Origin of the sequence: Nocardioides sp. Kera G14, assembly GCF_020715565.1 — a bacterium.
Lineage (GTDB): Bacteria > Actinomycetota > Actinomycetes > Propionibacteriales > Nocardioidaceae > Nocardioides.
Genome location: NZ_CP085839.1, coordinates 2379781 through 2437451, shown reverse-complemented (window position 1 = coordinate 2437451; position 57671 = coordinate 2379781). Strand labels below are relative to the sequence as shown.

The window sequence follows — 57671 nt, the reverse complement described above, 5'->3', positions numbered from 1 at the left end:
GTACGGGTTGGCCAGCGTGGTCTCGTACTCGTCGATCAGCTCGGCCCGACGGGCCTCGACGTCGCCACCCTGCTCTGCGACGGTCGCCAGCTCACGGCGGTGGATGATGTTGGCGGCGCCCTGCGAGCCCATCACGGCGATCTGCGACGTCGGCCAGGCCAGGTTGATGTCGGCACCGAGGTGCTTGGAGCCCATGACGTCGTACGCGCCACCGAAGGCCTTGCGGGTGATGACGGTGACGAGGGGGACGGTGGCCTCGGCGTAGGCGTAGATCAGCTTCGCGCCGCGGCGGATGATGCCGGTGTGCTCCTGGTCCGACCCGGGCAGGAAGCCCGGGGTGTCGACGAAGGTGACGACCGGGACGTTGAAGGCGTCGCAGGTACGCACGAAGCGCGCGGCCTTCTCGGAGGCGTCGATGTCGAGACAACCGGCGAACTGCATCGGCTGGTTCGCGACGACACCGACCGGCTTGCCCTCGATCCGACCGAAGCCGACCACGATGTTCGGCGCGAAGAGCGGGTGCACCTCGGTGAACTCGCCGTCGTCGAGCACCTTCGTGATGACATCGTGCATGTCGTAGGGCATGTTGGGGCTGTCGGGGATGAAGGTGTCGAGCGCGAGGTCCTCGTCGGTCGGCTCGAGGTCAGCCACCTCGTCGTACGCCGGCGGCTCCTCCAGGTTGTTGCTCGGGAGGTAGGAGAGCAGCGCCTTCACGTACTCGATGGCGTCCTCCTCGTCGTGCGCCATGTAGTGCGAGGCCCCCGACTTGGTGTTGTGGGCCCGGGCACCGCCCAGGTCCTCCATCGAGATCTCCTCACCGGTGACGGTCTTGATCACGTCGGGACCGGTGATGAACATCGCCGAGGTCTGGTCGACCATGACGGTGAAGTCGGTGACGGCGGGGGAGTAGACGTGGCCGCCCGCGCAGTTGCCCATGATCAGCGAGATCTGCGGGATCACGCCCGAGGCCCGGACGTTGCGGCGGAAGATCTCGCCGTAGAGGCCGAGGGAGACGACGCCCTCCTGGATGCGGGCGCCCGCACCCTCGTTGATGCCGACGATGGGTGAACCGGTCTTCATGGCGAGGTCCATGATCTTGACGATCTTCTCGCCGTAGACCTCACCGAGCGAGCCGCCGAAGACGGTGAAGTCCTGCGAGAAGACGCAGACCTGGCGGCCGTCGACGGTGCCGTAGCCGGTGATGACGCCGTCGCCGTACGGCCGGGTCCTCTCCAGGCCGAACGCCACGGAGCGGTGACGGGCGAACTCGTCGACCTCGACGAAGGAACCCTCGTCGAAGAGCATCTCGATCCGCTCGCGGGCCGTCTTGCGGCCCTTGGCGTGCTGCTTCTCCTGCGCCTTGGCGGCGGGCTGGTGGACCGCCTCGTCGATGCGACGGTCGAAGTCGGCCAGCTTGCCAGCGGTGGTGTGGAGATCGATCGTCTCCTCGGGCGCAGTCACGTTCTCGGCACTCACAAGGTGGCACCCTACTGTCTGTGCCTGCACCTGAGCCCTTGGACCTTGTGACGCTCGCCACAGGAGAGGACGACTGGGTCGTCGAGATCCTGTCCGAGACGCCCTCCACGAACGCCGTCCTGGCCGAACGCGCGCGGCAGGGCGCGGCCCATGGCCTCGTGATCGCGACCGAGCACCAGACCGCTGGGCGTGGCCGCCTCGATCGGACCTGGACGACGCCGCGCTCGACTGCCCTGACCTTCTCCGTGCTGCTGCGTCCGGACGGCCTCGCGCCGACGCGGTGGACGTGGCTGCCGCTGCTCACCGGGCTCGCCGTGACGTCCGCGCTGCGCTCGCTGGGGTACGACGCCCTGGTGAAGTGGCCCAACGACGTGCTGCTGCGGACGAGCGAGGGAGAGCGGAAGGTGTGCGGCATCCTGGTCGAGCGGGTGGACACCCCGGCCTTCGGCGCAGGTACGGCGGCAGCAGTGATCGGCATCGGGCTCAACACGTCGATGGGTGCGGACGACCTCCCCGTCGAGACCGCGACGTCACTCGCCCTGGCCTCGGGTGGGCCCGTGGACCGGACCGCCGTGCTCCGCGAGCTTCTGCGATCGCTCTTCGCCCACTATGCGGACTGGCTGGCCGATCCGGAGGAGGCGGCGTCGGCGTACAGGGAGATGAGCGGAACGCTGGGACGGCAGGTCCGTGCCGAGCTGCCGGGTGGGGACGTCCTCACGGGGGTCGCACAGGCGGTGGACGAGACGGGGTGCCTGATCATCTCGACCGAGGCCGGCCCGGTGACGGTCGCGGCAGGTGACGTCGTCCATCTGCGTGCCACCTGAGAGGATGACGGACGTGCCAGAGCAGGGATCGCCGCGCTACACGTCGGCCGAGGTCGCTGAGCTGACGGGCGTCCCGCAGGAGCAGGGCAAGCGGCTGTGGCGGGCCCTCGGCTTCGCCGACGGCGGCGACGAGGCTGTCTACTCCGACGCCGACGTGCAGGCGCTGCGGACCCTGTCGGGCTTCCTCGAGGCGGGTGTCGTCGACTTCGACATGGCGGTCAACCTCACCCGCGGCCTGGGCCTGTCGATGGCTCGCCTGGCGGAGTGGGAGGTCTCGGCCCTCGTCCACCAGCTCGGGGGGCAGACCGAGGCCGGCATCCCGGCGCCCTACCGCGCCGCGGCCGACCAGTTCGCCGCCACCTTCAACCCCTCCTTCGAGGAGCTGATGCTCTACGCGTGGCGCCGACACATGGCCAACGCGATGGGCCGACTCGACGCGGCGGACGAGGCCAACACGACCCAGGTGACCGTCGGCTTCGCGGACATCGTCTCCTTCACGGCGCTGTCCAACACCCTGTCGGAGGAGAAGATCGGCGACCTGGTCGAGCTCTTCGAGTCGCGGTGCGCCGATGTCGTCGCGCTCCAGAAGGGCCGCGTGATCAAGTCGCTCGGCGACTCGGTGCTCTTCGTGAATGAGGACCCGATCGCGGCGATCGACACCGCCGAGGGGATCATCAACGTGATCGGGCGCGACGCCCGGATGCCCGACGTCCGGTTGGGCCTGGCCACCGGGTCGGTGGTTCTCCGGATGGGCGACGTGTTCGGCCCGCCGGTCAACATGGCGGCCCGCCTCACCGCGGTCGCCCGTAGGAACCGGATCATCATCGATGAGCCCACCGCGGCCCTCCTGCCGTCCGATCAGTTCGAGACCCGCCGCCTCCCTGCGCGCCCGGTCCGCGGATTCGGCGTTCTGGAGCCCGTCGCCGTCCTCCGACACTGACGCTCGGACAGGATCCGGACAAGTCCGGACACGTCCGATCAGGCCACCCGCTGGCAGGAAGATGTCACCGGCACCAGCCTGCAAACGGCCTCCGAGGCCGGTGCACTCCTTTTACGGTTGCCCCTGTGATTGAGGTGCAGGACGTTCGGATCGACCCCGACAGTCGTCGGGCATGGCGCAACGGCCAGGAGGTCACCCTCTCCCGCAAGGAGTTCGACCTCGTCTACAAGCTGATCTCCAATGCGGGCGCGATCGTCAGCCGCCAGGAGCTCATGCGGGACGTGTGGAACACCGAGTTCTTCACGAACTCGAAGACGATCGACGTCCACCTCGGCTGGGTCCGCCGCAAGCTCGGGGACGACACCCGGCGCCCCACGCTCATCTCGACGATCCGCGGGAAGGGCCTGAGGTTCGAGAAGGTCTCGGAGAACGTCGCCGGCTGACGGTTCGGAGCCTCCGCGCAGCCACCGATAGTCTTCCCCCGTGGCTGAGCTCGCACCGACCCTTGCTGTGATCGGCGGCGGGCAGCTCGCCCGCATGATGGCGCAGCCGGCCATCGCACTCGGCCTCCCGTTGCGGTTGCTCGCCGAGGCTGAGGGCGTCTCTGCCGCCCAGGTCATCCCCGACCAGCAGGTCGGCGACTACCGCGACCTTCCGACTCTGCGTGCGGTCACCGAGGGATGCGCGGCGGTCACGTTCGACCACGAGCATGTCCCCATGGAGCACCTGCGGGCGCTCGAGGGAGCTGGCGTCGCCGTACGCCCGGGGCCGGAGGCACTCGTCTTCGCCCAGGACAAGGGACTGATGCGGACCCGCCTCGCGGAGCTCGGCGCCCCCTGCCCCCGCAACGCGATCGTCACCACCGTGGCCGAGGTCCGCGACTTCGGCTTCCCGTGCGTCCTCAAGACCACGCGCGGCGGGTACGACGGCAAGGGAGTGTGGATCGTCCGGTCGGAGGCTGACGCCGCTGAGCCGTTCGAGGTCGCAGCGGCCGCAGGCGTCCAGGTGCTGGCGGAGGAGCTCGTCGACTTCCGACGTGAGCTCTCGGCGATCGTCGCCCGCTCGCCGTCCGGTCAGGCGGCGGCCTATCCGATCGTGCAGACCACGCAGCGCGACGGGATCTGCCACGAGGTGATCGCCCCGGCACCCGACCTCGCACCCGACCTGGGTGCCGAGGCGCAGAGCCTGGCGCTCAGGATCGCCGGAGAGCTCGGTGTCACGGGCATCCTGGCCGTCGAGCTCTTCGAGACCACCGATGGCCGACTGCTCGTGAACGAGCTGGCGATGCGGCCGCACAACACCGGCCACTGGACCCAGGACGGTGCCGAGACCTCCCAGTTCGAGAACCATCTGCGCGCGGTGATGGACCTCCCACTCGGCTCGCCCGCGCCGCGTGCGCCGTGGACGGTGATGGTCAACATCCTGGGCTCGGCCGCGTCGTCCGGCGCGGGTCGTCTCTACGACGGCTTCCCGCACGCCCTGGCCCGGGATCCGCACCTGCGGGTGCACCTCTACGGCAAGGAGCTGCGCCCGGGCCGCAAGGTCGGGCACGTGAACGCCTACGGCTCCGACCTCGACGAGGTGCTGGAGAGGGCTCGGCACGCGGCGGCGTGGTTCGCCGGTGACCTCGGCAACGACAGCGAATGAAGGTGAGTGACGTGTCTGACGGAAGCGCCCGCGTGGGGATCGTGATGGGCTCCGACTCCGACTGGCCGGTGATGCAGGCGGCCGCCGCGGCGCTCACCGAGTTCGGCATTCCGTGGGAGGCAGACGTCGTCTCGGCCCATCGGATGCCCGAGGAGATGATCGCGTGGGGGAAGGATGCCCACGGGCGTGGCCTTTCGGTGATCATCGCCGGCGCGGGCGGCGCGGCTCACCTGCCGGGGATGCTGGCCGCCGTCACGCCGCTGCCGGTGATCGGCGTGCCCGTGCCGCTCACGTACCTCGACGGGATGGACTCACTGCTCTCCATCGTGCAGATGCCCGCGGGCGTCCCGGTGGCCACTGTGTCGATCGGCAACGCGCGCAATGCGGGACTGCTCGCCGTACGCATGCTGGCGATCGGGGACTCCGACCTGACGGCGAAGGTACTGGACTTCCAGGCCTCACTGAAGGCGACCGCCCACGCCAAGGGCGAGGTCGTCCGCAACGCTCAGCTCTGAGCTGATCGGGCGCGCCGCCACCAGATCTGGCTGGGGCAGACGTCCATGACCATCGGTACGCCGGCGTCGCTGGTGCGCCGGAAGGCCGCCTCATCCACGACGCCCATCTGGAACCAGACGCCGCCGGCTCCGATGGCGACGGCCTCGTCGGCGAACTGCCCGGCTGCCTCGGAGCGGCGGAAGACGTCGACCACGTCGATCTGCCCGACCTCCGCCGCGGCGGAGGCCAGGGTCGGGTAGACCTTCTCGCCCAGCACCTCGCCGATCTCGTCGGCCTCGGGGTGGATCGGGATGATCCGCTTGCCGTGCTGCTGCAGCTCCTGGGCGATCGAGTACGCGGTCCGGTAGGGATCGCCGCTCAAGCCGACCACGGCCCAGGTGTGACTGTCGTCCAGGAGCCGATCGATGGTGGCCGGGTCGAGCCAGGTCCGTGTCTCACTCACCCCTTCATCGTGCCACGGGGGCGCTGACGGCTCAGTTGTTGAACGCCGCCGGATCGGGGCCGATCTTCGTGTCGGTGTTGAACGCCTCGATCGCCGCCATTTCCTCGTCGGTCAGGGAGAAGTCGAAGACGTCGATGTTCTCCCGGATCCGACTCGGCGTGACCGACTTCGGGATCACGACACGGCCGGACTGCAGGTGCCAGCGGATGATCACCTGGGCGACCGAGCGGCCCTTGGCCTCGGCGAGCTCGACGAGCGTCGGCTCCTCGAGCAGTGTGCCCTGGCCGAGCGGGCTCCAGGCCTCGGTGAGGATCCTGTGCGCCGCATCGGCCTGCTCGGTGGCGAGGTTGCGGAACCCAGGGTGCAGCTCGACCTGGTTGATCACCGGGACCTCGGTGCCCTCCGTGATCAGCCGGTCCAGGTGTTCGGGAAGGAAGTTGGAGACGCCGATCGCACGGACCAACCCGTCGGCGTACAGCTTCTCGAACGCCTTCCAGGTCTCGACATAGAGATCGCGCTCCGGAGTGGGCCAGTGGATCAGGTAGAGGTCGACGACGTCGAGGCCGAGGCGGGCGCGGCTCTCCTCGAAGGCCTTGAGCGCGTTGTCGTAGCCCTGGGCGTTGTTCCAGAGCTTGGTGGTGATGAAGAGCTCGTCGCGGTCGAGGCCGGACGCGGCGATCGCGCGACCGACGCCCTGCTCGTTGCCGTACGCCGCCGCCGTGTCGATGTGGCGGTAACCGGCCTCGAAGGCGGTGCTCACGGCGGATTCTGCCTCGTCGTCGGAGACCTGCCAGACCCCGAAGCCGAGCTGCGGGATGTCGACGCCGTTGTGGAAGGTGAGGGTGGGGACCGTCATCGTTTTACCTTTCGATACCGTGCAGGACATGGCTGAGCTGATCGAGATCCAGACGTCTGACGGTACCGCCGAGGCCTATCTGGCCCGTCCGGAGGAGGGTGTCGAGGTCAAGGGCGGCGTGCTCTTCTTCATGGACGCCATCGGACTTCGCCCGCGAATCGCCGAGATGGTCGACCGGATCGCGTCGTGGGGCTACATCGTCCTCGCACCCAACGTGTTCTACCGCTGGGGGACCGCCGAGGAGCTGGAGCCGAAGGGGAGCCTGATGGACCCCGAGAGCCGCGCCGCCTTCTTCGCGTCCGGCGTGATGGACCGGGTCAACGGGCTCACCTCCGACCTGGCCGCCGTCGACACGGTCGCCTACGTCGCCACCCTCCAGTCGTACGTCGGCCCCGAACTGCCCCTCGCCACGACCGGTTACTGCATGGGAGCCCGCCTCGCGATCCGCGCGGCAGGCCAGTTCCCCGGCGTGGTCGTGGCGGTCGCTGGCTTCCACGGGGGTGGACTCGTCACCGACGCGCCGGACAGCCCTCACACCGTGGTCACCGGCGAGGCGACGTACCTCTTCGGGCATGCGGACAACGACGGCTCGATGACGCCGGAGAACGCAGCCACGCTCGACGCGGCCCTCACGGCGGCGGGTGCGACCTTCACCAGCGCGATCTACCCGGGTTCGCCGCACGGCTATTCGATGACCGACACCTCGAGCTATGACGAGGCCGGCGAGCAGCGGCACTGGGCCGAGCTGGAGCCGTTCCTGGCCGAGACGCTCGGTTGAGCGGTCAGCTCGGATAGATCCGCGGCAGCTCGCTCGGCTTCGTGGTGAAGTGCGGCGCGCGCTTCTCGAGGAACGCCGCGACGCCGTCCTTGCCGTCGCCGACACTCGTGTGCCACATGGCGATCGAGTCGGCGAGGTGGGCCTGCAGCGGTGACTCCGTGTTGCGCCAGAGCATCTGCCGTGCGAGGCCGATGGCCACGGCCGAGCGGCCCACCACGAAGGAGCGGGCGAGCTCGAGTGCCGTCGGGACGAGCTCCTCGGGGTCATGCACCGAGCGGATCAGGCGGCCGGCCAGGGCCTGCTCAGCGGTGAAGATGTCGGCGGAGTAGACCCACTCCAACGCCTGCTGGATGCCGACGATCCGCGGCAGGAAGTACGACGACGTCGCCTCGGGGACGATGCCGAGGCGGCCGAAGACGAAGCCGATCCGGGCGTTCGTCGAGGCGAGGCGGAGGTCCATCGGCAGCGTCATCGTGGCGCCGATGCCCACTGCGGGGCCGTTGATCGCGGCGATCACGGGCTTGGGCAGCGCGTGGACGGCCATGGAGATCTTGCCGCCGACGTCGCGGACCCCGGTGTCGTAGGGCTCCTCGTCGAGATGCGCGGCGAGTGCCTCGGGCGTGACATCGGAGACCGACTCGTCGAGCCCGAAGACGTTGCCCTCCCGGGTCAGGTCCATGCCGGCGCAGAAGCCGCGCCCCGCACCGGTGACGACGACGGCGCGGATGTCGTCCTCGGTTGCACGCTTGGTCCAGAAGTCCAGGAGGTCGAAAGACATCTGGATGTTGAAGGCGTTGAGCGCCTCCGGCCGGTTGAGGGTCAGCAGGGCCACGCCGTCTGCGTCGACGTCGAGGGTCAGGGTCTCCCAGGTCATGTCAGCATCATGCCCGACCCCGGCGTGGGTCAGCCCGTGACCGACTTGGGCAGGCCAGAAGGTGTGCAGAGATTGGCGGGAATCTGGTCAGTCTGGTCGGTCTTGAGGTAGCCCAGCAGCTTGAGCGCCCGGGCCTTGTCCCAGTGGATGTACATGTCGGAAATGGGGATGCCGCACTGCAGCGCCTTGCCCGACGACACCGACTTGAAGGCCCATCCGAACTTGGCGATCTCGAGGTTGCTCATGCCCTTGCCCACCGTGATGCCCCGGATGCCCGGCTTGAGCTTGGCGAGCGCGAACGGGTTGAGCAGGCGGCTGGGGCTGGCCAGCTTGGAGCCGATCTGGCCGATGACCTCCGACTGGGCCTGGCCCCGGCCGAGGTCACCGAGCTTCTGCGCATGGCGCGAGCGGGAGTAGCCGAGGGCCTTGAAACCACCCACGTGCTGGCAGCCCTTCTTGATGTCGAGCCGCGCGAGCGGGTCGTCCATGTCCGTCGTCGGGCAGATGGTGATGCCGCCGACGGAGTTGACGAGGTTGATCAGACCACCCATGCCGATCTCGAAGTAGCCGTCGATCCGCAGGCCCGTGTCGGCCTCGATTGTCTTCACCAGCAGCTTCGGGCCGCCGATCGAGAACGCGGCGTTGATCTTCGCCGAGCCATGGCCGGGGATCGGGACATAGGAGTCTCGCGGGATCGTGAGCATCACGGTCGGCCCGCTGCCGGTGTGGAGCAGCTTGATCGTGTCAGTGCGCTGCCCGATGTCGGGCCCCGCCTTGAGGCGACGCTGCTGGGCCTTCGTGAGTCCGCGACGCGAGTCCGAACCGACCACGAGGTAGGTCTTTCCCGGCTGGTCCGCGGGGCGCGTTCCGGTCGGCTCGTAGGCGACGCGGTGCAGCGCCTTGGCGTCGGCGAGGCCGACCCACACGAGGGAGCCGATCCAGACGACCAGGAGGAGCGCGATGACCCGCCGGACGCTCTTGAAACTGGGCCGGCGGAGGCGCGGGCCACGGGAGCCGCCGTACTCGGTGCCGCGTGACGTCGGCGTACTCGGCGGGGGAGGGGTGGGCGTGCCGCCGCCGGGGGTGGACGCCGCCTGCTTCGGTCGGTACGCCGACCGGACCTCGTCCGACGACGGCTTCGGCCGCGACTGGATCGGCATCGCCCGGGTGGCGTCGGGCGCCGCGCCGGCGGGCGGCTGCTCAGGCTTTCCCTTGGCGCCGTACAGCCAGCCGAACTCCGGATCCTGCTCGTCACTCACGCGCTTGACCGTACCGTGCCACGCCTGAGCCGAGCGGGCGAGACAGAGCCCGGCGTGGCGTCACCGCTGTGACGCCTGTGACTGGTGATACTTCTTCCATGTCTGGGGGTCGAGCCACGGCGGCAGAGCGCGCTGCCCGCGTCCGCTTCCGCCGTGCCGTCGCCCTGCTGGTGATGACACTCGTCGTGCCGGGCTCGGCCCAACTGCTTGCGGGCAACCGCCGTGTCGGTCGGATCGCCCTCCGCGTCTGGATCGGTCTGCTCGCGCTCGTCCTCGGCTCGGTCCTGCTTGCGGCGATCGACCACTCCTACGCCTTCTGGGTGGCCAGCTCGCCCGACGTCCTGGCGATCATGCGCTTCGGGCTGATCGCGCTGGCACTCGCCTGGGCCTGGCTCTTCCTCGACGCCTGGCGGATCGGGCAGCCACGCGCCGAGGGCCTGGCGCTGCTGCTTCCCCATCGACGGATGGTGCTCGGCATCAACGTCGGCCTGGCACTGCTGGTCGCCGTACCCCTGTTCTTCGGCTCACACATGGTGGGCGTCCAGCGCGGCCTGATGGTCTCGATGTTCTCCGGCACCAAGGTGACCGGCGCGCACGACGGGCGCTTCAACATCCTGCTCCTCGGCGGCGACGAGGGTGCCGGCCGCACCGGCCTGCGCCCCGACTCGATGACGATCGCGAGCATCGACGCCGAGACCGGCAAGACCGTGCTCGTCGGCCTGCCGCGCAACATGAGCAACTTCAAGTTCAAGCCGGGCTCGGTCATGGCCGAGCAGTTCCCCGACGGCTGGGGCGGCAACGGCAAGTACCTCAACGGCCTGTCCACCTGGGCGATGGACCACACCGCGCTCTTCAAGGGCTACAAGAAGCCCGGCGTCGAGGCGACCATCGAGGGCGTCGAGGGCATCACCGGCCTGGACATCAACTATTGGGCGATGGTCAACATGCACGGCTTCCACGAGCTCGTCGACGCCGTCGGTGGCGTGACCATCAACGTCCGCCAGGACGTCCCGATCGGCAAGACCGGCGAGATCACCGGCTGGATCAAGGCCGGCACGCGCAAGCTGTCGGGCGAGCAGGTGCTCTGGTACTCGCGCTCACGCGCCACCTCCGACGACTACTCCCGCATGGCCCGGCAGAAGTGCGTGATGGGCGCGATGCTCTCGCAGCTGTCGCCGCAGACGGTGCTGACACACTTCTCCAAGATCGCCGATGCGTCGTCCTCGATGGTGTCGACGTCGATCCCGTCGAGCGAGGTCGGCAACTTCGTGTCGCTCGCCCTCAAGGCCAAGAAGCAGAAGATCGCCACCGTCTCCCTCGTCCCGCCGGCCATCATCACCTCGAAGCCCAACGAGGCGAAGATCCGCCGGATGATCGCCGCCGCGATCGACGGCAAGAAGGCGACGAAGAAGGTCGCCAAGCCCGCCGGCAGTACGTCGACCACCACCGCGACGGACACCGAGAGCTCCTCCGACCCGGTCATCACCGGTGGCTCGATCGGCTCCCTCAAGACCGGCTACGCCGCGAACCAGTCGGACGACCTCGCCGCCTCCTGCTGACCTCCGGCTGGCCTACGTCTTGCGCGTGAAGGCACCTGACCGTTGGGGAGGCGTCGGTAGGTGTAGTTGGGTTCTGACCGCCGGCGCCGCCAGCCGGTGGTCCCTTTGACTGGACCCTTTGGGTGGTCCCTTTGGGTGGTCCCTTTGGCGTAGTCCCCGACAGCTGGCGCAGCGACGTGCGGGACCGAAACCGGCCGTCGTAATCGATGGCAGAAACCCCGGACTCGGCGGGCCCCGGCTAGGGTTGCGGCCGTGACTGAGGGCCGCCGGATCATCGCTGTCGTCGTCACCTACAACCGCCTCGCCCTGGTCCAGCGGCTGGTGGAAGTGCTCGAGCGGACGGCGGAGCTCGACGAGATCCTCGTGGTCGACAACGCGTCGACGGACGGCACGGGGGAGTGGCTCGTGGGCCTCGATGCGGGCGACAGGCTCGTGGGCGAGAAGGCCGAGGTGCTCGGTCGGACGCTGGCCACGAACACGGGCGGGGCCGGTGGCTTCGCCACCGGACTGTCGTGGGCCGTGGAGCGCCGCGCCGACCTGGTGTGGCTGATGGACGATGACGGCGTACCTGCTGACGGATGCCTGGCGACCCTGCTGACGGCGGAGGGCCTCGACTTCTGGGGCCCGATCGTCGTGGACGAGGCCGACCCGGGGCGGCTGGTCTTCCCGATCCGACTGCCGGGTGGCACGAAGGTCGCGCACGACGTGGCGAGCGTCGAGCAGGCCGCGACCGGCGGGATCCTCAAGGACATCGTCATCCCGTTCAACGGCGTGCTCGTCACCCGCGAGCTCGTGGAACGGATCGGCGTGCCGCGCGCGGAGTTCTTCATCTGGGGCGACGACCACGAGTACCGCCTGCGTGCCGAGGCGGCGGGTGCCCGCATCGCGACCGTTACGGGCGCGCGGTTCCTCCACCCGAGCGTCGGTGAGCTGGGCACGCCGATGATGTTCGGCCGCACGACCTACAATCACAGCCCGAGCGACCTCAAGCACTACTGCATGGCGCGCAACAACCTGCTCAACCTGCGTACTTACAAGGGCTGGCCGCACGCGCTCGCCTTCGTCACCAAGACGCTGTGGTTCTACACGTTCACCCGCCGCCAGCCAGCTCGCATCGCACTGAGCATCAAGGGATGGTGGGCGGCTCTGCGCGGCGACTTCACGGGACACGAGAGGTTCCTGCGATGAGCGAGACGGTTGCGATCGTCGTCGTCACGTACAACCGTGCCGACCTGCTCGAGCAGATGCTGCTCGGGCTCGCGCGACTCGAGACACCGGCGGAGGCCGTGATCGTGGTCGACAACGCGAGCAGCGACCGCACCGCGGAGGTGCTCGGCGCGAGCACGCTGGCCGGACTCCAGGTCATCACCAGCCCCGACAACCTCGGGGGCGCAGGCGGCTTCCGCAAGGGCGTCGAGGCCGCCTACCACCAGGGGTTCGACCGGATCTGGCTGATGGACGACGACGTCATCCCCTCGCCCGACTGCCTCACCGTCCTCCTGGCCCACGACGAGGACTGCCTGATGGCCGTGCGCGAGGGCACCAAGGGCGACCTGGCGGAGTACGCCGCCCTGCGGTTCGACCTCACCAACCCGCTGCACATCAAGCCGAAGACGGCGAGTGTCGTGTCGACGTACGGCACCCGCGCTGACATGCCGGAGCGCGTGAAGCTGGAGAACGTCGCCTTCGAGGGCTTCATGATCCGGCGCTCGGTCGTGGAGGAGATCGGCCTCCCGGACGACAGCTTCTTCATCTTCTACGACGACGTCGACTACGCCCTGCGCGCGCGAGCGACCGGTCGGACCATCTGGGGGATCCGCGACGCGCGCCTCATCCGCCAGATCGACTTCAGCCAGCAGCATGACCTCGCCGGCTGGAAGGGCTTCTACATGTACCGCAACCTCTTCGCGGTGCACTTCCGCTATGGCGCCAACGCCGCGGTCCGGCTCAAGCCGTGGTTCATCGCCCTCGCCGTCGCGCTGCTCAGCATCGTGCGCGGACGACGAGGCGAGGCCCGCAACGTCCTCAGGGCCGTGTGGTCAGCGCGCTCGATGCGAGCTCGTCCAGCTCCTGGGCCTCCTGCGGCCTGAGCGCCGGGCGCCAGCCCTCGTGGTTGCCGGTCGCCATGGCCGCGGCCCAGACGGCGAAGGCACCGAGGAGGGCCCCGCCGATGACGTCGGCGCCGAAGTGCCAGCCGAGGTAGACGGTCGCGAGGATCGTCAGGACGAGCATCACGTAGGCCGCGATCCGCACGATCCGGGGCACCCGGATCAGCACGACGGTCAGGGTGATCGTCACCATGATCCCGACGTGGAGCGAGGGGAAGGCCGCGATCGTCTGCAGCCCGTCGTACGTCGTCGGGTCGGCCAAGACCTTGACCCGGTCATCCCACATCGAGCTCGCGAGCTCGGTCACGTAGGTGTGCGGCAGGTGCGCGAAGGTCTTCGGGTCGGAGTAGATCGGGCCGACAGTCGGGATGACGTAGTAGAGGAGCGCACCGAGCAGCCAGTCGACGCTGACGGCGGTGACGAACCAGGCGCCCGCGCTCGTGAACCGCGTCCACACCAGCGCGACCGCGATCGACACCGGCACCATCGCGATCCAGAGGAAGTAGACGTCCGACAGCAGGTGGGCGGCCCAGCCCTGGCCGAGCATCGAGTGCAGCACGTCGGCCGGGTCGTGGCCGCCGAGGAAGAAGCGGTCGAGATGCGCCAGGCGGTCGTCCCACAGCCCGGGGTTGGCGATCGGTGCCATCGACTTCACATTGCGGAAGGCGGCGTAGCAGACGTACCAGGAGACGACACCGTTCGCGGCGAACCACCAGTGCGAGGCGGGCCAGCGGTCGCGCATCACGCCCTTGAAGGAGTCCACCGGACCGACCCGGTCGCGGCTCATCCGCAGGATCCACCGCGGCAGCACGTCGACCGCCAGCACGCCCACGACGATCAGCGGGAAGCGGATGTAACCCGGCAGCACGTTGTCGGGGTCGCGCAGCGGCACGTTCGTGGTGGCCGACATGACGAGCATGACCACGACCAGGATGAGGCTGCACGCCCAGGCCAGCCCCCATTGCCTGGCCGTCTGGGGCAGCACCCGTGTGATGTTCATCCCGGACAGACTAATCGTGCACCGCGCGGCAATGCGGACCCTGGTCCGGCCTTTCGTAGACTGACCGATCGTGCCAACCGATCTTCCTGACCTCGTCGTCGTCGGCTCGGGCCTCTTCGGCCTCACCATCGCCGAGCGCGTCGCCGCCGACCTCGGCAGGCGTGTGCTCATCATCGAGCGCCGCCCGCACGTCGGCGGCAACGCCTACAGCGAGATCGACCCGGAGACGGGGATCGAGGTGCACAAGTACGGAACCCACCTCTTCCACACCTCCAACGAGCGGGTGTGGGAGTACGTCAACCGGTTCACGGCCTTCACCGACTATCGCCACCGCGTCTACGGCAAGTTCCAGGGGCAGGTCTACCCGCTGCCGATGAACCTCGCGCTGATCAACCAGTTCTTCGGATCCAGCCACACGCCCGACGAGGCACGCGCGCTGATCGCCGAGCAGGCCTCCGAGTTCAACACCGACGAGGCGACCAACCTCGAGGAGAAGGCGATCTCCCTGATCGGGCGCCCGCTCTACGAGGCCTTCATCAAGGGCTACACCGCGAAGCAGTGGGAGAAGGACCCGAGGGACCTCTCGCCCGACATCATCACGCGCCTCCCGGTTCGCTACACGTTCGACAACCGTTACTTCAACGACAAGTACGAGGGCCTGCCGGTCGACGGCTACACCGCGTGGCTCGAGCGGATGGCGGACCACCCCAACATCGAACTCCGCCTGGAGACGGACTTCTTCGACGTCATCGACGAGTTCAAGGGCACGGTCCCGATCGTCTACACCGGCCCGGTCGACGAGTACTTCGGCTACGCCGAGGGCCGGCTCTCGTGGCGTACGGTCGACCTGAAGCAGGAGACGCTCGACGTCGACGACTACCAGGGCACCGGCGTGGTCAACGCCAACGACCCGGAGGTCCCCTTCACCCGTGAGCTGGAGTTCAAGCACCTCCACCCCGAGCGTGCCGACCGCTACACGAAGGGCAAGACCATCGTGGTGCGCGAGTACAGCCGCTTCGCGGAGGAGGGTGACGAGCCCTACTACCCGATCAACACGGCCGAGAACCGCGCCATGCTGCTCAAGTACCGCGACCTGGCCAAGGCCGAGCCGATGGTCCTCTTCGGCGGCCGCCTCGGCACCTACCAGTACCTCGACATGCACATGGCCATCGGTGCCGCGCTCTCGATGTACGACAACAAGATCAAGCCCCACTTCACTGACGGCGCAGCCTTCGCGTCCGGAGGGATCGCCGAATGAGCACCATGACCGAGACCCGGACCGAGAAGCAGACGGTGACCCGCCTGCTCCAGCGCCAGATCATGCCGCTGGACCGCGACATCGAGGTGATGGCGCTGTACGTCGACCTCGAGGACGCCCGTCTCGATGAGGACAAGTACGTCGTCGGCGGGACCCAGGCCGCCAAGGACATCAACAACACCCAGATCCGCCAGGCGACCTCGTCGGGCCGCCGCGTGCAGCCCGAGCAGCTGATCGACCGCACCCGCTTCAAGGTCCTGCCGGGCCAGAGCGTCTCCTTCGGCACCTTCTTCAACGGGTTCGCGGCGTCGTACTGGCGACGCTGGACCGTCGTCGAGTCCGTCACGCTCAACGTGACGGTCGAGGGCGCCGACGCGCACGTCATCGTCTACAAGTCGCTCGCCAACGGCAACAGCCAGCGCGTCGATGCCGCCTTCACCGAGAGCCAGGAGGCGACGACCTTCACCTTCGAGCTCTCGCTCGGCCCGTTCGTCGACGGCGGCTGGTACTGGTACGACGTCGTCGGGGGCTTGAGCCCAGCCGTGGTCTCCGCCGAGTGGACCGCGGAGGTCCCCGCAGAGCGCGGCCAGCACGGCACGGTCGACATGGCCATCACGACGATGAACCGCCCCGAGTTCTGCGCCAAGCTCCTCCAGCAGCTCGGTGACGCCGACCTGGCGCCGTACCTCGACACCGTCTTCGTGATGGAGCAGGGCTCCAAGCTGGTCAAGGACTCCGACGAGTTCCCGGCCGCCCAGGCGGTGCTGGGGGAGAAGCTCCGCATCATCGAGCAGGGCAACCTCGGCGGCTCCGGTGGCTACGCCCGTGGGCAGCTCGAGTCGCTCACCAAGGGCACGGCGACGTACGCCCTCATGATGGACGACGACGTCGTCTGCGAGCCGGAGTCGGTCATCCGACAGGTCGTGTTCGGCGACCTGTCACGTCGCCCCACGATCGTCGGCGGCATGATGTTCAACCTGTACAGCCGGTCCCGGCTGCACAGCTTCGGCGAGATCATCCAGCCGTGGCGCTTCTGGTGGCTCACGCCCGAGGATGCGTACGTCGCCTGGGACTTCTCCACGCGCAACATCCGCTCCGCCCGGTGGCTGCACAAGCGCTGGGACGTGGACTTCAACGGGTGGTACTCCTGCCTGATCCCGCTCGCGGTCATGCGCGAGATCGGGCTGTCCCTGCCGCTCTTCATCAAGTGGGACGACTCGGAGTACGGCCTCCGTGCCCAGCAGCACGGCTTCCCGACCGTCACCCTGCCGGGCGCGGCCGTCTGGCACGTCCCGTGGAGCGACAAGAACGACGCGCTCGACTGGCAGGCCTACTTCCACCACCGCAACCGCATCGTGGCGGCGCTGCTGCACTCGATCTACCCCAAGGGCGGCCGGCTGCTGCGCGAGAGCCGCAACAACCAGATCGCCCACCTGGTCTCCATGCAGTACTCCACGGCGGAGCTCCGGCTGCAGGCCATGGAGGACGTGCTCAAGGGCCCGCAGCACCTCCACGAGATGCTGCCGACCCGGTTGGCGGAGGTCAACGCGTTCCGCAAGGAGTTCAGCGACGCCCGGCTCATCGCGGACCGCGACGACCTGCCGCCGGTGCGACGGACGAAGCCCCCGAAGAAGGGCCGCTCGATCTCGCAGGTGCCGAGTCGTCGGTCCCAGTTGATCAGCGCCGCGCTGGCGCCGATCCGGCAGTTCAAGCCGACCCGGCCGCTGGCCGAGGCGTACCCCGAGGCGGAGGTCCCGGCCGCGGACGCCAAGTGGTACAAGCTCTCCAGCTTCGATTCGGCGATCGTCTCCATGAACGACGGCACGTCGGCCGCGCTCTACCAACGCGACCCCGAGCGTTACCGCGAGCTGCTCAAGCGGACCCTCGCGATCCACGAGCGGTACCGTCGTGAGTGGCCCGCTCTGGCTGAGCAGTACCGTGCCGCCTTGAAGGACATCACCTCACCCGAGACGTGGGCAGAGACCTTCAAGCCCTGGACGGACACGAAGGACGAGGCATGACAGATTCGTTGCGGCCATTCGCCGCCCCGCTCCGGGCCTCGCTGGCGCTCGTTTCCTCACGGAGCGACTCATGACCGAGGGGACGACGACCGAGGCGCCAGCGCGCCAGGTTCGGGTGGTCGAGGGCGAGCTCGTCGCCCCGTCGGCCAGCCAAGGACTGCTGGAGGTCTTCCGGCGGCGCTACCTGCTGAAGCTGCTCGTCGAGCGCGAGCTCGCTTCGCGCTACGAGGGCTCGGCGCTCGGCTTCATCTGGTCCTATCTCAATCCGTTGAGCCAGTTCTTCATCTACTGGTTCATCATGGGCAAGATCATGGGGGCGCACGGGAACATCCCGAACTACCCGATCCACGTCTTCGCCGGCCTGATCGTCACCCACTTCTTCACCGAGACCTTTGGCGCCGGAACTCGCTCCATCGTGCGCAACAAGGCGCTGATGACGAAGATGGCGCTGCCCCGCGAGATGTTTCCCGTGTCGGCGATGCTGGTCTCGCTGGTCCACGTCGGCCCGCAGCTGGTCATCATGGTGATCGTCTGCCTCTTCACCGGCTGGCACCCGGACGCCATGACGGCCGTCGGCCTCGGCTTCGCCGTCGCGTTGGCCATGGCGCTCGGCACAGCTCTCGCGCTGCTCTTCAGCGTCGCCAACGTGTTCTTCCGTGACTTCGGCAGCTTCGTCGGCATCGTGACCAACTACGTCCGCTGGGGGGTGCCGATGGTGTACTCCTACGAGATGGTCCACAAGGCGCTCCCGACCTGGCTGGAGAACGTGTACCTCGCCGATCCGATCGCAATGGCGGTGCTCTTCATGCAGCGCGCCTTCTGGGTCACGACGGGCGATGACGGCACCACCGCCATCGCCGTGATGCCCGACCACATGGTGCTCCGCGGGTCTCTCACGCTTGCGCTGAGTCTCATCGTCCTGGTGATCGGACAACTTGTGTTCAGCAGGTTCGAGAAGCGGATCCCGGAGCGACTCTGATGGCGACTGCGATCAAGGTCGACCACGCGACCAAGAACTTCACCCTTCGCTACCACAAGACCTTCAAGCAGATGACGGTCGCGATGCTGCGGGGCCAGGAGATCAGCGACACCTTCACGGCCGTCGACGACGTCTCCTTCGAGATCGAGCAGGGTGAGTCGGTGGGCCTGATGGGGCTCAACGGCTCCGGCAAGTCCACGCTCCTCAAGCTGATCAACGGCACGATGCGGCCGGACTCCGGACAGGTCCTGACCCGCGGCCGCATCGCCGGCCTGATCGCGACCGGTGCTGGTTTCCACCCGCAGCTCTCGGGTCGGGAGAACATCTTCCTCAACGCCGCGATCATGGGCATGAGCCAGAAGGAGACCGAGCGCAAACTCGAGGAGATCGTCGAGTTCGCCGACATCGGCCGCTTCATCGACGCCCCGGTGGGCACCTACTCCAGCGGTATGAACTCCCGTCTCGGCTTCTCGGTGGCCATCCACGTCGACGGCGACATCTTCCTCGCCGACGAGGTTCTGGCCGTCGGCGATAAGCCGTTCAAGAAGAAGTGCTTGGCCAAGATGGAGGAGGTCCGCAACAGCGGTGTCACCCTCGTCTATGTCAGCCACGCTGCGGCTTCCGTCGCGCGCATGTGTGACCGCGTCATCGTCCTCGAGAAGGGGAAGATGGGCTTCGACGGCCCAGCGGTCGACGGCATCCGGTACGTCGGCTACGAGGAGGACCTCGGTCTCGAGGGTGCCGACCAGATCTCCGACAACGAGCTCGGCGCCGACGTCTGAGCTCCCGCCCGCGCTGGCGCGCCACGCTGAAGGACCGCCCTACGGGGCGGTCCTTCGACATTTCGGCGCGAACTACATCCATGTAATTTTACTTTAATCTCGCGACACGCCTGCGCAGGGCTGGAAATTACACGTTTGTAGTTACTCAGGAATGCTTCACAACCTCCGTTACTGGTGTGACAGTTGTTGTCTCGTGTGACTCTTCCCCGCACACCCGGAGCGTTCCTATGCATGCCCAGAAGTCCCGATTCATCGCCGGTTGCCAGCAGTTGCTGGTTCTCGGTGCCGTCTTCGCCGCCCTCGTGCCGGCGGCCAACGTCGTCTCCCTCGACGTCGTGCGCGAGCACCCAACTCGCGGTGTCTCGACCGAGGACAGTGACGTCGCGACGGCGCTCGCCGCCTATGAGTCGATCGCCGACCAGCCGGCCGAGGTGCCCACGGCGCCCGTCGACCCTGACGTGCGCGAGGTGGCCCTCACGGCGCCGGCGCCGGGCATGAAGCCGGCGCTGGCCACCACCGGTGGCGCGGCGCGCAGCGCGGTGTACGTCAAGGGCAGCGGCGGCCTGGCGGCCTCGACGGTTGCCGACGTCAAGACCGGCACGACCACGATCGTCAGCGACCCGCAGGACGTCGATGGCTTCGGCACGGTCGGCGTGACGTGGGAGCACGGCCAGGACATCGCCGAGGGCGACATCAACGTCCAGGTGCGCACCCAGACCGACGGCGAGTGGACCGACTGGGCGGACCTCGATTACCACGACGAGCACGCGCCGGACCCCGGCACGGCGGAGGCGGCCCAGGCCCGTCCCGGCACCGACGAGGCCCTGGTCGGTCACGTCGACCAGGTCCAGGTGAAGGCCCAGGTCAAGAGCTCGGAGCTGCCCCAGGACATGACGCTGGCGGTCATCGACCCCGGCACGCCGAGCTCGACCAAGGCGGAGACGCCCGACATCGACACCAACACCCTCCCGACCATTCCCGATGCCGCTCCCGACGCCAGCGGCGAGATGGTCCCGTCACGTGACGTGACTTCCGCCGCGCCCTCAGCCGGTGCGATCACACTTGCCGCGGACGAGACGCCGGTCACGGAGGACGCGATCACGCTGGCGGCCAGCAAGGTGGCCAAGCCCTACATCTACAGCCGCGCCCAGTGGGGAGCGAACGAGAAGCTGCGTGAGCAGACGGCGCCGTCGTACGGCACCATCCACGGTGCCTTCGTCCACCACACCGTGAACGCCAACGACTACACCGCCGCCGAGGTCCCCGGCATCATCCGCAGCATCTACGCCTACCACGTGAAGTCCAAGGGCTGGCGCGACATCGGCTACAACTTCCTCGTCGACCGCTTCGGCCGGATCTGGGAGGGCAGGTACGGCGGCGTCGACCGCCCCGTCGTCGGTGCCCACACCGAGAACTACAACAACGACTCCTTCGCCATGAGCGCGATCGGCAACTACGACATCGCCACGCCGAGCCAGGAGATCATCGGTGCCTACGCGGCCCTCTTCGCGTGGAAGCTCTCCCTCCACGGGGTCTCCGCAGCCGCGACGAACGTGAAGATCGAGGGCCGTACCTTCTCCAGTTCGATCATGGCCCACCGTGACACCAAGGCGACCGCCTGCCCGGGCAAGTACCTCTATGCACGCATGGCCGACATCCGTCGCGCAGCGACGGCGCTCCAGAAGGGCTGGGCCTTCGCCCGCAAGAACTCCAACCTGGTCGGGACCGCGCAACCCGACATCATCGCGCGGCGTACGTCCGACAAGCGTGCGGTGATCATCCCGACGACCGGCCAGTCCGGGTTCAACGGCGTGATCGCCTCCAAGGGCGCTTCTGGTAGCCGCTTCGTGCTCTCGCCCGACCTCACCGGCGACGGCCGCGCGGACGTCGTGGCATGGAACGCGAAGGGTGACTTGGCGATCCGTCCCGGCACCGCCGCGGGCACGTTCGGCAGGGCGACCCACAAGACCAGGAAGGCGCGGGGTCGGAACCTCATCATCCCGCTCGGTGACGTCAACGGCGATCACCTCAACGACGTGGCCTCGCGGATCACCAAGGGCGGTCGCCTCAGGCTCCTCCTCGGCCGGGGCAACGGCACCTTCAGCCGCGCCCGGAACCTCGGCAGTGCCAGTTATGCGGCCTACAACTGGATCAGCGCCGCTGACATCAACGGCGACGGCCGCGCCGACCTCGTCGCCCGCGACACCCATGGCGGCCTGTGGTGGATGGCCGGAAACGGGCGCGCCGCGTTCGCCGCGCGACGCAGCCTCGGGAGTGGCTGGCAGAGTGCGTCCTCGCTGGCGGTCGCTGACTTCAACGGCGACCGGCGCGCGGACATCATCTACCGCAACGCGAACAAGAAGGGCTACGTCCGACTCGGCAACGGTGGCACCGGCTTCTCCGGGAACCTCGGCCCGTACGCGGGCTTCAAGAAGGAGGGGCCGATCAGCGGGGCGGTCCAGATGCTCGGCGGCGCGAGCCCGGAGGTGCTCACCGTCACCGGTGCCCGCCTGCATCTGCTGCGGAAGAACGACGGCACCGACCTCGGCCTGCCCGTCGTCACCAACCTCGACCTCTCCGGGGCCAACCTGGTCCTCAATGCCGGCGACTGGAACGGCGACGGCCGGGGCGACGTCCTCTATCGGGCCACCACCGGGGTGCTCTACCTCACGCTCGGCAACGGCGCCGGCACGTTCACCGGCGCCTACAGGCTGGGCAACTTCGGCTCAGCCACGCTGATCTCGGCGGTCGGCGACATGACCGGCGACGGCCTGCCGGACCTGATGGCCCAGACGTCCAGCGGGATGATGGTCTATCCGGGCAACGGTGCGACCGGCATCACCGCGGCCTACCCGATGTACGCCCGCGTCGCGGGTGCGGCGCAGATCCCGGCAGGTACCTGGGATGCCGACAGGGCACCCGACGTGCTGATCCGTAAGGGCAACAGCCTCGTGCTCTACAAGGGCAACGGCCCCGGCGGACTCTCGTCGCCGACGGCGCTCAAGCGCAGCGTCGCCGGCTACGACTGGGTGATCGGCGTCGGAGCCCTGGACGTCACCGGGCACTCGGACCTCGTCGCCCGCGACGGCAACGGCACGCTCTGGGCGCTGTACGCCGACGCCGCCGGCCAGCTCAAGACGCCGCGGGTGCTCGGCTACGGGTTCAAGGGGTACGACCTGGCCGGCTGAGCGCGCTCCGTCGCCGCGATCGCCGTGAGGCGTTCCGGGCCGGCGTTGACGACCAGGACCACCGAGCCGCCGTGAACGAGCGGCCCGGTCAGGGAGGTGAGCCCCGGTGGGGAAGCCGGGTTCACCTCCGAGAGGAGGCGGCCGCGTGCCGGGGAAGCCGCGGCCGCCTCCCACATCTGTCCCTGGGTGAGCCGCAGTCCCTCGAGATCGACGGCGAGATCCTCCTGGGTCGGCGGGTCCCACGGGAGGAACGCGTCCGGCTGGCCCCAGATCTCGACGCCGACGTCGTGCACACCGCGCGGCAGCGGATCGCTGAACCGCACGCCGAGCGGCTTCAGGGCGCAGGCGAGAACCTGGCCGCCGTACGTCGACCACGACTCCACCCCGTCGGGGCCGGTGACGACCGCGTCGGGCCGTCCGCCGTCGGTGCTGGCATCGGTGAGGACGAGACCGGCGTTCCATGCCGCGCCGAGGAAGACCGTCCCCAGCCAGTGCGGCGGCAGGTCGATCCGCAGCGACTGGCCGCGCTCGAGGCCGAGGGCATCGACGAGCAGCGAGCTGGACTTCGCCACCCAGTTGGACCACGTGGTGACGGAGAGCTCGACCCGCTCGCCGGTCGCCTCGTCATAGAACGTCACGAGCGGCTGCCCGGGATCGGTGCGGAGGCGGTCGCTCAGGAGCGAGGAGAGGGTGGTCACAGGTCCATCGTGCCGGGTCCGAGGAGGAGCTCGATGGCCTACCCTCTGGGGCATGGCAATCGGCAAGCTCAACATCGAGAACTTCTACGCGGTGATCCCTGCGGGCGGTGCCGGGACCCGGCTGTGGCCGCTCTCCCGTCAGGCCGAGCCCAAGTTCCTGCGTGACCTCACCGGCCACGGAAAGTCCCTCCTACAGGAGACGTGGGACCGGCTCTGCCCACTCGTCGATGACCGGGTCCTGGTCGTGACCGGCCACCTGCACGAGCAGGCCGTGGTCGCGCAGATCCCCGACCTCGCCGGTCGGATACTCGCCGAGCCCAGCGCGCGTGACTCCATGGCCGCCATCGGCTGGGCGGCCGCCGTCCTCGAGCTCCGTGACCCGGACGCGGTGATGGGCTCCTTCGCCGCCGACCACGTCATCACCAAGGCGAAGCTCTTCACCCAGGCCGTCCGCACCGCCGTCGAGGTCGCCCGCGAGGGCTGGCTCGTCACGATCGGTATCCAGCCGACCTTCCCATCCTCGGCCTACGGCTACGTGCACGGCATCGGAGCCCTCGAGGGGCAGCCTGGGGCGATGCTCGTCGACAGCTTCGTGGAGAAGCCGTCGGAGAAGGTGGCGCAGGGCTACCTCGATCACGGCGGCTATCGCTGGAACGCCGGCATGTTCGTCGTGAAGCCGACGGTGCTGCTGGACCTGCTCGCCGAGCAGGACCCCGAGTTCGTGGAGAAGCTGCGACTCATCGCCACCAAGCCCGAGCTGATCAAGGAGATCTGGCCGACGCTCCCGAAGGTGCCGCTCGACACCGCGGTGGCCGAGCCGGCGGCGGCCGCCGGCCGCGTCGCGATGGTGCCCGGCGGGTTCGGCTGGGACGACGTCGGTGACTTCGACTCGCTCGCGACCCTGCTCGACGCCGCCCTGACCGTCGACAACGAGGGCCCGACGGTGCTCGGTGACTCCCAACTCGTCCGGTCGATCGACTCCAGCGGCCTGGTGGTCCCGAACAGCGGCCGAACGATCGCCGTCGTCGGCGTCGAGGACATCGTCGTCGTGGACACCGAGGACGCCGTCCTCGTCACCACGCGTGCGCACGCCCAGCAGGTGAAGCAGATGGTCGCCAACCTCCAGAAGGAGGGCGTCGAGGACCTGACCTGACGGTCAGGCCCTCGGCTCACATGGCGTTGGGCTCGGGGGAGTCGAGGTAGGGGTACGTCTCCATGAACTTCTTCAGCGCCGCGCCGGAGATCGACGAGCAGTACTGGAAGACGCCGACCTGCTTGGTGGTGTCCGTCTGACCTGCGCCACCGGCGGACCAGTGCGTGATGGCGATGTGCTTGCCAGCAGGGAACTTCTGGCCACCGGTGTGCGCGGTGTCGGTCTGCGTGATGTCGCTGGGGAGCGTGCTCTTGTCGGTGTACCAGGGCAGCACTTTGAACTTGTAACGCATATTGGTGTCGCCCGGGAACTTCGACGCGATCGCCCGCAGCTGGGCGAGCTCCTTCGGGTTGTCGTTGACCGTCTCGTCGTACCAGACCTCGGTGTACCCGTGCTCGAGGTTGTGCACGAGCGCCTCGAGCTGCGGGCGCTCACCCCACGCGTAGAACTTCTTCTCCATCGCGACCGGGGCGACGCCGGACTCGTTCCAGTGCGGGCCGAAGGCTGGAGGAGCGGTCGTGTAGGTGACCGTCGTGCCGGTCGGCTCATGCTCCTGGTTGCCGTCGGCCGCCTTGGTCGTGATCGGGTCGCACGCGGAGGCCGGCGAGCCGATCGACGCGAGGCTGACGTTGTTGAACTGGCGCTCGTCCCACCACTGCTTCACCGGCTGGTACGCCGCCGCGACGACGATGAGCACCGCGACGAGGACCAGCGGCACGATGATCGAGAGGCCGCGACGCCGATCGGCACTCGACTGCTTCTTGCGGATGTCGTCGATGACCGCCCGACGGGAGTTCTGGGCGGCGGTCTTCTTGGCCACGGGTGTCCTCGATGTGGTCGTGCGGTCTGGCGCGGTGAGCAGGTCGCCGGTGAGTCTACGGAGTCCGCGGCGAGAGCCTCGCACCCGCGTCGTCCGAGCGCGTCAGGTGCCATCCGAAGGCGACCGCAAGGATGAGGAGCCTGGCGACGTCCGTCTCCGGGCGCACGACGACGTCCTCCCCGACGGCTTGGGCCTCGTAGCCGACCTCGGCCAGCGCGGCGAGGAGCTCCTCGATCGAGGCCGGTGCGCCGAAGACGACCCTCGCCTCCGAGTGCTCGTCGTACATGGCGGCGATCGCCTGCAGCACGGCCTCGCGAGCGCCGTAGCCGAAGAGGTCGGCGCCCTCGGGGCGGATCAGCGCGGTGGCTCCGGGGCCGTCCTCGCCCGCGGGCAGAACGAGGTCCTCGCGTCCGCTCACCACGGCGAACGGGCGCGCGCGGAGCTTGCCTTGGGCCAGTTCGGCGGCACCGGCCAGCTCGTCGGCGACCGCTGGGACGGTCACGACGAGCGGGTTGCCGTAGCCGTCGACCTGCCCCGCGAAGCTCTCGAGGACAGTGAGCCCGGCGGCACCGATCGCGATGTCGGTCTGGCCCTCGCGCCACGCACGGCCCGCGGTGTCGGTGACGATCACGCCGACGTTGGTGCCCGTGCGCTCGAGGACGCCTGCACGGAGGCGGGCGGCGGAGGCGTCCGGGTCCACGGGCAGGAGCAGGATCCGGCCCGCCTCCACGTTGGAGGCGTCGATGCCGGCTGCGGCCATGGTCAGGCCGAGCCTGTTGCGCACGATCCGCGTCGCGCCGCGGGTCGCGACGACACGAGCGGTCTCGCCGGGCAGTGCCTCGTCCCGGGTCGACTCCCGGCTGCGGCCCTCCGCCTTGCTCACGACCTTGCTGGTGACCAGGACGATGTCGCCGTCGTGCAGCGGCAGGCCGGTCTCGTCCAGCGCCGTCAGCAGTACGTCGACCAGGTCGTCACCCACACGGATCTCGCCGACACCGACCGGTGCCCAGACCCGCAGCACTAGGCGTCCTCGCTGACGAGCGAGATGGCCGCCGCAGCCATGGCCGCGGTCGCGTCGGGGTCGCTCATCAGCAGCGGGACTGCGGCGGCTCGCAGGCCTCCGGCCGTGACGCGCTCGACCGAGTCGGTGTCGGAGGAGTCCATCAGCCAGCCGTCGAGGACACCGCCGTGTCCGCGGGCTCCGTAGTGGAGGCCGACACCGGCCGCGCTCACCTCGATGCCCTGCGCCGTGAGCATCTGCTCGGCCATGCCGTGCACGTGGTGGCCCCCGATGATGGGGGAGAGGCCGACCACCTTCGCCTTCGTGGCGATCAGGTTCTCGCGCACCCCGGCGACGGAGAGGATGGTGCCGACCGACACGATCGGGTTGGACGGCGGCAGGATCACCAGGTCGGCCTCAGCGATCGCGTCGAGCACGCCGGGTGCGGGCTTGGCCTCGTCGAGGCCCACGAAGACGAGCGACTCGACAGGGACCGAGGCACGGAGCTTGATCCAGTACTCCTGGAAGTGGATCACCCGCCGCCCGCTGGGGGAGCGCTCCAGATCAGGATCCGCGATCACCACGTGGGTCTCGGTGCGGTCGTCCGTCATGGGGAGGAGCGCCAGCCGGTCGGCGTACGTGGGGAAGAGCCAGCGGCGGGTGAGGGCCTCGGTGACCGCCGACAGCGGGTAGCCGGCCTCGAGCATCTGGGTGCGGACCAGGTGGGTCGCGACGTCGCGGTCACCGAGGCCGAACCAGGTGTTGTCCAGGCCGTAGGCGGTGAGCTCCTCGTTGACGTGCCACGTCTCGTCGCGACGACCCCAGCCGCGCTCGCCGTCGATGCCGTCACCGAGGGTATACATGACGGTGTCGAGGTCGGGACAGATCTTGAGGCCGTGGAGCCAGAGGTCGTCGCCGGTGTTGCCGATGACGGTGACGCGGGCGTCGGGGGAGACGCCCGGGAGGACGCCGGTGCGGATGCCGTGGAGCAGGCCCCGGAGGAACCGGGCGCCGCCCACGCCACCGCTGAGCACGGTGATCGAACGCATGCGGCAATCCTTGCATCCTGCCCCCGGGCGGGGACGGGCACAGGGCCATTCGTCCTTGTACCAGAGCTGGGGCTTGACTTGTGGGAACGACAGGCATGTAATTCCTGCAGTGTTGTTTCCACACGGAGCAAGGGTCGAAAGGGCGTATGACGATGCGAGAGTTGTTTCTCCTCGAGCCTGACGCCGACGAGGGCAACTGGGCCGAGCGTGCGCTGTGCGCACAGACGGACCCGGAGGCCTTCTTCCCGGAGAAGGGCGGCTCCACGCGCGAGGCCAAGAAGGTCTGCCAGACCTGCGAGGTCCGCGATGACTGCCTCGAGTCGGCATTGATGAATGACGAGCGCTTCGGCATCTGGGGCGGTCTCTCCGAGCGAGAGCGCCGCAAGCTGAAGAAGCGCGCAGTCTGAGCAGGACGAGATACGAGTGATGACCCCCGGCCCCCACCGGGGGTCTTCTCGTTTCTGCCCTCGCTCGGGCGCGGACTAGGGTCGACTCCCGTGTCCGGAGTCGCGCTCGTCCTCGTCAGCCATGACGGTGCCCGCTGGCTCCCGACCGTCCTGGCCGGTGTCGCGGCCCAGACCCGACACCCCGACCGGTTCGTCGGGGTCGACACCGGCTCGCTCGACGGCAGCGCCGACCTGCTGCGCGACGCCTTCGGTGGCGTGCTGGCGCTCAGCTCGTCGACGTCCTATCCCGAGGCGCTCGCCCACGGCGTCGCGCACGTCGGTGACGGCGCCGAGGCGCCCGACTGGCTCTGGCTCCTGCACGACGACTCCACCCCCGCGCCGGACGCGCTCGAGACGCTCCTCACGGCCGCCGAGGAGTTCCCCGAAGCCGACATCCTCGGCCCGAAGCTGCGCGAGTGGCCCTCCCTCCGGCGCCTCCTCGAGCTCGGCATCACCATCTCCGGCACCGGGCGACGCGAGACCGGCCTGGAGCGCGGCGAGTACGACCAGGGGCAGCACGACGAGATCCGCCGGGTGCTCGCGGTGAACACCGCAGGGATGCTGATCCGACGCTCGGCGCTGGCCCGGCTCGGCGGCCTGGATCCGGCCCTCCCCATCTTCGGCAACGACATCGACCTCGGTTGGCGCGCGGCCAGAGCCGGTCTCACGACACTGATCGTCCCGCCCGCGGTCGTCTTCCACGCCGAGGCCGCCCACCGCGGCCTGCGTCGCACCGCGCTCACCGGGCGCCACACGCATTACCAGGAGCGTCGGGCGGCGCTCTACACGCTGCTCGCCAACAGCCGGGCCCGCAGCCTGCCCTTCCAGTTGGTCCGTACCTTCGTCGGCTCGCTGCTCCGCCTCATCGGGCTGCTCGCCACCCGGCAGGTCGGTCAGGCGTTCGACGAGCTCGCCGCCCTCCTCTCCGTCTACGTCCGCCCAGGCCCTGTCCATGCCGCCCGTCGTGCCCGACGCGAGATCGACGTCGCGCCGCCGGCCCAGGTGCGCGCGCTGCTCGCGCCGTGGTGGCTTCCCTATCGCCACGGCCTCGACTTCCTCTCCGACGTCGCCTCCGCCGTGACCAACCAGGCGGCCGATGTGGCGGAGCGTCGTCGACTCGCCGCGGCTGAGGCGGACCCTGCCTCCTTCGCCGCCCGCCAACGGAGCGGCACCGCCACCCTCGGAACCTCCGAGGAGGACGAGGACGACGCGATGTTGCGCGACACCGGCGCGGTCGCCCGTTTCCTCACCAACCCCGTTGCCGTCGTGCTGGCGCTGGGCGTCCTCGCGCTCCTCGTCGCAGGCCGTACGGCGTGGGGAACCGTCGTCGGCGGTGGGCTCTCTCCTGCGCCCTCCGGCGTGGGGGAGTGGTGGGGACTCGTCCTCCATTCCTGGCATCGCATCGGCCAGGGCACGGCGGTGCCGGCGTCGCCGTACCTGCTGCCGTTGACCTTGCTCGCGACCCTCCTCGGGGGGAAGACCGGGTGGGCGGTGAGCGTGGTGCTCATCGTCTCCACGCCGCTCGCGCTGTGGGGTGCATGGCGGTTGCTGCGCGTCGTCGGTCGGATGCTCTCCATCCACGGCGTCTCGCGCTGGTTGATCCTGTGGGGCTCCCTGATGTGGGCGCTCGTCCCCGTCGTCTCGGGCGCATGGGGCGACGGCCGGCTCGGCGCGGTGGTCGCGACGGCGGCGCTTCCATGGCTCGCGCATGCGGCACTCGGCTTCGCCGACCCCGATGCTGACCGACGCTGGCGCGCCGGCTGGCGCGCCGGGCTGCTGCTCGCTCTGGTCGTCGCCTTCACGCCGACCGCGTGGCTGATCTGCGCACTGCTGGCCGTGGTGGTCGTGGTCGTGGCGCTCGCGCTGCTCCGGATCCGGCCCGACCGCTCCCACTGGGGCCCACCGTCGGTCGCCCTCGCTGTGCCGGTGGTCCTGCTGGCCGCATGGTGGGTGCCGGCCTTGGTCCACGGCGCGGGTGTCTCGCTGCTGCTCGACGCGGGTCGGCCGCCGGCCCACGCCGTCGACGGCTGGCACCTCGCCCTCGGCCGCGTCGAGGACCTCGGCGCACCGTGGTGGCTCGGTCTCGTGCTGCCTCTGCTGGCGCTCGTGGCCCTGCTGCCCGCGCGGACCCGCATCCCCGTGCTCGTCTGCTGGCTGGTCGGCGCGATCGCCGGCCTCGTGGCGCTGGTGCTGTCGCTGATCACGCTGCACTTCGGCGCCACCGAGGCGCCGGTCGGCACCGGCTTCCTGATGGTCCTGCTCCAGGGTGCCGCCATCGTCGCGATCGTGCTGGGTGCCCAGGGCGCGCTGCGTCGTGGGCTCTCCGGCGGACCCTTCGGCACGCGTCGCCTGGCCGCCGGGGTTGTCGGCCTCCTGGCGCTCGTGCCGCTGTTCGGCGGGCTCGGCTGGGCGGTGCTCGGAGACCACGGCGCCATCGGCGACACCGCCACGCGCGTGGTCCCGGGCTACATGCTCGAGGACTCCCAGCGCGGCCCCGCGCACGGCGTGCTCGTGCTGCGCGGCACCGTCGACACCGGCCTGCGCTACGAGGTCGTGCGCGGTGAGGGCATCACCCTCGGCCAGGACGAGATCCTCGCGCTGTCGAAGCCCCCGGCGGCGTTCAACCGGCTCGTCCGCGCGTTCGTCTCCCGCCCCGACGCCGACACCGTCGCCGAGCTGGCCCGCAGCGGCATCCAGTACGTCGTCGCGCCCGCGCCCGCGGATCCGGCCGTGGCCGCCACCATCGACGCGACCGGCGGCCTCTCGCAGGCCTCGACCGGCGAGAACCGGGCGATCCGGGCGTGGCAGGTCGACGCCCCACCCTCGGCCGCGCGTCTCGGCGGCCCGGTCGACTGGCTGCGCTGGCTGCTCGTCGTGGTCCAGCTGGCCGGGATCGTGGTGGTCGCCGTGCTGGCGGCACCGACGATGGCCGCAAGGAGGACCCGATGAACCGTTCGACCCGCCGCCGCCGCCGCTTCCGCCTCGATGCCACCGTGATCCTGATGGTGGCGCTCCCCGTGGTCGTGGCCCTCGCTCTCGCCCTCACCCGGCCCGACGCGCCGCGGATCGAGCCGGCCGCGCCGTCGCACGCCGCGCTCACCTCCGCCACGGTCATCTGTCCGACGGCGCTGGCCGGCAAGGGGGCGACCAGCGCCCAGCTCCTCCGCGCCCGGGGGACCGGTGTCGCCGCTTCTGCGCCCGCGGCCTCCGACGTCATCCGTGCCACCGGCGACCAGGCGCCGGGACTCGTGGCCTCGCTCGTCTCGGACTCACCGCTGACCGCGTGGGACTGCACGCCGCCGGCCGGGGACGAGTGGTTCACCGGCGTCGGTGCCGGGCCCACCCAGGCGTCGGTGGTCGAGCTCGTCAATCCGAACACCGGTCCGGCGGTCGCGGACCTGACCGTCCTGGGCGACCACGGTCCCGTCGACGTACCGCAGCTGCGCGGCATCCGGGTCGAGCCCGGCGAGACGGTCCAGCGCGACCTGGGACAGCTCGTCCCCACCACCGGGGTGCTGGCCCTCCATCTCAGTGTGGTGCGTGGCCAGGTGGGCGTCGCCGTACGGGACCGCGGCGAGCGGCTCACCGGCGGTACGTCGACCGAGGACTGGCTCGCGCCGCAGGCGGCGCCGGCCTCACGCAACCGGCTCCTGGGGCTGCAACCCGGCTCCGGTCACCACACCCTCGCGATCGCCAACGACGGCGACAACCAGATCTCGGCGACGGTGAAGCTGGTCTCGGCCGACTCGACCTTCAGCCCAGACGGGCTGGAGCCGATCGACGTGCCGCCGCACTCCGTGATCAGCACGTCGCTCGACACGGTCGTCGACGGGGCCATCGCCAAGGGCGCCCTCGGTCTGGAGGTGTCGGCCACCGGGCCCGTCACCACGTCACTCCGCTCCGTCGTCAGCGGCGACCTGTCGTTCCTGGTGCCGGGCGGCCGCGTGGACGACTCGACGACGGTGTTGCTTCCGGCCGGTCCGAAGCGCCTCGTCCTCGCCGGCGCCGACGCGGTCGGCGTCGCCAACGTCACCGGTCGCAACGCTTCCGGCACCGTCGTGGTCACCGAGCGGATCGCGCTCGCGCCCGACCGCGGAGCGTCCCTCGACCTGCCCGCCGACGTCGCGTCCCTCGACGTCGCCCCCTCGCGGACGTCTCTCGAAGGCGCCGTGCTCCTCACGGGTGGCGGCTCGGCCGTCCTGCGCCTGCGTGAGCTCGAGCGCTCCGGCGCGGTCCCGGTCGTCTCGTTCGGACCCTAGGCCCTCACTCACTCTCATAACGCGGGTCGATCACCGACGGCTCGACGTTGAGCATCTCGGCGACCTGCTCGACGACGACGGTCAGCAGCATCGCCTCGAGCTCGGCACGGGACTCGCAGCGGTGCTCGATCGGCCGCCGGAAGAGCACCATCCGGGTCGGCCGCGCGCCGGTCCCGCGGACCAGCGAGGACAGCGGGACCTGGTCGACCGACCAGTCGTCGGGCACGAGCGGAGCGTCCTCGACGGCGTACTCGACCAGGCCGAGCCGCGAGGACCAGCGCTCGTCGACCTCGCGGATGATGCCCAGCGCGAGGTCGTCGAACCGCTCGCGGTCGGTCCGCAGCTCCGGCCTCCCGGGCACTCGGGGCACGACACCCGGACCCCGTTGTCCACGGCCCCGACGGTCACGTGTCCTGCTCACTCCGCGAGCCTAGCCAGCCAACGCGGCGAGGAGGGGTAACGTCCGCGTCTGTGGGAGAGCGCGTCGTCAGTCCGGGTGTGATCGCTCGTCGGTGCTCGCGCACGGCGTGCACCCGTCCGGCCGTCATGACCCTCACCTATGTGTACGCCGACCAGACCGCCGTCCTCGGCCCGCTCGCCATCCACGCCGAGCCGCACGCCTACGACCTCTGCTCCGAGCACTCCGAGCGGCTGTCGGCGCCTCGCGGCTGGGAGGTACTCCGCCTCGCGACGACGCCGGTCGAGCCGGCGCCGAGCAACGACGACCTGCTCGCCCTCGCCGACGCCGTCCGCGAGGCGGGCCGCTTCACGCCACCGCCGGCAGCGGCCCCCGAGCCTGAGACCGGCATGCGTGAGACTCGCCGCCACGGCCACCTGCGGATGCTCAGCTCGACCGACGCCGACTGACCACCCGGTCTTCACCCATGGCCGCTAGGGTTGCCAGCATGGGCAGCCTCGACCCCGCCAACATCAACGCCGTCTTCAAGGCCTACGACGTCCGCGGCACCGTCCCGGACCAGATCGACGACGAGCTCGCGCGCGCCACGGGCCGCGCGTTCGTCCAGGTCGTGGGTGCCGACAGGATCGTGATCGGCTACGACATGCGTCCGTCCTCGCCCGACCTCGCGAAGGCCTACGCCGAGGGCGCCACGACCGCCGGCGCCGACGTCGTCCTCATCGGCCTGTGCTCGACCGACCAGCTGTACTTCGCCTCCGGCCACCTCGGTATCCCCGGCGTGATGTTCACCGCCAGTCACAACCCCGCGCAGTACAACGGCATCAAGCAGTGCCGCGCCTTCGCCGCCCCGGTCGGCATGGAGTCGGGCCTGGCGGAGATCCGCGACCTCGTCCTCTCGGGTGACGTCGCCGAGCCCGCTGAGACGCCCGGCACGATCAGCGAGCAGGACCTCCTCGAGGCGTACGTCGACCACCTGCTCACCCTCGCCCCGGTGAAGGGCCGCACCCTCAAGGTGGTGGCCGACGCCGGCAACGGCATGGCCGGCCACACCGCGCCTGCCGTCTTCGCGAAGCTGCCCGACGTCGAGCTCACCCCGCTCTACTTCGACCTCGACGGCACCTTCCCGAACCACGAGGCCAACCCGATCGAGGCGGAGAACCTCACGGACCTGCAGGCGAAGGTCCGCGAGGTCGGCGCCGACGTCGGCCTGGCGTTCGACGGCGACGCCGACCGCTGCTTCCTGGTCGACGAGCGCGGTGAGCTGGTCAGCCCGTCGACGCTGACGGCTCTCATCGCCACCCGCGAGCTCAAGAAGGACCCGGGCGCCAGCATCGTCCACAACCTCATCACGAGCCGCGCCGTCCCCGAGATCGTCAAGGAGAACGGCGGCACCCCCGTCCGCACCCGCGTCGGCCACTCGTTCATCAAGGCCGTCATGGCCGACACCAACGCCGCGTTCGGCGGCGAGCACTCGGGCCACTTCTACTTCCGCGACTTCTGGCGCGCCGACTCCGGTATGCTCGCAGCGCTGCACGCCATGGCCGCGCTCGCCGAGACCGACGTGCCGATGAGTGAGCTGCTGGCGCCGTACGAGCGGTATCCGCTCTCCGGCGAGATCAACTCGACCGTCGCCGACGCCCCGTCGGTACTCGCCGAGATCAAGCAGGCCTTCTCCGGACAGGACGGCGTGGAGCTCGACGAGCTCGACGGCCTCACGGTCTCCCACCCCGACTGGTCCTTCAACGTCCGCGCCTCCAACACCGAGCCGCTGCTGCGACTCAACGTCGAGGGCAAGGACCAGCCCACCCTGGAGCGTGTGCGCGACGAAGCACTCGCCCTCATCACGAAGGACACCCCGAAATGACCACCACCCTCGGCCTCGACCCCAAGCTGCTCGAGATCATCGTCTGCCCCGAGTGCCATGGCGACCTGCTCCCGACGGAAGCGGCTGCGGGCGCGGGCACTGAGTCGTTGTCCGGCGAGCTCGTCTGCCAGGGCACCTGCGGCCTCGCCTACCCCGTCAAGGACGGCATCCCGGTCCTGCTCGTCGACGAGGCGCGCCGCCCGGCCTGACCCGGCCGCCACGACCGTGTTCGACGAGACCCGGCTCGACGACGAGGGCGTCCTCGCCACCGCCGACCTGCGCCTGAGGGGTCTCGCCGAATCCGGTGCGCGCGTACGCCGTGAGGCACTCGCCCTGACCGACGCGAGCGCCACGCTGCGGGACCGCGTGACCGGTCGTCCCCGCGCCGTCATCGCCGCCGGACCCGACTCGCGCCTGCTCCGTGCCGTCCTCGAGCCCACCTGTCCGGTGCCGCTCGTGGCCTGGCCCAGCGCCGGACTGCCCGGCTGGGCGGGCTCGCTCGACCTGGTCGTCGTGCTCGCACCCGACGGGGGAGACCCCGCCACTGCTGCGGCCGTCTCGGAGGCGAGCCGACGGGGCTGCCAGGTGCTCGTCGCAGCGCCGGCTGCCTCCCTCGTCGCCGAGCATGTCACCGGCACCGACTCGTTCCTCGTGCCGACCCAGACCCGCGACCAGTTGGCGGTCGCGGTCGCGGTGCTCAGCCTGCTCGCCGACCTCGGTCTCGGGCCGGCCACCGATCCCGACCAGATCGCCGCCGTCCTCGACGACGTCGCCGTCGAGTGCTCACCGCACCGGGAGCTGACCACCAACGTGGCGAAGCTCCTCGCGCTCTCGCTGGGCGACGCGACGCCGCTCGTCTGGGGCGGCTCGATGCTCGCGGCGCGGGCGGCACGCAGGGTCGCGGAGGCACTCCGGCGAGCAAGCGGTCGTGCCGTCGTCGCGGGGGAGACCGATCAGTTGCTTCCGGTCCTCGAGGCCGCCGAGGCCGCCTCCATCTTCGACGACCCCTTCGACTCACCGGCCGCGCCGAAGCCTGTGCTCGTCGTCCTCGACGACGGCGTCGACGAGCCCGCGATCCACGAGCAGCGCCGCCGCCTGACGGCGGTCGCCGACCAGCGCAACCTCCGCGTCGAGCTCATCTCCGCCGACTCGGGCGGGGACGTCGCCCGCTACGCCCATCTCGTCCTCGTCGGCACCTACGCATCGGAATACCTCAGGTTGGGCACTGCATAGCTCTCAGATGCGTTGGGTACACAGGGGCGGGTGAGTGCGCAGCGAGACCCCTGGTTCGACAATGCCAAGATCATCTTGGTGACCCTGGTCGTCGTCGGGCACGCCTGGACGCTCCTGCCGGACTCCGGTCCGACCGGGGGTCTCGACGCTCACCTCTACGACTTCCTCTACACCTGGCACATGCCGGCGTTCGTGTTGGTGACCGGCTACCTCTCGCGCCGGTTCGTCCTGACCCGCCGCTCGGTCTGGGGCCTGGTCCGCGGACTGGCCGTGCCCTACGTGATCCTCGAGGCCGCGCTCGCCCTCTTCCGCTACTGGGCCGGTGGTGAGCACCTCCACCACCTCTGGATCAACCCGCACTGGCCGCTCTGGTACCTCCCGGCCGTCTTCTTCTGGCGCCTCGCCACCCCGCTGCTGCGCCGGTCCGTGATCGCCATCCCCGTCGCGGTCGCCGCCAGCCTGGCCGGGGGCCTGCTCACGACCTCGACCATGGACGTCTCCCGCATCCTCGGCTTCCTGCCGTTCTACGTCATCGGCATCCACCTGACGTCGGAGCGGATCGAGGCGCTCCGCACCCGCGAGGCACGCGTGCTCGCCGTCGGCGTCTTCGTCGGCGTGTGGGTGCTCAGCGGCCATCTGCGTGACTGGGCCGGCAGCGGCGCATGGCTCTACTACAACGACACCTACGCCTCGATGGACGCCTCGGCCTCCGAGGGCTACGTCGTCCGCCTCATGACCCTCGCCGCCGGCCTCGTCGCGGCCGCCGCCTTCTTCGCCCTCGTCCCGCGCGCCCGCGGCTGGTGGACGCAGATGGGCGCGGTCACCCTCGTCGTCTACCTCTGCCACGGCTTCTTCGTGAAGAGCCTGCGGTACGCCGGCTGGGGAGACTTCATCGAGCACCTCGGTGTGCTCGGCATCGTGCTCACGACGCTCATCTCCGTCGCGATCGCCCTCTTCCTGGCCTCGCCACCGGTCTCGCGGTTCCTCAGCCACGTGATCGACCCCTTCGGCTACGCCGAGAAGCAGCTCGACCAGGCCGTCGAGGTCCAGGCCATCCGGGTGCCCGACGAGGTGCAGGCGGTCGAGCGCGAGCTGGCGCTCAGTGGCCCTTCCGCGGCACGAGGTGCATGACGCCGACGACGATCGCGCCCAGCACGAAGCCGATGAGGGCGGACACGACGGTGTTGAACAGCCAGCCGGCGATCGCGCCGACGGCGTGCAGGTGCTCGTGGACCGAGTGCTCCGCCTCGTGCACCCATCCGTAGGGCTGGTGCAGGCCGAGCTCGTGGGAGCTGGTGAGGACGAGGTGGCCGCCCACCCAGATCATCGCGGCGGTGCCGATCACCGAGAGTGAGGCCAGGAGGGCGGGCATCGCACGGACCAGGCCGCGCCCGAGTGCCTGGGCGCCGCGGCCCGAGCGCTGCGCGAGGTGGAGTCCGACGTCATCCATCTTCACGATCGCGGCGACCACGCCGTAGACGCCGATCGTGATCAGGATGGCGACGACGACGAGGATGAGCAGCCGCGTCCAGATGGACTCGTCGGCCACCTCGTTGAGCGCGATCACCATGATCTCGGTGGAGAGGATCAGGTCCGTGCGGACGGCGCCGGCGATCATCTCCTTCTCCCTCGCCTCGCCCTCGGCGAGGACCGGAGCCTCGTCGCGGTGCCCGTGCCCGCCGATGCCGAGGGCCTCGAGGACCTTCTCGACCCCCTCGAAGCAGAGGTACAGGCCACCGCAGATCAGGATCACCGGGATCACTCCCGAGGCGAACTGACTGAGGAGCAGGGCGACCGGCAGGATGATGAGGAGCTTGTTGCGCAGTGACCCCTTCGCGATCTTCGCGACGATCGGCAGCTCGCGCTCGGGCGCCAGCCCGTCGACGTACTGGGGGGCGACGGCGGTGTCGTCGATGACGACGCCGACGGTCTTGGTGGTGGCCCGACCGGCGGCGGCTCCCACGTCGTCCAGCGACGCCGCCGCGAGCTTGGCGATCGCGGCGACATCGTCGAGAAGACCAAACAGTCCGGCGCTCATGGTCGAAACCCTAACGGCGATGCAGCGGGGAAACGTGTTCGTGGGTAGCCTGAGGCGACGCTGCGCGGGAGATCCCGAACGAGTGCAGATGCACCGCAGTCGACAACTTCAGGCCTGAAGGAATTTTCATGGACTACAAGGTTGCTGACCTGAGCCTGGCCGAGTTCGGCCGCAAGGAGCTCACCCTCGCCGAGCACGAGATGCCCGGCCTCATGGAGATGCGTCGTCGATACGCCGACTCGCAGCCGCTCAAGGGCGCCCGTGTCGCCGGCTCGCTCCACATGACCATCCAGACCGGTGTCCTCATCGAGACCCTCGTCGCCCTCGGCGCCGACGTCCGCTGGGCCACCTGCAACATCTTCTCCACCCAGGACCACGCCGCCGCTGCCGTCGTCGTCGGCAAGGGCACGCCGGAGGACCCGCAGGGCACCCCCGTCTTCGCCTGGAAGGGCGAGACCCTCGCCGAGTACTGGGACGAGGCCGAGAAGGTCTTCGACTTCACCGACGCTGACGGCAACAAGATCGGCCCGAACATGCTCCTCGACGACGGCGGTGACATCACGCTGCTCGTCCACAAGGGCGTCGAGTTCGAGAAGGCCGGCGCCGTGCCCGGTCAGGACTCCACCGACAACGAGGAGTTCAAGGAGGTCCTCCGGGTCCTCGAGCGCTCCCTCGCCAACGACCCGCAGCGCTGGACCAACATCGCCAACGGCATCAAGGGCGTCACCGAGGAGACCACCACCGGTGTGCTCCGCCTCTACGACCGCTTCAAGGAGGGCTCGCTCCTCTTCCCGGCGATCAACGTCAACGACTCGGTCACCAAGTCGAAGTTCGACAACAAGTACGGCTGCCGCCACTCGCTCATCGACGGCATCAACCGCGGCACCGACGTGATGATCGCCGGCAAGACCGCCGTCATCTGCGGCTACGGCGACGTCGGCAAGGGCTCGGCCGAGTCCCTCCGTGGCCAGGGCGCCCGTGTCATCGTCACCGAGATCGACCCGATCTGCGCCCTGCAGGCGGCCATGGACGGCTACGAGGTCAAGCGCCTCGAGTCCGTCGTCGACTTCGCCGACATCTTCATCACCACGACGGGCAACTTCGACATCATCCGCGTCGAGCACTTCGAGCGGATGAAGAACCAGGCCATCGTCGGCAACATCGGTCATTTCGACAACGAGATCGACATGGCCGGCCTCGCCAAGATCCCCGGCATCGTCAAGGACGAGATCAAGCCGCAGGTCCACCAGTGGATCTTCCCCGACGGCAAGAAGGTGATCGTCCTCTCCGAGGGTCGCCTGCTCAACCTGGGCAACGCCACGGGTCACCCGTCGTTCGTCATGTCGAACTCCTTCACCAACCAGGTCCTGGCGCAGGTGGAGCTCTTCACGAAGACCGAGGAGTACCCGATCGGCGTCTACGTCCTGCCGAAGCACCTCGACGAGGAGGTCGCCCGCCTGCACCTCGACGCCATCGGTGTCGAGCTGACCGAGCTCACGCAGGCCCAGGCCGACTACCTCGGCGTGCCGGTGACCGGCCCGTTCAAGAGCGACCACTACCGCTACTGATCGGCCTGAGAAGAACCAGATGACAAGCAGTCCTGACGCCCGCGGGCGCATCCTCGTCGTCGACGACGATGCGTCGCTCGCGGAGATGCTGGCCATCGTGCTGCGTCAGGAGGGCTTCGACTCCGAGGTCACCGGTCGGGGCGATGAGGCGCTGGAGCTCTTCCGCTCCTATCGCCCCGACCTGGTGCTCCTCGACCTGATGCTGCCCGGCATGGACGGCATCGAGGTGTGCAAGCAGATCCGCGTCGAGTCCGGCGTCCCGATCGTGATGCTCACCGCCAAGGGCGACACCGTCGACGTCGTCGTCGGCCTCGAGTCCGGGGCCGACGACTACGTCGTCAAGCCGTTCAAGCCCAAGGAGCTGATCGCCCGCATCCGCGCCCGGATGCGCCGTTTCGACCCGGTCAGCTCCGAGTCGCTCCAGATCGGCGACCTCGCCATCGACGTCGCCGGCCACTCGGTCACGCGTGACGGCGAGCCGATCAGCCTGACGCCGCTGGAGTTCGACCTCCTCGTCTGCCTGGCCCGCAAGCCGTGGCAGGTGTTCAGCCGTGAGGTCCTCCTGGAGCAGGTGTGGGGCTACCGCCACGCCGCCGACACCCGGCTGGTGAACGTGCACGTCCAGCGGCTGCGCTCCAAGGTCGAGCATGACCCGGAGAACCCCGAGATCGTCGTCACCGTCCGTGGCGTCGGCTACAAGGCCGGCCCGCAGTAGCGGCCCGGCTGCGCCGTCGAGATGCGTCGGTTCTGGGCCCGCTTCTGGCGGCGCTCACTCCAGGCTCGGGTCGTGATCAGCACGGTCCTGCTCACCGTGCTCGCCAGCTCCGTCGTCGGCTGGTTCCTGCTCTCCCGCGTCCGTGAGGGACTGCTCGACCACCGGGTCAACGCCGTCGTGGCCGAGACCGCGACCGAGGTCGACGACGCCCGGGACCGCCTCTCGGCCGCCTCCACCGTCGACCTCGACGCCGGCGGCCAGCAGCGCGACCTCGTCGAGCCGATCATCCAGCGCGGTGCCACCCGCGGCTTCGAGGTCGTGATGGCGGGCCCCATCGTCGACGGCGGCGGCCGGATCTCCGAGGGCGGGGCCGAGTTCTCGCCCGGTCTCATCACGAGCAGCGTCCCCACCCGCCTGGAGGCCCACTTCCTCTCCGGCGGTACGCCGTCGGCCTGGACCTACACCACGATCCGCTCGACCGCGGCGAGCGGCCGCATCGTCCGCGTGCCCGGAGTCGTGGTCGGCTCGGAGATCTCACTCCCGGCCGACGGGGCCAGCTACGTCCTCTACTTCCTCTACCCCCTGACCGACGAACAGGAGACGCTCGGCCTCGTCGGCCGTGCCCTCATCGCGGCGGGAGGCCTCCTGCTCGTCCTCATGGGCGGGGCCGCCTGGCTCGTCACGCGGCAGGTCGTCACCCCCATCCGGCTCGCGCGCCAGGTCGCCGAACGGATCACCGCGGGCCAGCTCCAGGAACGCCTCATCGTCCACGGTGAGGACGACCTCGGCCGCCTGGCGCTCTCCTTCAACCAGATGGCCGACACCCTCCAGCGTCAGATCCGCCAGCTCGAGGACCTCAGTCGCGTGCAGCGCCGCTTCACCAGCGACGTCTCCCACGAGCTCCGCACACCGCTCACCACCGTCCGGATGGCGAGCGACATGCTCCACGACGCCCGGAGCACCTTCGCCGACCCGGCAGCCTCCCGCGCCGCCGAGCTGCTGCACACCGAGCTCGACCGCTTCGAGCGGCTGCTCACCGACCTGCTCGAGATCAGCCGGATGGATGCCGGTGTCGCCCCGCTCGAGGCCGAGGACGTCGACCTCGTCGAGCTCAGCCACCGCGTCGTCGACGCCGCCGAACCGCTTGCGGCCACCCGCGGCCTCGACGTGCGCGTGATCGACCCGGGGCACCCCTGCCTCGCCGAGGTCGACGCCCGCCGGGTCGAGCGGATCCTGCGCAACCTGGTCACCAACGCGATCGACCACGCCGCGCCTCCCGGGGAGCACCCGGATGGCGACGTACTCGTGCAGGTGGGGGCCGACGGCGAGGCCACCGCCGTCACGGTCCGCGACTTCGGTGTCGGGCTGGCACCGGGGGAGTCCGCGATGGTCTTCAACCGGTTCTGGCGGGCCGACCCCGCCCGCGCTCGTTCCAGCGGCGGCACCGGCCTCGGCCTGGCGATCGCGCTCGAGGACGCGACCCTCCACGGCGGCTGGCTGCAGGCCTGGGGCGTCCCGGGCAGGGGAGCGGTCTTCCGCCTCACCCTGCCGCGTCATGTCGGCCGGGCCCTGCGACACAGCCCCCTGCCGCTCGTGCCCGCTGACGCAGCGGAGGTGCGCCCATGACCGCGCACCGACCCAGCCGCGTCGCCCGGGCCGCCCGGGCCGCCATCGTCGCGCTCGCGTCCCTGCTCCTGCTCGCCGGCTGCATGGGGGTGCCGACCACGGGGGAGGTCGTCTCCGTCGGGTCCGGCGGTGCGGCGACCGACCGCACGCCGGGCATCGCGATCGACCCGAGGCCGCCCCGCAAGGGGATGGGGCCGAGCGAGATCGTCGACGGGTTCCTTGAGGCGATGCTCGCCACCCCGCTGCAGACCCGCACCGCCCAGCAGTTCCTCACCAGTGATGCCCAGGCCGACTGGCACCCCGGTGACGAGATCCTCGTCTACTCGGGCAAGGAGGCCGCCGCGGCGGAGACCGACGAGAGCGTCGACGTCCAACTCGGCCCGACGTGGCGGATCGACGACCGCGGCGTCTGGCGTGGGGCGGTCACCACGGCCGAGCAGACGCTGAGCTTCGACGTCGTCAAGGACGGCGACCAGTGGCGCATCGCGCACGCGCCCGACGCGCTGATCGTCCCGGACTGGTGGTTCGAGGGCCGCTACAGCCAGATGGCGCTCTACTACTTCAACGCCGATCAGAGCCTGCTGGTCCCGGAGCCGGTCTTCGTGCCGCGCGGCAACGAGCTCGCCACGGTGCTGATCCGGGACCTGCTGCACGGCCCGGGCGAGGACCTCGCCGGCATCGTTCACTCGGTCATCCCGTCCGACGTCGGGCAGGGGCTCTCGGTGCCCGTCGACGCCAATGGAGTGGCCGACATCGCCCTCACCGGGAGCTCCTCCCAGCAGAAGCTCTCCGCCGACGAGATCGGCCTCCTGAGCGCCCAGTTGGCGTGGACGCTGCGGCAGGACCCGGACATCACCAAGGTCCGGCTCTCGATCGGCGGCCAGCCCGTGACGCAGCCCAATGGCAAGACGGAGTTCAACGTCGCCGACACCGGGCCGCAGTTCGACCCCTCGGGCTACCAGTCCTCGCCGCTGTTCTTCGCCCTCCGCGAGGGCAAGGTCGTGGCCGGGACGCTGCCGTCGCTCAACACCACCCGCGGCCCGCTCGGCCGACGGGCGCACGCGGTGCGCAGCATCGGCGTGGACCTGCGCGGCTCGCAGGTCGCGGCCGTCAGCAGCGACGGCCACTCGCTGCTGCTCGGCTCCATGACCGACATCGAGGGTGTCACCAGCACCGCGATCTCCGGCGCCCAGGACCTCCTCAAACCCTCCTGGGACGGACTCGGGCGGATCTGGGTGGTCGACAGCCGACGCGGCGGGGCCGCCGTCAGTGTGGTCGCCGGTGGCCAGGTCAGTCCGATCCAGGTGCCGGGCATCAGCGGCGCTGACGTACGCCGCCTGCTCGTCTCCCGCGACGGCACCCGCCTCCTCGCCGTAGTGCGCACGCCGATGGGCGACCGTGTCCTCGTCAGCCGGATCACCACCGCCGCGGACGGCACGCCGTCGGCGCTCGAGAAGGCGCGTGTGATCAGCAGCGACCTCGGCACGATCGACGACCTCGCCTGGTCCTCGTCGACCTCGGTCGTCGCGCTCCACACCCAGGAGTCGTCGGCTCGTGTGACGACGCTGCCGATCGACGGTGCGGGGGCCGCCCTGCTGCCCGGTGGGACGCTCGTCGGCCAGCCGCTCACGGCCCTGATCGGCTCGCCCGCGACCGGCCAGCCCTCGTACGGCGTCCACGGCACCGACCTGATCAGCCTCTCCACCGTCGGCCGTGACGAGCGCGTCCCCGACGCGCTCCACGCCCTCACCTACGCCGGCTGACCCGCCGAAAGGCCCCTCCCTCACCGCCGAGTCCGGGCTCCCCTCCCGCCGAATCCCGGGTTTCCTGCCCGCGCTCTCCACAGGCGGCTGCTCGCGACTGGCGGTGGCCGCCCCCGGCGATGAGGCTGGCCCGCGTGATGCTCGACGCCGCCCTGGACCTGATGCTCGGCAGCAGCTGTGTGGGCTGCGCCCGGCCGGGACGGCTCCTGTGCACCGACTGCCGAGCGTCGCTCCCGACCTCCGCCGCGATCGCGTGGCCGACCCCGACGCCGGCCGGGCTCGCCCCACCCTTCGCCACCGGCCCGTACGACGACACCCTCAAGGCCATGGTGCTCGGTCTCAAGGAGCATCGACTGCTCGGCCTGCAGCGCCCGCTTGCCGAGCTCCTCGCCACGGCGGTGACGACGCTGGTGGCCGAGCTCGCCGCACCGACTCCGCTCGTGCTCGTCCCGGCCCCCTCGCGGCCGAGCAGCACGCGCGCCCGCGCCCTCGACTCGATGTGGGTCCTCACGCGCCGAGCCGCCGCGCTCCTCCGAGCCGGTGGTGTCGAGGTCACCGCACACCACCTGCTCCGCACCCGGCCCGGCGTGCTCGACCAGGCGGGACTGGACCACACCGCCCGGGCCGCCAACCTCGCCGGCTCGATCACGTGTCCGTCGGCCGGACTCGTCCGACTGGCGAGACGCACAGGAGCCGCCAGCGTGGTGCTCTGCGACGACGTCATCACCACCGGTTCGACCGCGCGCGAGGCGCAGCGCGCGCTCGAAGCGGTGGGCCTCAGGGTCGTCGGGATCGCCACGGTCGCGGCGACCACGCGACGAATTCCGAGTGAATCGGCCCGAAAGGTTGGCCCGAGCTGATCCCCGGTCTAACGTCTCTACATGGAGTCCGTTCGGGTCCGTGATTGCGTCGCAGAGGCGCCCGGTTCCCGAGCCCCTTTGCGACAAGCCGATGCCAGTCGCAGGCAAAACGGTCCACGTAACCCAGGTGACTGGGGAGCATGGTGCGGCTTAGTCGTAAGTCCTGCCCGGACCTCGCGATCAGATATCGCGGGATCACCGGAGACGGTGGCGTGGCATCAAGCCGCCAGCCCGCAGCAGGCGAGTGTGGGGTCAAAGATCAGGTCGGCCGGACGGATCTCCATGCCCATTGCTCCAACCAATCCGGCTTGATGCCGGGCCCAGGAGGTATCCATGGACATTGTCGTCACGGCACGCAACTGCGAGGTCTCCGACCGTTTCCGCACCCACGTCGCGGACAAGCTCGGCCGTCTCGAGAAGCACGATCACCGCCTCATGAGAGTCCACGTCGAAGTGGACTGCGAGCCCAACCCGCGTCAGCACAAGGGCGCGGTGCATGTGGAGCTGACCGCCTACTCGAAGGGCCCGGTGATCCGGGCCGAGGCGTGTGCGACGGACAAGATGGCCGCCCTCGACATGGCGCTCGACAAGATGGCCTCCCAGATGAGGCGCGCCTCGGACCGTCGCCGTGTCCACCGCGGCCGGCACGCTCCCGTCTCCGTGGGCCAGGCGCTGGCCGACGTACCGGAGACGACGCTGGTGCCGGACTCGCTGGCCGCGGCTGCTGCTGCGCACGACGGTGAGCAGGAGCGCCAGGTCGGCCCGATCACGGTCATGGGCGACGGCCCGCTGGTCGTGCGCGAGAAGGTGCACCCGGCGACCAAGATGACCCTCGACGACGCGCTCTACGAGATGGAGCTCGTCGGCCACGACTTCTTCCTCTTCGTCGACAAGGAGAGTGAGCGACCGTCCGTCGTCTATCGGCGGCGGGGCTATGACTACGGCGTGATCGCCCTCGACCTGGGCGATTAGTCCTACCCGCCCCGGACGGCGAGTAGCCCGACCGGGTGGTCTCCGGCACGCAGCTGTGCGTTGAGGAGACCACCCGGTCGTGTCATGTCGTGCCATGATGTGCCCATGTCCACCAGCCCGGCCGCGCCTATCCGGGTGCTGATCGTCGATGACCAAGAGCTCTTCCGCCGTGGATTGATGATGGTCCTCAGCAGTGAGACGGGCATCGAGGTCGTCGGCGAGGCCTCCGACGGTGAGCACGGCGCGCAGATGGCCGCCCAGACCGCTCCCGACGTGGTGCTGCTCGACATCCGCATGCCGAGGCGCACCGGCCTCGAGGCGTGTGCCGCGATCAAGGCCGCGGTGCCGACCACCAAGATCATCATGCTGACCGTCTCCGACGAGGAGGCGGACCTCTACGACGCCGTGAAGTCCGGCGCGTCGGGCTACCTGCTCAAGGACTCCTCGGTCGAGGAGGTCGCCCAGGCCGTCCGCGTCGTCGCCGACGGCCAGTCGCTGATCAGCCCCTCGATGGCCGTCAAGCTGATCGATGAGTTCAAGCAGATGAGCCGCCCCGAGCGGGACAACGGCACCGGCGTCCGCCTGACCGAGCGTGAGCTCGAGGTCCTCCGCCTCGTGGCCAAGGGCCTCAACAACCGTGAGATCGCCAAGCAGCTCTTCATCTCCGAGAACACGGTGAAGAACCACGTGCGCAACATCCTCGAGAAGCTGCAGCTCCACTCCCGCATGGAGGCGGTCATGTACGCCGTCCGGGAGAAGCTCCTCGACCTGCCATGACCGCGACTGTCAGCGCACGTAGATGTATGCCCGACTGACGTACGAAAAGTAGCCTGTCCGCAGCGCAGCGATAACCACGCAGAGGTTCGGTGATGCGCAGGTCGCTTGTTGCTCTTGGTCACTCCACGACGTGCTGCTTGTAGGCGGGGAAAAGTCGATTACATGACTCGGCCCCCAGTCGAATCCGTTAGGGCTGAGCCTGACCGTAGCGCCTCCGACAGCAATGCATCCCGATCCGATGGAGCAGTGCAAGTGCCAAGAAGCCGGACGGCTAGGGCCCGGATTCGTGGGATCCGCTGGACAGGAACTGACAGTGCTCCAAGAGGCGCCGCGCCAAGATCCATACTCAGCGCATAGAGATCCAGTGAAGCATGCGTTTGCGGCGGCACAACTGATTTCTGTCCGAAACGAGTACTTGGCACCTGCGTTTGGCTTCGCTCCCGTCCAGATGGAGAGGCGTTTGCTCGCCGAGTCGGAAGTAAGGCACTTGTTAGGTCCGACGCAGGCGGTGCTCCAGAGGTGATTACCCGTAGTCGCGCGGATCGGCGTGCTCCACCGCGACCGAATCCTCGGAACCGCCTTGTGTCTCCTCTTTGCCCTCTTCTGCTTCTTCGTGAGTGGCGCCGCCATCCACGACTCGGCGGGCTTGGCCTGAGTCCGGGCCTGGGGCGTCCAGGTTATGAGCCAGCCGCCGCTCCCTGCTCCGCCTACCCCGGGGGCCAATCCGGCGCCGTCCAGAACGACGCCACAGAAATTGCGGCTTACGCAACTGAGACTGTCGAGATAGCCGGACCACGGGTACTTTCTCGGCTTCTTCTTCGAGCGCGAGATTGGAACCCATGGACCCGCTGCGGACACACTCCAACGCCCGTTTAGGTAGGTCCGGTACGTGTAGACACCGTGGTTCTGACCGTTCTCAATGTGCTGGCCGGTGAGCAGCATGCAGAAGCCGTCCGGCGCGCAACTCAGTGTCCCGCTGTCGGCAGAGGCGAGCTTCAGCGATTGACTCCAAGTAGTGCCACTGAGCCGGAGCAGCACAAGAGCGCCGCTGGAACTTCGGGTTGTACCGGTGCCTAGCGCAAAGCAGGTGGCGTCGTCGGCGCAGGCAAGGTCGATTGGATAAAAGTTCGTCGGGAACGTGACTTGGCGCCATGGGTTCTCCCCGACCGCTTGGGTGGGATTGGACGACGCTACACCTTCGTTCCCTTCCACGCTTGCCGTGACCACGACAGTGATGCGCTTGCCCTCTGTCTGGGGCGTTAGGGCGAAGGCCTTCTCAGGGAGGCCCGGGTCGCTCGTCAATGGTTGACCGTCCGCATACCACCGATAAGTGATCGAGGTTGGAGTCGTAGCCCAAGTTCCGGGTGAGGCAGTAAGTATCTCCCCGACTTGCGCCGTCCCGGCGATAGTCGGCAGGGACATGTTCTTCATCGCCGAGGGAGATTGCTCCGCAGCGAACGTCGGCGCGATCGCCAAGATCTGGATCGACAAGAACAGCACGAGTGCGCGGGCAACGATCCGAATAGACACCAACTTCTCCCCTCAACTGGAGGGTGAGCGTATCCAGCCCTGGGCGTGCGCGAAGCGCTTTGCAGGAATCGCTATTGGGCACCCGGAGTCGTAGTTATTCTCCGAGCCGTGACCCAGACGCTGTCCCTCGCGCAGGCGAGACGGATCGCGCTCGCGGCGCAGGGGTTCATGGATCGGGCCCACGAGGTGCCGACGATGCGGACCCTGCAGCGCACGATCGAGCGCACCGGCGTCCTCCAGGTCGACAGCGTCAACGTGCTGCAGCGGGCGCACTTCATGCCGCTCTACTCACGGATGGGCCCCTACGACACCGATCTGCTCCGCCGGGCGTCGACCGGCAGGCGTGAGCGGCGGCTCGTCGAGTACTGGGCGCACGTGCAGGCGCTCATGCCGGTCGAGCTGTGGCCCGTGATGCAGCACCGGATGGCCGCTTACCGCGCCCAGCGCGGCAAGTGGGGCACCTCGGCCGAGCACGACCGGCTCGAGGCGAGCCTCCTGGCCGAGATCCGGGAGCGCGGCGCCTCGACGTCGCGACAGCTCGACGACGGCCTGCCGCGGACGAAGGACCACTGGGGCTGGAACTGGTCGCAGACCCGACGCGTCCTCGACGCGATGTACTCCGCCGGGCAGGTCGCCATCGCGGGGCGCAACTCGCAGTTCGAGATCCTCTACGACCTGCCCGAGCGGGTGATCCCGACGCGCATCCTCGACCTCCCGACGCCGAGCAGGGCGGAGGCCGACCTCGAGCTGATCCGCCGCGCAGCGCGCTCCCACGGCGTCGGCACGGCGAGGGACCTCGCCGACTACTACCGGATGGGCGTCGCTGACACCCGACTCGGCCTCGCTCAGCTCCTCGAGGCAGGCGAAGTGGAGCAGGTCGCCGTCGAGGGCTGGCGGCAGCCGGCGTACCTCATCACCGGCGCCCGCCTCCCACGCAGGGTGACCGCGAGGGCGCTGCTCAGCCCGTTCGACCCGCTCGTCTGGGAGCGGGCGCGCACCGAGGCGCTCTTCGACTTCCACTACCGGATCGAGATCTACACGCCGGCAGAGAAGCGGATCCACGGCTACTACGTGCTGCCGTTCCTGCTGGGGGACAGGATCGTCGCCCGGGTCGACCTCAAGGCCGACCGCCGGCGTGGCGTACTCGTGGTCAAGGGCGCGTACGCCGAGTCCTCGGCCCCACCCGAGACGCCGCCGGAGTTGGGGGCCGAGCTCGAGCGTCTCGCCGGGTGGTTGGGACTGGGTGCGATCGAGGTGGAGCCCCGCGGGGACCTTTCGTCCGCACTCGCCCTGCCCCGGTAGAGTGATCCCTCGTGGCCATTCTCGACAAGATCCTCCGCATCGGCGAGGGCAAGATCCTCCGCCAGCTCGAGGGGATCGCCAAGGCAGTCAACGCGATCGAGGACGACTACGTCGCCATGAGCGACGAGGAGCTCGCCGGCCAGACCGCGATCCTCCGCGAGCGCTACGAGAACGGTGAGCCGCTCGACGACCTCATGTACGAGGCGTTCGCGACGGTCCGCGAGGCTGCCAAGCGCGTGCTCGGCATGCGCCACTTCGACGTCCAGATCATGGGTGGCGCCGCCCTGCACCTCGGCAACATCGCCGAGATGAAGACAGGTGAGGGCAAGACCCTCGTCGCCACACTGCCGTCCTACCTCAACGCACTCGCAGGCAAGGGTGCGCACGTCGTCACGGTCAACGACTACCTCGCCACCTACCAGTCCGAGCAGATGGGCCGCGTGTTCAGCTTCCTCGGCCTGACCACCGGTGTGATCCTCCCCGACATGACGCCGGAGCAGCGGCGGGCGGCGTACAACTGCGACATCACCTACGCCACGAACAACGAGCTCGGCTTCGACTACCTCCGCGACAACATGGCCTCCTCGATCGAGGAGTGCGTGCAGCGCGGCTTCTTCTACGCCTGTGTCGACGAGGTCGACTCCATCCTCATCGACGAGGCCCGTACCCCGCTCATCATCAGTGGTCCCACCGAGGACGACGTGAAGTGGTACGCCGAGTTCGCCACGATCATCGACTCGATGCAGCGCGACGTCGACTACGAGGTCGACGAGAAGAAGCGCACCATCTCCGTGCTGGAGCCCGGCATCACGAAGGTCGAGGACCACCTCGGCATCGAGAACCTCTACGAGGCCGTCAACACTCCGCTCATCTCCTTCATGAACAACGCCGTGAAGGCCAAGGAGCTGTTCCACAAGGACAAGGAGTACGTCGTCATCAACGGCGAGGTGCTCATCGTCGACGAGCACACCGGCCGCATCCTCTCGGGTCGTCGCTACAACGACGGCCTGCACCAGGCGATCGAGGCCAAGGAGCGCGTGGAGGTCAAGGAGGAGTACCAGACCCTCGCGACCGTGACGCTCCAGAACTTCTTCCGCCTCTACGACAAGCTCTCCGGCATGACCGGAACGGCCATGACCGAGGCCTCCGAGTTCGACAAGATCTACCAGCTCGGCGTCGTCCCGATCCCGACGAACAAGCCGATGCTGCGCATCGACCAGCCCGACCTCGTCTACCGCACCGAGGTGGCGAAGTACGACGCCGTGGTCGAGGACCTCGCTGAGCGCCACGCCACCGGCCAGCCGGTCCTCGTCGGCACCGTGTCGGTCGAGAAGTCGGAGTACCTCTCCAACCTGCTCAAGAAGAAGGGCGTGCCGCACACCGTCCTCAACGCCAAGGTCCACGCCGACGAGGCCAAGGTCGTCGCGCTCGCCGGTCACAAGGGCGCCGTCACCGTCGCCACGAACATGGCCGGTCGAGGCACCGACATCATGCTCGGTGGATCCGTCGAGTTCCTCGCCGACCAGGAGCTGCGCAACCGCGGCCTCGAGCCGACCGGTGAGACCGAAGAGGCCTACAACGAGGCCTGGCCCGCCACCGTCGAGAAGGTCAAGGCGCAGGTCGCTGCCGAGCACGACGAGGTCAAGGCCCTCGGCGGCCTCTACGTGCTCGGCACCGAGCGCCACGAGTCACGCCGTATCGACAACCAGCTCCGTGGTCGTTCCGGCCGTCAGGGTGACCCGGGCGAGTCCCGCTTCTACCTCTCGCTCGAGGACGAGCTCATGCGGCTCTTCAAGTCCGAGTGGGTCGACCGCGTCCTGCAGATGCTGAAGATCCCGGACGACGTCCCGATCGAGGCCAAGCGTGTCACCGGCGCGATCGCCAACGCCCAGGGCCAGGTCGAGTCGCAGAACTTCGAGTCCCGCAAGAACGTCCTCAAGTACGACGACGTCATGGACCGCCAGCGCAAGGTCGTCTACGCCGAGCGCCGCGAGGTCCTCGAGGGTGCCGACCTGCGCGAGCAGATCAAGGGCTTCATCGACGACGTCGTCGCCGGTGCCGTGGCCTCCCACACCGAGTCGTTCGCCGAGGAGTGGGACCTCGAGCAGCTCTGGACCGACCTCGGGCAGCTCTGGCCGATCTCGCTCTCGATCGAGCAGCTCGAGGACACGGCCGGTGGCCGCGACAACCTCGAGCGCGACGACCTCGTCGAGCTGCTCCAGATCGACGCCCACGCCGCCTACGAGGCCCGCGAGGACGAGGTCGGCGAGGAGGTCATGCGGGAGCTCGAGCGCCGCGTGCTCCTGTCCGTCCTGGACCGCAAGTGGCGCGAGCACCTCTACGAGATGGACTACCTCCGCGAGGGCATCTCGCTGCGCGCCTACGCCCAGCGTGACCCGCTCGTCGAGTACCAGCGCGAGGGCTTCGAGATGTTCGGCGCCATGATGAACTCGATCAAGGAGGAGGCGGTCGGCTTCCTCTTCAACCTCGAGGTCCAGGTCGAGGAGGAGCCCGAGGTCCACTACCACGCGGACGGCTCCGCCCACGCCGGCCCGATGCACGCCGGTGCCTTCGCCGAGCCGCCGGTGGGGATCGACGACCCCGCAGCCGGTGTCCTCGAGGACATCTCCGCCGCGCTCAAGGCCGCGTCGCCCAACATCAAGGCGAAGGGCCTCGACAAGCCCGCACGCCCGGCCAAGCTGACCTACTCCGCGCCCGACGAGTCCGGCGACGAGGCCGTCTCCGGCGGCAACACCACCGTCAGCAACGCCGACGACCCATACGCCGGCGTCGGCCGTAACGACCCGTGCCCCTGCGGCTCGGGTCGCAAGTTCAAGCAGTGCCACGGGAAGACCGGCGCCTGACCCACCCCCTTAACCACGCGAGATCCGGGTTTCTGCCCTTCGAGATCCGGGTTCCGGCCCTCTGGGCCGGACCAAAACCCGGATCTCGAAGGGCAGAAACCCGGATCTCGCGCTGTCAGTTGCGCTGGTCGTGGGCCTCGTAGTCGGGGATCTGCACCTCTCCGGTGACCGGGTCGGTGGGGCCGACCGAGGGCTCCGGGACGGCGGCGGTGATCTCCGAGCCGTCGGCGCGGATGCCGCCGACGACGGGGACCGGGCCGACATGGCCCGGGGTGCGGGGGCCGTGGTGGGGCAGGCCGATCACGAGCGGCGTGTCCGGGCGGACGGTGTAGTCCGCTCCGCGCACCGAGACCGGGACGTCGCCGGTGCCGGCGTCGACGCGGATCTCGATCCGCTCCTCGGTCAGGCGCACCTGGAGGCGTGACTCCCGCCAGCGCACCTTGAAGGTCAGCTCGTCCCACTCCTCGGGGAGTCGTGGGTCGAAGGAGAGCTTCCCGCCGAAGTCGCGCATGCCGCCGAAGCCGAAGACCAGCGCGGCCCACACGCCACCGGTCGAGGCGATGTGCATGCCGTCGACGGTGTTGCCGTGGAGGTTGGCGAGGTCGACGTACAGGCCGTCGTAGAAGTAGCGCAGGGCCACCTCGTGGTAGCCGACCTCGGCGGCGATGATCGACTGCACGACCGCCGACAGGGTGGAGTCGCCGGTGGTGATCGGGTCGTAGTACTCGAAGTCTGCGCGCTTCTGGGCGAGCGTGAAGCGGTCGCCCTGCAGGAAGAGCGCCAGGACCACGTCGGCCTGCTTGAGCACCTGGAAGCGATAGATCACCAGCGGGTGGTAGTGCAGCAGCAGCGGCCGCAGCGACGCGGGCGTGTTCGGCAGGTCCCAGACCTCACGGTCGAGGAACGAGTCATCCTGCGGGTGGATGCCCAAGCCCTCGTCGTACGGGATTCGCATCGAGGCGGCGCAGCGCTCCCACTCGAGGACCTCGTCGTCGGAGAGGTCCAGGCGGCCCGCGATCTGGGTGTAGTCCTCGGGCGCGATCTCGCGGATGAGGCGGACGGTGGCGACGGCCTGCTCGAGGTTGAAGCGGGCCATCACGTTGGTGAAGAGGTTGTTGTTGACGACCGTCGTGTACTCGTCGGGGCCGGTGACGCCGTGGATGTGGAAGACCTCCTCCTCACCCAGCGGGGACTGGCGCCAGAAGCCGAGGTCGGCCCACATCCTGGAGGTCTCGACGAGCACGTCGATGCCCTCCCGGATCATGAAGCCGATGTCGCCGGTGGCGGCGACGTACTTCGTCATGGCGTAGACGATGTCGGCGTCGATGTGGACCTGCGCGGTGCCTGCGGCGTAGTAGGCCGAGGCCTCCTCGCCGTTGATCGTGCGCCAGGGGAAGAGCGCACCGCGCTGGGCGAGCTCGGCCGCGCGCTCGCGGGCGGCGGGCAGCATGACGGAGCGGAAGTGCAGCACGTTCCGGGCGAGTGCCGGCTGGGTGTAGGTGAGGAACGGGACGACGTAGACCTCGGTGTCCCAGAAGTAGTGGCCCTCGTAGCCCGACCCGGTCACGCCCTTGGCCGGTACGCCGATGCCGTCGGCCCGTGCGGAGGCCTGGGCGAGGGTGAAGAGGTTGAACCGGATCGCCTGCTGGACGGCGACCATCCGGTCGTCCGCGCCCGCGACCGTGCAGTCCGCGGAGGCCCAGAAGTCCGCCCACCACTCGCGCTGCTCCTCGGCGAGGCGCGGGACGCCGATGCGGCCGGCACGGTCGAGGGTGCGGTCGCAGCGGTCGGAGAGCTCGCGCACGGGTACACCGCGGGAGGAGTGGTAGGCGATGATCTTGTCGAGCCGCAGCGTCGTGCCCTCGGTGGCCTCGACGCGGAAGACCATCTTGGTGCGGTCGTCGTCGGCGCGGACCAGCGTCTCGACCTCGTCGCGGGTGGTGAGGTGATGGTCGGCTGCGACGGCGATCGTCATGCCGGAGCGCGCGGCCTGGTACCCGAGCAGCATGCGGGTGTCGTCTGCGTACGACATCTTGGGGATGAGGACGCGCTCCTCGAAGGCGGCCGCCTTGCGCGGGTCGGTGCCCTGGGCAGTCCCGCTCGGGCCGGTGTGGTGGTACTCGTCGCGGCCGTCCTGGCGGTTGAGCAGCTGGCTGGAGATCACGAGCGGGGCACTGCCGCTGAGCATCGTGACCTCGAGGCTCATCACGGCCAGATGGCGCTGGGCCATCGAGACCATGCGGGTGGAGTCGATCTTGACCCGCTTGCCACTGGGCGTGCGCCAGATCAGCGAGCGGCGAAGGATGCCGTCGCGGAAGTCGAGGGTGCGCTCGTAGGCCTCGAGGTCGGCGGTGCCGAAGGTGAGGGGCTCGTCGTCGACGTAGATCTTCATGACCTTGGCGTCGGGCGCGTTGACGATCGTCTGGCCGGTCTTGGCGAAGCCGAAGGCGTTCTCGGCGTGCTTGATCGGCCAGGTCTCGTGGAAGCCGTTGACGAACGTTCCATGGGCGAAGGACGGCCGGCCCTCCTCGGGGTTGCCGCGCATGCCGAGGTAGCCGTTGGCGACGCTGAAGAGCGTCTCGGTCAGGCCCGGGTCCTCGGTCGAGGTGGAGGTCTCGATCAGCCGCCACGGGTCGACGGGGAAGCGGCTGCGGTCGATCGGGTCCGCGGTGATGGTCTCTGCATTCACTGGGCACCTCCTGCGGCGCCGTCGGGGACGAGCTCGGCCAGGTCCTTCACGAGTACGTCGGCACCCGCATCGGTCAACGCGGAGCCGGCGCCACGGTCGACGCCGATGGTGAGTCCGAAGTGCCCGGCCTTGCCTGCCATGACGCCGCTGACGGCGTCCTCGAGCACGACCGACTCGGCCGCGGTGGCGCCGAGGACCTCGGCGGCGTGCAGGAACGTGTCCGGGGCGGGCTTCCCCGGCAGGGCGAGGTCGCGGGCGACGTGCCCGTCGACGATCGTCTCGAAGCGGTCGTAAAGGCCGGCTGCACGGAGCACTGCCGGCGCGTTGGCTGACGAGCTGACGACGGCCTGCTTGATGCCGAGCGCGTCGAGGTGGTCGATCAGTGCGACCGATCCGGGGTAGGCCTCGACGCCGTCGCGCTCGAGCACCTCGTTGACCCTGTCGTTCTTGAGGTCACCCAGACGGACCACCTCGTCACCGTCGAGGTGGATGCCCCGTGACTCCAGGAAGGAGCGGACGCCGTCGTAGCGCGGCTTGCCGTCGACGTACGCGTGGTAGTCGGCGTCGGTGAAGGGTCGCTGCTCCTCGGACGCCGGTCGGGAGGCGAGATAGTCGTTGAACATCTCCGCCCACGCCTGCATGTGGACGAGCGCGGTGGGGGTCACCACGCCATCGAGGTCGAAGAGGACGGCCTTGTACGCAGGCCAATCGACGGCTGCCATGCGTCCAACCTAGCGGGACGAGGAAGCCGTTGTGTCACAGCGGGCTTACCCTGTGGGGCATGCCCATCCTCCGCTCCGCAACCTCGACCTCGGGCCGCAACATGGCCGGTGCCCGCGCACTCTGGCGTGCCACCGGCATGACTGACTCTGACTTCGGCAAGCCCATCATCGCGATCGCCAACTCGTTCACCGAGTTCGTGCCCGGCCACGTGCACCTGCGCGACCTCGGCAAGATCGTGGCCGAGGAGATCGTGGCAGCGGGCGGCGTGGCGAAGGAGTTCAACACGATCGCCGTCGATGACGGCATCGCGATGGGCCACGCCGGCATGCTCTACAGCCTTCCGAGCCGCGAGCTCATCGCCGACGCGGTGGAGTACATGGTCGAGGCGCACCGGGCCGACGCGCTCGTCTGCATCTCGAACTGCGACAAGATCACGCCCGGCATGCTGATGGCGGCGCTGCGGCTCAACATCCCGGTCGTCTTCGTCTCCGGCGGTCCGATGGAGGCCGGCAAGACGCAGGCCGTCGAGGGAGTCGTGCACTCCAAGCTCGACCTCGTCGACGCCATGGTCGCGGCGGTCGACGAGAGCGTCACCGACGCCCAGCTCGACAGCATCGAGCGCTCCGCCTGCCCGACCTGTGGCTCCTGCTCGGGCATGTTCACCGCCAACTCGATGAACTGCCTCACCGAGGCGCTCGGCCTCGCGCTGCCCGGCAACGGCTCCACCTTGGCCACCCACAGCAAGCGCCGCGCCCTCTTCGAGCAGGCCGGCCGCACCGTCGTCGAGCTCTGCAAGCGCTACTACGAGGGCGACGACGAGTCCGTCCTGCCGCGCAACATCGCCACCCATGAGGCCTTCGAGAACGCCTTCGCGCTCGACGTGGCCATGGGCGGCTCGACCAACACCGTGCTGCACCTGCTCGCGGCCGCTCGCGAGGCGGGCATGACCTTCTCGGTCGACGACATCGACGCGGTCTCGCGTCGTGTCCCGTGCCTCTCCAAGGTCGCCCCGAACTCGCCGAAGTACCACATGGAGGACGTCCACCGGGCCGGTGGCATCCCCGCGCTGTTGGGCGAGCTCAACCGCGGAGGCCTGCTCAACCGCGACGTGCACGCCGTCCACGCAGCAACGCTCCAGGAGTGGCTCAACGAGTGGGACATCCGCGGCGGCTCGGCCTCCGACACGGCGCTTGAGCTCTTCAAGGCCGCCCCCGGCGGCGTCCGGACCACGCAGGCCTTCTCCACCGACAACGAGTGGGCCTCGCTCGACACCGACCAGGCGGACGGCTGTATCCGCTCGATCGAGCACGCCTACACCAAGGACGGTGGCCTGGCGATCCTCAAGGGCAACCTCGCCGAGGACGGCTGCGTCGTGAAGACGGCAGGCGTTCCCGAGGAGATCTGGCAGTTCACCGGCACCGCGATCGTCTTCGAGAGCCAGGACGCTGCGGTCGAGGGCATCCTGTCGAAGAAGGTCCAAGCGGGCCACGTCGTCGTGATCCGCTACGAGGGTCCCAAGGGCGGGCCCGGCATGCAGGAGATGCTCTACCCCACGTCGTACCTCAAGGGCCTCGGCCTGGGTCAGCAGTGCGCCCTGCTCACCGACGGCCGCTTCTCCGGCGGTACGTCGGGTCTGTCGATCGGCCACGTCAGCCCTGAGGCCGCGGGCGGCGGCCTGATCGCCCTCGTCGAGGACGGCGACCAGATCTCGATCGACATCCCGCGCCGTTCGATCAGCCTCGACGTCGACCAGTTCGTCCTCGACCAGCGCCGGGCCGCGCAGGAGAAGCGCGAGAAGCCGTTCACCCCTGTGGACCGCGACCGCCCGGTCTCGGCGGCCCTGCGTGCCTACGCCTCGATGGCCACCTCGGCCTCCGACGGCGCCTACCGCCGCGTCCCTGAATGAGCGCAGCCCTGAAGAAGCGCAGTCCTGAGTGACCCGCAGGTTCCACTTGGCCGCAGTCGCCTGCGGCTGGGTGCTGGTGCTCGTCCTCAGCGTCCTGGTCGTGGGCGGCCTCGCGTCGAGCGGCCGGTCCGACGGTGCAGCCGGCGGTGCCGGCAGTCCTCGCGTGCAGGCCCGGGACGTCGTCCCCGCCGCCCACTTCGTGCCCAAGCCGCCGCCCGCGACCCTGCCGGGTGGCAGGACGCGGGTCTTCCAGGGCGACCCGCTGCTCGTCGCCTACTACGGCACCGCCGGCAGTGGGGCGCTCGGCGTGCTGGGGGAGCGGAGGCCGGACGCGAGTGACGCCCGGCTGCGTGCCCAGGCGGCTCGCTTCCGCAGCCTCGGGCGGCCGATCCAGACGGTCTACGAGCTCATCGTCACCGTGGCCGACGCGCACCCGGGCAAGGACGGCGACTTCAGCCACGACCTCACCCGCGCGCAGGTGCAGCCGTGGATCGACGCGGCGCACCGCCACAACGCCCTCGTCGTGCTCGACATCCAACCCGGCCGCCGCGACTTCCTCACGGTCGCGCAGCGCTGGGCGTGGGCGCTCGCCGATCCGTGGGTGGGTCTGGCCCTCGACCCCGAGTGGCGGATGCCGCCGCGGGCGGTGCCCGGCCGGGTGATCGGTCACGTCGACGCCGCCGAGATCAACCGCGTCTCCGCCTGGCTCTCGGATCTGACAGCGCGACGGCGTCTGCCGGAGAAGCTCCTCCTCCTCCACCAGTTCCGGCGCAGCATGATCCGCCGACCCCGGCTCGTCGCGTCGCGCCCGGGGCTCGCCATGGTCCAGCACGTCGACGGCTACGGGACGCGCGGCCAGAAGCTCGACACCTATCACTACGTCGCCCGCCC

At 69.4% G+C, this 57671-nt stretch carries 49 protein-coding genes (2 of these 49 only partly in view); 35 read left to right on the top strand and 14 right to left on the bottom strand.

All coding sequences use genetic code 11. From position 1 onward, the window contains the following. On the bottom strand, nucleotides 1–1476 hold the 5' portion of the coding sequence (locus tag LH076_RS11920; RefSeq protein ID WP_321573700.1) for an acyl-CoA carboxylase subunit beta. It extends 138 nt beyond the left edge of the window; 1476 of the gene's 1614 nt are visible here — the first part of the coding sequence; the start codon lies at nucleotides 1474–1476; its stop codon lies beyond the left edge, outside the window. Nucleotides 1477–1523: 47 nt separating this feature from the next. On the opposite strand from LH076_RS11920, the gene LH076_RS11915 reads away from it, so the two are divergent. The 5 genes from LH076_RS11915 to purE all read left to right on the top strand — a co-directional run bounded on the left by LH076_RS11915 (nucleotide 1524) and on the right by purE (nucleotide 5402). Next, nucleotides 1524–2300 (top strand): biotin--[acetyl-CoA-carboxylase] ligase, encoded by a 777-nt coding sequence (locus LH076_RS11915; RefSeq protein ID WP_227780935.1) that lies wholly within the window; start codon nucleotides 1524–1526, stop codon nucleotides 2298–2300. 13 nt (nucleotides 2301–2313) lie between these two features. Then, nucleotides 2314–3240 carry an adenylate/guanylate cyclase domain-containing protein gene (locus LH076_RS11910; protein ID WP_415753128.1) on the top strand — a complete coding sequence of 309 codons (927 nt, stop codon included), beginning with the start codon at nucleotides 2314–2316 and terminating at the stop codon, nucleotides 3238–3240. 125 nt (nucleotides 3241–3365) lie between these two features. Then, nucleotides 3366–3683, top strand: coding sequence for a winged helix-turn-helix domain-containing protein (locus LH076_RS11905; RefSeq protein ID WP_227780933.1), 318 nt, complete (start codon nucleotides 3366–3368; stop codon nucleotides 3681–3683). A 40-nt stretch (nucleotides 3684–3723) separates the two neighbouring features. After that, nucleotides 3724–4887: a 5-(carboxyamino)imidazole ribonucleotide synthase gene (locus LH076_RS11900; RefSeq protein WP_227780932.1), complete on the top strand. Its 1164-nt coding sequence runs from the start codon at nucleotides 3724–3726 to the stop codon at nucleotides 4885–4887. Next, entirely contained in the window at nucleotides 4884–5402 is a 519-nt protein-coding gene (gene purE / locus LH076_RS11895) for a 5-(carboxyamino)imidazole ribonucleotide mutase (RefSeq protein WP_227780931.1), read from the top strand. The genes LH076_RS11900 and purE overlap by 4 nt, the downstream gene beginning before the upstream one ends. Here purE and LH076_RS11890 read toward each other — a convergent pair. Then, nucleotides 5393–5845 (bottom strand): CoA-binding protein, encoded by a 453-nt coding sequence (locus LH076_RS11890; RefSeq protein ID WP_227780929.1) that lies wholly within the window; start codon nucleotides 5843–5845, stop codon nucleotides 5393–5395. The genes purE and LH076_RS11890 overlap by 10 nt on opposite strands. Nucleotides 5846–5876: 31 nt before the next feature. Then, on the bottom strand, nucleotides 5877–6701 hold the full coding sequence (locus LH076_RS11885) for an aldo/keto reductase (RefSeq protein WP_227780928.1): 825 nt from the start codon (nucleotides 6699–6701) through the stop codon (nucleotides 5877–5879). A 28-nt stretch (nucleotides 6702–6729) separates the two neighbouring features. Here LH076_RS11885 and LH076_RS11880 point away from each other — a divergent pair, with 28 nt between their 5' ends. Further along, nucleotides 6730–7479: a dienelactone hydrolase family protein gene (locus tag LH076_RS11880; RefSeq protein ID WP_227780926.1), complete on the top strand. Its 750-nt coding sequence runs from the start codon at nucleotides 6730–6732 to the stop codon at nucleotides 7477–7479. Nucleotides 7480–7483: 4 nt separating this feature from the next. On the opposite strand, the gene LH076_RS11875 is transcribed toward LH076_RS11880, so the two are convergent. Further along, nucleotides 7484–8353, bottom strand: a complete 870-nt coding sequence (locus LH076_RS11875; RefSeq protein WP_227780925.1) for a crotonase/enoyl-CoA hydratase family protein — start codon at nucleotides 8351–8353, stop codon at nucleotides 7484–7486. Between the two features lie 29 nt (nucleotides 8354–8382). Further along, nucleotides 8383–9612 carry an LCP family protein gene (locus LH076_RS11870; RefSeq protein WP_227780924.1) on the bottom strand — a complete coding sequence of 410 codons (1230 nt, stop codon included), beginning with the start codon at nucleotides 9610–9612 and terminating at the stop codon, nucleotides 8383–8385. A gap of 98 nt (nucleotides 9613–9710) precedes the next feature. Between LH076_RS11870 and LH076_RS11865 the strand changes: the two genes are divergently transcribed. From LH076_RS11865 to LH076_RS11855, 3 genes are all read left to right on the top strand, one after another. Next, a complete protein-coding gene (locus LH076_RS11865) occupies nucleotides 9711–11171 on the top strand; it encodes an LCP family protein (protein ID WP_227780923.1) in 1461 nt (486 codons plus the stop codon). 252 nt (nucleotides 11172–11423) lie between these two features. Continuing rightward, complete coding sequence (locus tag LH076_RS11860; protein ID WP_227780922.1) at nucleotides 11424–12359, top strand: glycosyltransferase; 936 nt, start codon at nucleotides 11424–11426, stop codon at nucleotides 12357–12359. Next, nucleotides 12356–13261: a glycosyltransferase family 2 protein gene (locus LH076_RS11855; RefSeq protein ID WP_227780921.1), complete on the top strand. Its 906-nt coding sequence runs from the start codon at nucleotides 12356–12358 to the stop codon at nucleotides 13259–13261. Before LH076_RS11860 ends, LH076_RS11855 begins: the two co-directional genes overlap by 4 nt. Here the strand turns inward: LH076_RS11855 and LH076_RS11850 are convergent. Continuing rightward, nucleotides 13197–14279, bottom strand: a complete 1083-nt coding sequence (locus tag LH076_RS11850; protein ID WP_227780920.1) for a phosphatase PAP2 family protein — start codon at nucleotides 14277–14279, stop codon at nucleotides 13197–13199. The genes LH076_RS11855 and LH076_RS11850 overlap by 65 nt on opposite strands. A gap of 70 nt (nucleotides 14280–14349) precedes the next feature. Between LH076_RS11850 and glf the strand changes: the two genes are divergently transcribed. The 5 genes from glf (at nucleotide 14350) to LH076_RS11825 (ending at nucleotide 22507) form a co-directional block, all read left to right on the top strand. Further along, nucleotides 14350–15537 carry a UDP-galactopyranose mutase gene (glf, locus tag LH076_RS11845; RefSeq protein ID WP_227780919.1) on the top strand — a complete coding sequence of 396 codons (1188 nt, stop codon included), beginning with the start codon at nucleotides 14350–14352 and terminating at the stop codon, nucleotides 15535–15537. Further along, the gene (locus LH076_RS11840; RefSeq protein ID WP_227780918.1) at nucleotides 15534–17558 is read left to right on the top strand and encodes a glycosyltransferase; all 2025 of its coding nucleotides are present in this window, start codon (nucleotides 15534–15536) and stop codon (nucleotides 17556–17558) included. The genes glf and LH076_RS11840 overlap by 4 nt, the downstream gene beginning before the upstream one ends. A gap of 70 nt (nucleotides 17559–17628) precedes the next feature. Further along, nucleotides 17629–18537, top strand: coding sequence for an ABC transporter permease (locus tag LH076_RS11835; RefSeq protein ID WP_227780917.1), 909 nt, complete (start codon nucleotides 17629–17631; stop codon nucleotides 18535–18537). Further along, nucleotides 18537–19319 (top strand): ABC transporter ATP-binding protein, encoded by a 783-nt coding sequence (locus LH076_RS11830; protein ID WP_227780916.1) that lies wholly within the window; start codon nucleotides 18537–18539, stop codon nucleotides 19317–19319. Before LH076_RS11835 ends, LH076_RS11830 begins: the two co-directional genes overlap by 1 nt. A gap of 227 nt (nucleotides 19320–19546) precedes the next feature. Beyond that, nucleotides 19547–22507, top strand: a complete 2961-nt coding sequence (locus LH076_RS11825) for an FG-GAP-like repeat-containing protein (RefSeq protein WP_227780915.1) — start codon at nucleotides 19547–19549, stop codon at nucleotides 22505–22507. Here the strand turns inward: LH076_RS11825 and LH076_RS11820 are convergent. Further along, nucleotides 22474–23205, bottom strand: coding sequence for a TIGR03089 family protein (locus LH076_RS11820; protein WP_227780914.1), 732 nt, complete (start codon nucleotides 23203–23205; stop codon nucleotides 22474–22476). The two genes, LH076_RS11825 and LH076_RS11820, sit on opposite strands and share 34 nt — an antisense overlap. Before the next feature lie 52 nt (nucleotides 23206–23257). Between LH076_RS11820 and LH076_RS11815 the strand changes: the two genes are divergently transcribed. Continuing rightward, nucleotides 23258–24358 carry a mannose-1-phosphate guanylyltransferase gene (locus LH076_RS11815; RefSeq protein WP_227780912.1) on the top strand — a complete coding sequence of 367 codons (1101 nt, stop codon included), beginning with the start codon at nucleotides 23258–23260 and terminating at the stop codon, nucleotides 24356–24358. Between the two features lie 16 nt (nucleotides 24359–24374). Here the strand turns inward: LH076_RS11815 and LH076_RS11810 are convergent, their stop codons facing one another. From LH076_RS11810 to cofD, 3 genes are read right to left on the bottom strand one after another with little or no spacing between them, the layout of a single operon-like run. After that, nucleotides 24375–25178 carry a DUF3105 domain-containing protein gene (locus LH076_RS11810; protein ID WP_227780911.1) on the bottom strand — a complete coding sequence of 268 codons (804 nt, stop codon included), beginning with the start codon at nucleotides 25176–25178 and terminating at the stop codon, nucleotides 24375–24377. A 55-nt stretch (nucleotides 25179–25233) separates the two neighbouring features. Then, on the bottom strand, nucleotides 25234–26199 hold the full coding sequence (locus LH076_RS11805) for a coenzyme F420-0:L-glutamate ligase (RefSeq protein WP_227780910.1): 966 nt from the start codon (nucleotides 26197–26199) through the stop codon (nucleotides 25234–25236). Then, nucleotides 26199–27227: a 2-phospho-L-lactate transferase gene (cofD, locus tag LH076_RS11800; protein WP_227780909.1), complete on the bottom strand. Its 1029-nt coding sequence runs from the start codon at nucleotides 27225–27227 to the stop codon at nucleotides 26199–26201. The genes LH076_RS11805 and cofD overlap by 1 nt, the downstream gene beginning before the upstream one ends. 152 nt (nucleotides 27228–27379) lie before the next feature. Between cofD and LH076_RS11795 the strand changes: the two genes are divergently transcribed. From LH076_RS11795 to LH076_RS11785, 3 genes are all read left to right on the top strand, one after another. Continuing rightward, nucleotides 27380–27634: a WhiB family transcriptional regulator gene (locus LH076_RS11795; protein ID WP_227780907.1), complete on the top strand. Its 255-nt coding sequence runs from the start codon at nucleotides 27380–27382 to the stop codon at nucleotides 27632–27634. A gap of 90 nt (nucleotides 27635–27724) precedes the next feature. Then, nucleotides 27725–30622: a glycosyltransferase family 2 protein gene (locus LH076_RS11790; RefSeq protein ID WP_227780906.1), complete on the top strand. Its 2898-nt coding sequence runs from the start codon at nucleotides 27725–27727 to the stop codon at nucleotides 30620–30622. Then, entirely contained in the window at nucleotides 30619–31932 is a 1314-nt protein-coding gene (locus LH076_RS11785; RefSeq protein ID WP_227780905.1) for a DUF5719 family protein, read from the top strand. Before LH076_RS11790 ends, LH076_RS11785 begins: the two co-directional genes overlap by 4 nt. Before the next feature lie 4 nt (nucleotides 31933–31936). On the opposite strand, the gene LH076_RS11780 is transcribed toward LH076_RS11785, so the two are convergent. Then, the gene (locus LH076_RS11780) at nucleotides 31937–32353 is read right to left on the bottom strand and encodes a metallopeptidase family protein (protein ID WP_227780904.1); all 417 of its coding nucleotides are present in this window, start codon (nucleotides 32351–32353) and stop codon (nucleotides 31937–31939) included. A 125-nt stretch (nucleotides 32354–32478) separates the two neighbouring features. On the opposite strand from LH076_RS11780, the gene LH076_RS11775 reads away from it, so the two are divergent. Genes LH076_RS11775 through LH076_RS11755 form a run of 5 tightly spaced genes read left to right on the top strand, consistent with a single transcriptional unit; the run spans nucleotide 32479 to nucleotide 36578 of the window. Continuing rightward, on the top strand, nucleotides 32479–32799 hold the full coding sequence (locus tag LH076_RS11775; RefSeq protein WP_415753350.1) for a DUF3499 domain-containing protein: 321 nt from the start codon (nucleotides 32479–32481) through the stop codon (nucleotides 32797–32799). Between the two features lie 38 nt (nucleotides 32800–32837). Beyond that, on the top strand, nucleotides 32838–34214 hold the full coding sequence (locus LH076_RS11770; RefSeq protein WP_227780902.1) for a phosphomannomutase/phosphoglucomutase: 1377 nt from the start codon (nucleotides 32838–32840) through the stop codon (nucleotides 34212–34214). Then, nucleotides 34211–34423, top strand: a complete 213-nt coding sequence (locus tag LH076_RS11765) for a Trm112 family protein (RefSeq protein ID WP_227780901.1) — start codon at nucleotides 34211–34213, stop codon at nucleotides 34421–34423. The genes LH076_RS11770 and LH076_RS11765 overlap by 4 nt, the downstream gene beginning before the upstream one ends. A gap of 16 nt (nucleotides 34424–34439) precedes the next feature. Continuing rightward, nucleotides 34440–35447 carry an SIS domain-containing protein gene (locus LH076_RS11760; protein WP_227780900.1) on the top strand — a complete coding sequence of 336 codons (1008 nt, stop codon included), beginning with the start codon at nucleotides 34440–34442 and terminating at the stop codon, nucleotides 35445–35447. A gap of 30 nt (nucleotides 35448–35477) precedes the next feature. Further along, nucleotides 35478–36578, top strand: a complete 1101-nt coding sequence (locus LH076_RS11755; protein WP_227780899.1) for an acyltransferase family protein — start codon at nucleotides 35478–35480, stop codon at nucleotides 36576–36578. Here the strand turns inward: LH076_RS11755 and LH076_RS11750 are convergent. After that, the gene (locus LH076_RS11750) at nucleotides 36547–37485 is read right to left on the bottom strand and encodes a DUF808 domain-containing protein (protein WP_227780898.1); all 939 of its coding nucleotides are present in this window, start codon (nucleotides 37483–37485) and stop codon (nucleotides 36547–36549) included. The two genes, LH076_RS11755 and LH076_RS11750, sit on opposite strands and share 32 nt — an antisense overlap. 128 nt (nucleotides 37486–37613) lie before the next feature. On the opposite strand from LH076_RS11750, the gene ahcY reads away from it, so the two are divergent. The 10 genes from ahcY (at nucleotide 37614) to secA (ending at nucleotide 51462) form a co-directional block, all read left to right on the top strand. Then, on the top strand, nucleotides 37614–39053 hold the full coding sequence (ahcY, locus tag LH076_RS11745; protein WP_227780897.1) for an adenosylhomocysteinase: 1440 nt from the start codon (nucleotides 37614–37616) through the stop codon (nucleotides 39051–39053). 19 nt (nucleotides 39054–39072) lie between these two features. Beyond that, nucleotides 39073–39768 carry an MtrAB system response regulator MtrA gene (gene mtrA, locus LH076_RS11740; protein WP_227780896.1) on the top strand — a complete coding sequence of 232 codons (696 nt, stop codon included), beginning with the start codon at nucleotides 39073–39075 and terminating at the stop codon, nucleotides 39766–39768. Nucleotides 39769–39789: 21 nt separating this feature from the next. Beyond that, nucleotides 39790–41394, top strand: coding sequence for an MtrAB system histidine kinase MtrB (gene mtrB, locus LH076_RS11735; protein ID WP_265333817.1), 1605 nt, complete (start codon nucleotides 39790–39792; stop codon nucleotides 41392–41394). Beyond that, nucleotides 41391–43157 (top strand): LpqB family beta-propeller domain-containing protein, encoded by a 1767-nt coding sequence (locus tag LH076_RS11730; RefSeq protein WP_227780894.1) that lies wholly within the window; start codon nucleotides 41391–41393, stop codon nucleotides 43155–43157. The genes mtrB and LH076_RS11730 overlap by 4 nt, the downstream gene beginning before the upstream one ends. A 137-nt stretch (nucleotides 43158–43294) precedes the next feature. After that, complete coding sequence (locus LH076_RS11725) at nucleotides 43295–44017, top strand: ComF family protein (protein WP_227783639.1); 723 nt, start codon at nucleotides 43295–43297, stop codon at nucleotides 44015–44017. Nucleotides 44018–44350: 333 nt separating this feature from the next. Continuing rightward, entirely contained in the window at nucleotides 44351–44989 is a 639-nt protein-coding gene (gene hpf, locus LH076_RS11720; RefSeq protein ID WP_227780893.1) for a ribosome hibernation-promoting factor, HPF/YfiA family, read from the top strand. 105 nt (nucleotides 44990–45094) lie between these two features. Continuing rightward, nucleotides 45095–45766: a response regulator gene (locus LH076_RS11715; RefSeq protein WP_227780892.1), complete on the top strand. Its 672-nt coding sequence runs from the start codon at nucleotides 45095–45097 to the stop codon at nucleotides 45764–45766. A 1420-nt stretch (nucleotides 45767–47186) separates the two neighbouring features. Further along, a complete protein-coding gene (locus LH076_RS11710) occupies nucleotides 47187–47390 on the top strand; it encodes a hypothetical protein (RefSeq protein WP_227780891.1) in 204 nt (67 codons plus the stop codon). 14 nt (nucleotides 47391–47404) lie between these two features. Beyond that, nucleotides 47405–48598 (top strand): winged helix-turn-helix domain-containing protein, encoded by a 1194-nt coding sequence (locus tag LH076_RS11705; protein ID WP_321573699.1) that lies wholly within the window; start codon nucleotides 47405–47407, stop codon nucleotides 48596–48598. 11 nt (nucleotides 48599–48609) lie between these two features. Next, nucleotides 48610–51462, top strand: a complete 2853-nt coding sequence (gene secA, locus LH076_RS11700) for a preprotein translocase subunit SecA (protein ID WP_227780890.1) — start codon at nucleotides 48610–48612, stop codon at nucleotides 51460–51462. A 115-nt stretch (nucleotides 51463–51577) separates the two neighbouring features. On the opposite strand, the gene LH076_RS11695 is transcribed toward secA, so the two are convergent. Further along, nucleotides 51578–54151 carry a glycoside hydrolase family 65 protein gene (locus tag LH076_RS11695; RefSeq protein ID WP_227780889.1) on the bottom strand — a complete coding sequence of 858 codons (2574 nt, stop codon included), beginning with the start codon at nucleotides 54149–54151 and terminating at the stop codon, nucleotides 51578–51580. Continuing rightward, nucleotides 54148–54873 (bottom strand): HAD family hydrolase, encoded by a 726-nt coding sequence (locus LH076_RS11690; RefSeq protein ID WP_227780888.1) that lies wholly within the window; start codon nucleotides 54871–54873, stop codon nucleotides 54148–54150. The genes LH076_RS11695 and LH076_RS11690 overlap by 4 nt, the downstream gene beginning before the upstream one ends. A gap of 59 nt (nucleotides 54874–54932) precedes the next feature. Between LH076_RS11690 and ilvD the strand changes: the two genes are divergently transcribed. After that, nucleotides 54933–56780 (top strand): dihydroxy-acid dehydratase, encoded by a 1848-nt coding sequence (gene ilvD / locus LH076_RS11685; RefSeq protein WP_227780887.1) that lies wholly within the window; start codon nucleotides 54933–54935, stop codon nucleotides 56778–56780. 28 nt (nucleotides 56781–56808) lie between these two features. After that, nucleotides 56809–57671: the 5' portion of a hypothetical protein gene (locus LH076_RS11680; RefSeq protein ID WP_227780886.1), read on the top strand. Its footprint extends 112 nt past the window's final position; the window shows 863 of its 975 coding nt (coding positions 1–863); it begins with the start codon at nucleotides 56809–56811; its stop codon lies beyond the right edge, outside the window.

Excerpts from the sequence above, each read along its gene's own strand:
- LH076_RS11875 (WP_227780925.1), bottom strand. The coding sequence starts at position 8,353 with ATGACCTGGGAGACCCTGACCCTCGACGTCGACGCAGACGGCGTGGCC.
- LH076_RS11710 (WP_227780891.1), top strand. The coding sequence starts at position 47,187 with ATGTTCTTCATCGCCGAGGGAGATTGCTCCGCAGCGAACGTCGGCGCG.
- LH076_RS11690 (WP_227780888.1), bottom strand. The coding sequence starts at position 54,873 with ATGGCAGCCGTCGATTGGCCTGCGTACAAGGCCGTCCTCTTCGACCTC.
- LH076_RS11725 (WP_227783639.1), top strand. The coding sequence starts at position 43,295 with ATGCTCGACGCCGCCCTGGACCTGATGCTCGGCAGCAGCTGTGTGGGC.
- LH076_RS11855 (WP_227780921.1), top strand. The coding sequence starts at position 12,356 with ATGAGCGAGACGGTTGCGATCGTCGTCGTCACGTACAACCGTGCCGAC.
- LH076_RS11785 (WP_227780905.1), top strand. The coding sequence starts at position 30,619 with ATGAACCGTTCGACCCGCCGCCGCCGCCGCTTCCGCCTCGATGCCACC.
- LH076_RS11885 (WP_227780928.1), bottom strand. The coding sequence starts at position 6,701 with ATGACGGTCCCCACCCTCACCTTCCACAACGGCGTCGACATCCCGCAG.
- LH076_RS11750 (WP_227780898.1), bottom strand. The coding sequence starts at position 37,485 with ATGAGCGCCGGACTGTTTGGTCTTCTCGACGATGTCGCCGCGATCGCC.
- LH076_RS11840 (WP_227780918.1), top strand. The coding sequence starts at position 15,534 with ATGAGCACCATGACCGAGACCCGGACCGAGAAGCAGACGGTGACCCGC.
- LH076_RS11775 (WP_415753350.1), top strand. The coding sequence starts at position 32,479 with ATGACCCTCACCTATGTGTACGCCGACCAGACCGCCGTCCTCGGCCCG.
- ilvD (WP_227780887.1), top strand. The coding sequence starts at position 54,933 with ATGCCCATCCTCCGCTCCGCAACCTCGACCTCGGGCCGCAACATGGCC.
- purE (WP_227780931.1), top strand. The coding sequence starts at position 4,884 with ATGAAGGTGAGTGACGTGTCTGACGGAAGCGCCCGCGTGGGGATCGTG.
- LH076_RS11830 (WP_227780916.1), top strand. The coding sequence starts at position 18,537 with ATGGCGACTGCGATCAAGGTCGACCACGCGACCAAGAACTTCACCCTT.
- ahcY (WP_227780897.1), top strand. The coding sequence starts at position 37,614 with ATGGACTACAAGGTTGCTGACCTGAGCCTGGCCGAGTTCGGCCGCAAG.
- LH076_RS11765 (WP_227780901.1), top strand. The coding sequence starts at position 34,211 with ATGACCACCACCCTCGGCCTCGACCCCAAGCTGCTCGAGATCATCGTC.
- LH076_RS11880 (WP_227780926.1), top strand. The coding sequence starts at position 6,730 with ATGGCTGAGCTGATCGAGATCCAGACGTCTGACGGTACCGCCGAGGCC.
- mtrA (WP_227780896.1), top strand. The coding sequence starts at position 39,073 with ATGACAAGCAGTCCTGACGCCCGCGGGCGCATCCTCGTCGTCGACGAC.
- LH076_RS11815 (WP_227780912.1), top strand. The coding sequence starts at position 23,258 with ATGGCAATCGGCAAGCTCAACATCGAGAACTTCTACGCGGTGATCCCT.
- LH076_RS11730 (WP_227780894.1), top strand. The coding sequence starts at position 41,391 with ATGACCGCGCACCGACCCAGCCGCGTCGCCCGGGCCGCCCGGGCCGCC.
- LH076_RS11835 (WP_227780917.1), top strand. The coding sequence starts at position 17,629 with ATGACCGAGGGGACGACGACCGAGGCGCCAGCGCGCCAGGTTCGGGTG.
- LH076_RS11715 (WP_227780892.1), top strand. The coding sequence starts at position 45,095 with ATGTCCACCAGCCCGGCCGCGCCTATCCGGGTGCTGATCGTCGATGAC.
- LH076_RS11825 (WP_227780915.1), top strand. The coding sequence starts at position 19,547 with ATGCATGCCCAGAAGTCCCGATTCATCGCCGGTTGCCAGCAGTTGCTG.
- cofD (WP_227780909.1), bottom strand. The coding sequence starts at position 27,227 with ATGCGTTCGATCACCGTGCTCAGCGGTGGCGTGGGCGGCGCCCGGTTC.
- LH076_RS11850 (WP_227780920.1), bottom strand. The coding sequence starts at position 14,279 with ATGAACATCACACGGGTGCTGCCCCAGACGGCCAGGCAATGGGGGCTG.
- hpf (WP_227780893.1), top strand. The coding sequence starts at position 44,351 with ATGGACATTGTCGTCACGGCACGCAACTGCGAGGTCTCCGACCGTTTC.
- mtrB (WP_265333817.1), top strand. The coding sequence starts at position 39,790 with ATGCGTCGGTTCTGGGCCCGCTTCTGGCGGCGCTCACTCCAGGCTCGG.
- LH076_RS11865 (WP_227780923.1), top strand. The coding sequence starts at position 9,711 with ATGTCTGGGGGTCGAGCCACGGCGGCAGAGCGCGCTGCCCGCGTCCGC.
- LH076_RS11795 (WP_227780907.1), top strand. The coding sequence starts at position 27,380 with ATGCGAGAGTTGTTTCTCCTCGAGCCTGACGCCGACGAGGGCAACTGG.
- LH076_RS11770 (WP_227780902.1), top strand. The coding sequence starts at position 32,838 with ATGGGCAGCCTCGACCCCGCCAACATCAACGCCGTCTTCAAGGCCTAC.